Raw genomic sequence first — 53,650 nt, forward strand, 5'->3', positions numbered from 1 at the left:
GCCGACCCCCGTGCGGCCGCCCTCCGCCCTACCCGCCCTCCCCGCGCTCATGCGGTGCGCGGGAGCCGGTGCCGCCGTGGGCGGTCGGTATGGGACTCGCCACCGGCGGTGCTGTGCAGCGCGGCCCGGCGGGCGTCGCCCCGGGAGCGGCGGACCTCGCGGGCGAGGCGCTCCTGTGCGGCCTGCCGACGCAGCTCGGCGGAACGCAGCCGGTGGAGTTCGAACTCGTACATGCCGTGTCCTTCGGGAGAAGTGGTGTCGTGCATCGCTCTCTGCGATGTCTCCACCTTCGTCTCCCAGGGGGGTGCGCCACATCGGGAGAGTTCCGCATCTTCGCGCGCGGGACCGGCCGTGGATGCGCGTAAGGGGCCTTAGAGGATCCGTAAGGTGCTCACGGATCCTCTAAGGCCCCTGGGACCTGTGGTTCTTCAGCCGGTCGAGGGCAGGGAGAGCAGCGCGTCGGAGTACTTCAGGACGGCCAGGAGCAGGCCGATGACGCCGAGCGAGACGCCCGCCCAGGCGACCGACCTGATCCAGGGGGCCTGCGGGCGGCCGGGGGTGCCGAACGCGGGCCGGGCGAGCACGACCACGCCGGTGATCAGCGCGGCCAGCGCGAACAGGCCGGCCCACAGGGCGGTGGTGTGCCAGGCGTCGCCGTAGACCTCCTTGACCTGCGTGGCGACGCTCGCGGTGGACGAGGTCCGGAGCTGGCCTATGAGGGTCTCCCGGGCGGCGGCGACCGTGCCGATCCAGCCGCCGCTGAGCGAGACCACGCCCAGCGCGGCGGAGACGACGGCACCGGCGCCCTGCCCGACCCCGGTGGCAGCCATCTCCCGGAGCGTCTCCGGCTCCTCCGGCTCCTCCGGCTCCTCGGGCTCTCCTGGCTCCTCGCTCTCGTCGGTCGGCTGCTCGGCGGCGTCGGTGCCCGCTGTGTCGGCTTCCGCCTCGGCCTCGGCTGCCGCCTTGGCTGCCGCCGCCTCCTCCGGTGCCCGCTCGTCGTCGGTCTTGGTGACGTCCTCAGTCTTCGTTGCCATGCCCGGCACCGTACGGACGCTGTCTGAGAGGTCTCTTAATGATCGTTTTCTGCGGTACGCGCGCGTGCGGAACGCCACTCCGGCGCCAGCACCGACCAGATCTCGGTGTCCGTGCGCACACCCCGGTGCGGGTAGTTCTCCCGGAGCACGCCCTCACGGGTCATCCCGAGGCGCCGGGCCACGTTGATGCTCGGCTCGTTGGCCGACGACACCTGCCACTCCACCCGGTGCATGCCACGCTCGTCGAACGCCCATTCCAGCAGCGCCCGCAGGCCTCGCGTGACCAGGCCGCGCCCGGCCGCCGCCGGTTCCAGCCAGCAGCCGGCCTCGCAGACCCCGCTCGGGGTGTCCCACACCCGGAAGAGCAGGCCCCCCACCAGCTTCCCGTCCAGCCACACCCCGTGCAGGCTGCCGGTGTCGGCGGCGCGCTTGTCGGCGTACGACCGCAGGTAGGCGCGGGCGGCGTCCAGGTCGGTCACCACGTCCGGCAGGCCGACGTGCCGGCCGATGAACTCCCGTCCCCGGTCGATGTTGGCGAGGAGTTCCGCCGCGTGCCAGACCTCCAGGGGCCGCAGTTCGGCGCCGTCGTCACCCAGGGACATCGCGTACATCGTGCTGCTGCTCCTCCCGCAGTTCCTCCACCGAGACCCTGCCGAGCCTCTCATGGGCGGCACGGTACTCGGGCGGCTGGATGCCGATGGGGCCATTCAGTCGAACTGGTCTCCGAATGCCATGATCATCGTGCCGGCGATGAGGAGCCACAGAGCCCGTCGGGTACGTCCCCGGGAGCCGAGAAACGCGGCGACGGCGCAGACCGCGGCGCCGAAGCCGTAGGCGGCGGGCACGAGGGCCGGTGCGGAGCCGGTGAGCCGGAGCAGCGCGGCGGCCAGCCCGGCCAGACACAGCAACGCCCCGGTGCCGGACGCGATCCAGCGGGCCCGGCGGGCGTCCGGGACGTGGTCCGCCAGGTCCTCCGCCTCGGATATGACGGGTTCGGTGTCGGAATCGGTACGTCCACTCATGGCGGGCGAGCGTAGCGCGTCCCGCCGGGAAACCCGGTGCGGGGCGGTGCCCTCAGCTGGTACCCATGGTCGCTTGTGACCGAGACAGCGAACACACCGGACGAACTCACCAGCCGCCTCGCCCACCCCCGCTACCCCCGCAGCAGCCGCTACGACGCCCGCTGGACCCTCGAGAACCAGATGGGCCCGCACGCGCTGTGGCTGCTGGAGTGGCTCGCGCCCGCGCTCGGCCTCGAACAGCTGCCGCCCGGCGCACGTGTGCTCGACCTCGGCTGCGGGCGTGCCATGACCTCCGTCTTCCTGGCCAGGGAGTACGGCGTCCAGGTCACCGCCGCCGACCTGTGGGTGAAGCCCGACAAGAACGCCGTGCGCATCGCCGAGGCGGGAGTCTCCGACCGGGTGCTGCCCGTGTCCGCCGAGGCGCACGACCTGCCGTTCGGCGAGGGCAGCTTCGACGCGATCGTCTCCATCGACGCCTACCAGTACTTCGGCACCGGCGACCTGTATCTGCCCACCCTGACGCGGCTGTTGAAGCCCGGCGGGCGGATCGGCGTCGTCGTACCGGCGCTGCGGGAGGAGCCGGCGGGCACCGAGCCGCCGGAGCACCTCAAGCCGTGGTGGGAGCCCGACTTCTGGTGCTTCCACTCCCCCGACTGGTGGCGGCGCCACTGGACGCGCAGCGGGGCCGTGGAGGTCGAGGCGGCCGACTGGCAGCCGGACGGCTGGCGGGACTGGCTGCTGTGGTGCGAGGTGGTCGCCGAGGAGAGTCCCCAGGAGTTCCACCGGCGGATGGCCCGCGAGGTCGGCGACATGGTGCGCGTCGACGAGGGGCGCACGCTGGGCTTCTCGCGGGTCGTGGGCCGCCGTGTCTGATCACAGCCCTGGGGGCCGCATCGCAACCGATGCGGCCCCCAGGGCTTGACGACAGCGGGTCTCAGCCCTCGCTGACACCCAGCTTCTCCAGGATCAGCTCCTTGACGCGTGCCGCGTCGGCCTGACCCCGGGTCGCCTTCATGACCGCGCCGACCAGGGCGCCGGCCGCGGCCACCTTGCCGGCGCGGATCTTGTCCGCGATGCCCGGGTTGCCGGCGATGGCCTCGTCGACCGCCGTGCCCAGCGCCGAGTCGTCGGAGACGACCTTCAAGCCGCGCTTGTCGACGACCTCGTCCGGGGTGCCCTCGCCCGCGAGAACGCCCTCGATGACCTGGCGGGCCAGCTTGTCGTTCAGGTCACCGGAGTTCACCAGCTCGGTGACCCGGGCGACCTGCTGCGGCGTGATGGCCAGCTCGTCCAGCGCCTTGCCCGACTCGTTGGCGCTGCGTGCCAGCTCGCCCATCCACCACTTGCGGGCGGAGGCCGCGTCGGCACCGGCATCGATCGTGGCGACGATCGGGTCCAGCGCGCCGGCGTTGAGGATCGCCTGCATGTCGGTGGCCGAGATGCCCCACTCCGCGAGCAGGCGGGTGCGGCGGGCCAGCGGCATCTCCGGCAGCGCGGCGCGGATCTCCTCGACCCAGTCGCGCGAGGGCGCCACCGGGACGAGGTCGGGCTCCGGGAAGTACCGGTAGTCCTCGGCCTCCTCCTTCACGCGGCCCGAGGTCGTGGACCCCGTGTCCTCGTGGAAGTGGCGGGTCTCCTGGATGATCGTCCCGCCGCTGTTGAGCACGGCCGCGTGCCGCTGGATCTCGAAACGGGCCGCACGCTCCACGGACCGCAGCGAGTTCACGTTCTTCGTCTCGCTCCGCGTGCCGAACTTCTCGCGGCCGTGCGGGCGCAGCGACAGGTTCACGTCGCAGCGCATCTGGCCCATCTCCATACGGGCCTCGGAGACGCCGAGCGCCCGGATGACCTCGCGCAGCTCACGGACGTACGCCTTCGCCACCTCGGGGGCACGGTCGCCCGCACCGACGATCGGCTTGGTGACGATCTCGATGAGCGGGATGCCCGCGCGGTTGTAGTCGAGGAGGGAGTGCTGCGCGCCGTGGATACGGCCCGTGGCACCGCCGACGTGCGTCGACTTACCGGTGTCCTCCTCCATGTGGGCGCGCTCGATCTCCACGCGGAAGGACTCGCCGTCCTCCAGCTGTACGTCGAGGTAGCCGTTGAAGGCGATCGGCTCGTCGTACTGGGAGGTCTGGAAGTTCTTCGGCATGTCCGGATAGAAGTAGTTCTTCCGGGCGAAGCGGCACCACTCGGCGATCTCGCAGTTCAGCGCGAGACCGATCTTGATCGCGGACTCGACTCCGGTCGCGTTGACGACCGGGAGCGCGCCCGGCAGGCCGAGGCAGGTCGGGCAGGTCTGCGAGTTGGGCTCGGCGCCCAGCTCCGTGGAACACCCGCAGAACATCTTGGTCTTGGTGCCGAGTTCGACATGGACCTCGAGGCCCATGACGGGGTCGTACGACGCCAGTGCGTCCTCGTACGACACCAGGTCGGTCGTGGTGGTCACGGTGAAAACTTCCCTCTCAGCCCAGCAGGACGTCGTCGTCGCCCAGCCGCTTCAGCTCGCGGTAGAGGATGGCGAGGCCGGTGACGATCGCGACGGCGGACACGGTGGCGTCGATCAGCCGCAGCGTGTCGTGCTCGGCGCGCGCCTTCTTGATCTGCTTGGCCACACCGAACGCGCCGAACGCGGTCCCGGCCATCGACAGGTACGTGCCGGACTTCGACTTCTTGAAGCCCTTGGCCTTGTTCAGTGCACTCACAGCGACGGAGCCTCCTCGAGGAGCGGGTGCCCCCACTTTTCCACGAAGGCGGCCTCGACGGCGGCGCCGACCTTGTACAGCCGGTCGTCCTTGAGTGCCGGGGCGATGATCTGCAGGCCGACCGGGAGGTTGTCCTCCGGGGCGAGGCCGCAGGGCAGCGACATGGCCGCGTTGCCCGCCAGGTTGGTCGGGATGGTGCACAGGTCGGCCAGGTACATCGCCATCGGGTCGTCGGCGCGCTCGCCGATCGCGAAGGCGGTGGTCGGGGTCGTCGGGGAGACGATCACGTCGACCTGCTCGAAGGCCTTCTCGAAGTCGCGCGTGATGAGCGTGCGGACCTTCTGCGCGGAGCCGTAGTAGGCGTCGTAGTAGCCGCTCGACAGGGCGTAGGTGCCGAGCATGATGCGGCGCTTGACCTCGGGGCCGAAGCCCGCCTCACGGGTGAAGGAGGTGACCTCCTCGGCGGAGTGCGCGCCGTCGTCGCCGGTCCGCAGGCCGTAGCGCAGGCCGTCGAAGCGGGCGAGGTTGGACGAGCACTCGGACGGGGCGATCAGGTAGTACGCCGACAGCGCGAGGTCGAAGGACGGGCAGTCCAGCTCGACGATCTCGGCGCCCAGCCCCTTCAGCAGCTCGACGGACTCGTCGAAGCGCTGGATGACGCCGGCCTGGTAGCCCTCGCCGCGGAACTGCTTGACCACGCCGACCCGCATGCCCTCGACGCTGCCGTTGCGCGCGGCCTCGACCACCGGCGGGACCGGGGCGTCGATGGAGGTGGAGTCGAGCGGGTCGTGCCCGGCGATGACCTCGTGCAGGAGGGCCGCGTCCAGGACCGTACGGGCGCAGGGGCCGCCCTGGTCGAGGGAGGACGAGAACGCCACCATGCCGAAGCGGGAGACCGCGCCGTACGTCGGCTTCACGCCGACCGTGCCGGTGACGGCGGCCGGCTGGCGGATGGAACCGCCGGTGTCGGTGCCGATGGCCAGCGGGGCCTGGAAGGAGGCGAGAGCGGCGCTGGAACCGCCGCCGGAGCCGCCGGGGATCTTGGTGAGGTCCCAGGGGTTGCCGGTCGGGCCGTAGGCGCTGTTCTCGGTGGATGACCCCATGGCGAACTCGTCCATGTTGGTCTTGCCGAGGATGACGACGTCGGCGGCCTTGAGCCGCTTGGTGAGCGTCGCGTCGTACGGCGGGATCCAGCCCTCGAGGATCTTCGAACCGACGGTCGTGGGCACGCCCTCGGTGGTGAAGATGTCCTTGAGCGCGAGCGGGACGCCGGCCAGCGGGCCGAGCTTCTCGCCGCGGGCCCGCTTCTCGTCCACGGCACGGGCCTGGGCGAGGGCGCCCTCGCGGTCGACGTGCAGGAAGGCGTGCACCTTCTCGTCGACGGCCTCGATCCGGGCGAGATGGGCCTCGGTGACCTCGACGGCCGTCAGCTCGCCGGAGGCGATCTTCTCGGCGGTCTCGGCGGCCGTGAGCTTGATGATGTCCGTCATGGTCAGTCCTCCCCCAGGATCTGCGGCACCTTGAAACGCTGCTGCTCCTGGGCCGGGGCGCCGGAGAGCGCCTGCTCGGGGGTGAGCGAGGGACGGACCTCGTCCGCGCGCATGACGTTCGTCAGCGGCAGCGGGTGGGAGGTCGGCGGTACGTCTTGGTCGGCGACCTCGCTGACGCGGGCGACCGCGCCGATGATGTCGTCCAGCTGTCCCGCGAAGTGGTCGAGTTCTTCGGGCTTCAGCTCCAGACGCGCCAGCCGGGCGAGGTGGGCGACCTCCTCGCGCGTGATGCCAGGCATGCAGCGATCCTCTGGGGTGAGTGCGTGTGGTTTGGGCTCAATCCTATGGGGCGGGCCCCGGTGCACGTGAAACGGTTTGCCGGGGCCCCGTCCCATGAGGTCAGCGGCGCCCGTCCCAGGCCACGCTCTGGAGGTAGTGATTGTCGTACAGCTCCTGCGCTTCGAGGAGGCTCTCCAGGGTCGCCTCGCCGAGGCGCAGGCGCTGGAGGTGGCGGAAGTACTCGAAGCGTTCCACGCCCGGGGTGATGACGATCAGGATGTCCGCAGCGCTCCCGGGGACGGCGGCGAAGGCGTGCGGTTTGCCGGGCGGGACGATGACCAGGTCGCCGCGCTCGGCGGTGACGATGTCGTCGCCGGAGAGCAGCTCGGCGGCGCCGTCGAGCATGTAGAACATCTCGGCGGAGTTGTTGTGCAGGTGCGGCCTGGCGCCGTCGGCGCCCTCCCCGAGGGTGACGCGCACGGTGGACAGCGCGCCGCCGCTGGCGCTGCTGTCGGCCAGCAGCTTGACCCCGACCGGGGCACCGCCGACCACCTCGGCCTCGGCGTCCCGCACGATCACGGAATCATCGAACTTCGGTACGAACAACGACATTTCCGAACCCCCTGTTGATGACGTGGACGTCCTCAGACCGCGAAGAGCAGTCCGGCACTGATGAGGACAACGATCGCGGTGGCGAAGTGGATCCCGAAGGCGACTGCCTTCGCACCGCCGTTGCGCAGGACTATCAGCGTGTCGCCGAGCGGGACAAGGGCCACGCAGACCATGAACCAGGCCTCGGCCTGCGCGCCGACGAAGCCCAGCAGGGCCAGACCCAGGAGGCCGAAGGTGCCGTCCCGGAAGCCCTTGATCGAGAGGTAGGCGCCGGCATCGCCGTCCGGCCGGGCGGGGACGCCGTAGCCGGTCGCGGCGGAGGCGGGCTGGAACAGGAACCGGTACCCGAGGAACACGCAGAACAGGTCGAGTACGACGGCCAGGGTGTACGCGGTGACGGTCACGTCTCTTCTCCTTGCTAGCGGCGCTAGGGACAAGAGTGAAGCTAGCAGAGCTTCGACAGAAATGCTAGCGATGCTAGAATCACGGCCATGACGATCCGGACGCGCCGGGAGCGCGAACGAGCTGAACGCGAGCAGCTGATCGTGACGGCCGCGCGGGAGCTGGCCGAGGCGGAGGGCTGGGACGCGGTGACCACGCGCCGGCTGGCCGCCGAGATCGAGTACAGCCAGCCGGTCCTCTACAGCCACTTCAAGGGCAAGGACGCGATCATGGCGGAGGTCGCTGTGCAGGGCTGCGCGGACCTGGCGGCGGAGCTGCGGGCCGCGCGCGCGAAGGCGCGGGGTGTGCGGGAGTCACTGGCGGTGGCGGAGACGTACACGTCCTTCGCGCGGCGCCGACCTACCGTCTACGACGCGATGTTCACCCACCTGGTGGACCTGCCGTTCGCCACGGCCGAGGCCCCGGCCCCCCTGCGCGAGGCCTTCGGCGAGCTGCTCCACGCGATGGAACCGATCACGGCCGAGGGCGACGGCCCCGGCCTCCTGACGGAGACGTTCTGGGCGAGCCTGCACGGCCTGGCGACGCTGATGCGCAGCGGACGGCTGCCGGCGGAGGCGCACGAGAGGCGGTTGGCGCTGCTGATCGGCCACTTCGCGGGCAGTTGAAGGCAGCTGGACGAGCCGGCGGGGTGGGAAGACTACTCGGCGGCCGGCAGCGCGGCGCGCGGTCGCTGCCACCCACGGGACCCCCGCGCCCGCAGCCACGCCGTCGTCTCCTCGGGCGGCATCGCCGCGGCGACCAGCCACCCCTGCACCGCGTCACAGCCGAGGTCCCGCAGCCGCTCCCAGGTCTCGTCGTCCTCCACGCCCTCGGCGACGACCAGCAGCCCCAGCGAGTGCGCCAGGTCGACCGTGCAGCGCACGATCTCCGCGTCCTCGTTGTCCACGGCCAGCCGGGCCACGAAGGACCGGTCGATCTTCAGCTCGCTCACCGGCAGCCGGCGCAGATGCACCAGCGAGGAGTACCCGGTGCCGAAATCGTCCAGGGACATCTTCACGCCGTGCCCGGTGAGCCCGGCGAGGGTGTCGGCGGCCCGCTGCGGGTCCTCCAGCAGCACGTGCTCGGTTATCTCCAGCTGGAGCGCTCCCGCGGGCACTCCGTGCCGGGCCAGCCGGGCGGCGACGGAGCCCGCGAAGCCGGGCGTGTGGACGTCGCGCGGGGAGACGTTCACGGCCACCGGAACCCTGAGCCCCTGGGCCCGCCACTTGGCGACCTGCGCGAGCGCGGTCTCCAGCACGTACTCCGTGAGATGGGGCATCAGCCCCGAGGACTCGGCTATCGCTATGAACTCGTCGGGCGGAACCTTCCCTCGCTCGGCATGCACCCACCGCACCAGCGCCTCGAGGCCGACGACCTGTCCGTCGAAGCGGACCTTCGGCTGGTAGTGCAGCTGCACCTCCTGCGCGTCCAGCGCCCGGCGCAGATCGCCCAGCAGGCCGAGGCGGTCCGGGGTGTTGGAGTCTCGCTTGGACTCGTAGACCTCGACGCCCGTACGGTCCCGCTTCGCCTGGTACATCGCCACGTCGGCGCGCCGCAGCAGCCCCTCGGCGTCCAGGGCGTGGTCCGGGAAGACGGCGACGCCCGCGCTGGCCTCCAGGACGAGGGTGAGTCCGTCGAGGTCGAGCGGGGAGCTGAGGGCGGCGACCAGGCCGCGGGCGACCCGCGTGGCCGACGTGGTGGAGTCGGCGACGGGCAGTAAGACGGCGAACTCGTCACCGCCGAGCCGGGCGGCCTCCGCGCCGCGCGGCAGGGCGACCCTGAGCCGGTCGGCTATCTGCAGCAGCAGCCGGTCACCGGCGAGATGACCGAGGGTGTCGTTCACCGACCGGAAACGGTCGAGGTCGATCAGCATGAGGGCGGCGCGCGCCCCGATGCGTTCGGCGTCGTCGAGAGCGGTCCAGATGCGCTCCAGCAGCCACTGCCGGTTGGGCAGTCCGGTCAGCGGGTCGCGCAGCTGCTCCTCGGCGCGGGCCCGGGCCATCCACAGGGTGGAGTCGAGGGCGACCAGGGGAATCGCGAACAGCGGCAGCAGGATCGGCTGGGCGTCGGCGACCACGCACACCAGCGGGGCGATGCCGAGCAGCGCGACGGCGACCAGACCCTGTCTGACCAGGGCGGTGCGGGCGACGGTGGGCAGCCCGCCGCCGCGCGGTGCGTGCAGGTACCACAACAGGCCGCGGCTGACCGCGAGGTAGGCGGCGGCGACGAGCACCACCTCGGGTGCGGTGGTGAGGCTCCAGCTGTCGGGGCTCCAGGGCTCCTCGACGGTCGGCACCCGCCCGAAGGAGGCGAGGACCAGAGCGCCGGCGCTGATCCCGAGGATGTCCACCGCGCCGTGCAGCACGCCCTGCCTCCAGCGGTGCCGCCTGGCTATGCCCACCAGGACGACGACAGTCAGGCTCACCAGTCCGGCGGGCACCCAGCCGTACAGCAGCAGGACGGCGAGGGTGAGGGCCGCGCCGGAGCCGGTGCCTCCCCACCAGCGGGCGCGGCCGAGCATCACGAGGTGGCCGACGATGACGCCGGTGAGCACGGCCAGCGACCAGCCGAGCGTGCCGCCCGGGAAGAGGGCGTGGTTGCCGCTGAAAGCGCGGTAGAAGCCCGCTCCCAGTGCGAAACCGGCGGCCGCGACGAGGGCGGCGGGCATCGCGGGCCAGGACACGTGCTGTTCGGGGTCGGTGCCGGGCAGCTCCGGCGGGCACTCGATCGCCAGGGGGATCGGCGTCTGGGCCTCGGCGGGGGTGCCCGGTGCGGCCGGGTGCACCCGCACGCCGGGGCGGTCGGTGCTGCGCCCGGTCCACCGGCTTCCCCGCCACGCGCCCGCGCGGCGGCGCAGGCGCAGCCGTGAGTCCGGGGCGGCGCTCTCGGTCGGTTCCATTCCCGTCCCTCTCACAGCCGGCGGTGCCCACGCCACGCGGTCCGATGCCCGACAACCATCAGCGGCTCCGCGCCGAAGAAACCTTCCCCGCGCCCTGAACAGGCAGGGGGATGCCCCAACCGCAGCTGGGCACGGCAGGTGCACACCTCAACAGTAGGCCGCAGAAGGCTTCCTCGGGCAGCGGTCGTCGACGGTTGCCCGAATGCGCCCGGGCCACCCGTATGCAACTGATATGCGCCGAACGGGTGGCCTTCAACCGCTACTCCCCGGTCGGAAGCGCGACTTCGGCCGCCGCCTCGGGGCCCTGCTCCAAGAGGACGCCGAAACCGTCCTCGTTCAGAACGGGAACCTTGAGCTGCATCGCCTTGTCGTACTTCGATCCGGGGTTGTCACCCACGACCACGAACGAGGTCTTCTTCGAAACCGAACCGGTCACCTTCGCGCCACGGCTCTGCAGCTCCTCCTTGGCGCCGTCGCGGGTGAAGTTCTCCAGCGTGCCGGTCACGACGACGGTGAGACCCTCCAGCGGGCGCGGCCCCTCGTCCTCCCCGGAGGACTCGTCCTCCAGCGGGACGCCGGCTGCCTTCCACTTGCGGACGATCTCGCGGTGCCAGTCCTCGGCGAACCACTCCTTGAGGGCGGCGGCGATGATGGACCCCACGCCGTCGATGTTCGCCAGCTCCTCCTCGGTGGCCTGTTCGATGCGGTCGATCGAGCGGAACTCGCGCGCGAGGGCCTGCGCGGCCACCGGTCCGACGTGCCGGATGGACAGCCCGTTGAGGAACCGCGCGAGCGGGCGCTGCTTGGCTGCCTCGATGTTCTCCAGCAGGGCGAGGGTGTTCTTCTTCGGCTCACCCTTCTGGTTGGCGAAGACCGTGACGACCTTCTCCTCGCCGGTCTTGGGGTCCCGCTTGGGCAGGCCGCTGTCCGGGTCCAGGACATGGGCCTTGATGGGCAGCAGCTTCTCCACCGTCAGGTCGAACAGGTCGCCCTCGTCCACCAGCGGCGGGTCGGTCGGCTCCAGGGGGCGGGTGAGCGCGGCGGCGGCGACCGCGCCGAAGTTCTCGATGTCCAGGCACTCGCGGCCCGCGAGGTAGGAGACCCGCTCGCGCAACTGGGCCGGGCAGGTACGCGCGTTGGGGCAGCGGAGGTCGATGTCGCCCTCCTTCATGGGCCGCAGGGGCGTCCCGCACTCGGGGCACTCGCTCGGCATCACGAACTCCCGCTCGGCGCCGTCCCGCAGGTCCACCACCGGGCCGAGGATCTCCGGGATGACATCGCCGGCCTTGCGGATCACCACGGTGTCGCCGATGAGCACGCCCTTGGCCTTGACGACCTCCTGGTTGTGCAGGGTGGCGAACTCGACCTCGCTGCCTGCGACCGTGACCGGCTCGACCTGCGCGTACGGCGTGACCCGGCCGGTGCGGCCGACGCCCACCTTGATGTCGACGAGCTTGGTGTTGACCTCTTCCGGCGCGTACTTGTACGCGATCGCCCAGCGTGGGGCGCGCGCGGTGGAGCCGAGGCGGCCCTGGAGGCGGATCTCGTCCAGCTTGACGACGGCGCCGTCGATCTCGTGCTCCACGGAGTGGCGGTTCTCGCCGTCGTAGTGGGCGATGAACTCCCGTACGCCGTCGAGGTCGTCGACCACCCGGTTGTGCGTGGAGGTGGGCAGGCCCCAGGTCTTCAGCAGGTCGTAGGCCTGGGAGAGGCGGGTCATGCCCGTGAAGCCCTGCAGGGCGCCGATGCCGTGGACGACCATGTGCAGCGGGCGGGTGGCGGTGACCCGCGGGTCCTTCTGGCGGAGCGAACCGGCGGCGGCGTTACGGGGGTTGGCGAAGGGCTTGTCGCCGGCCGCGACCAGGCGTGCGTTCAGCTCCTCGAACTTCTCCATCGGGAAGTAGACCTCGCCGCGGATCTCCACGAGGTCGGGGACGTCGTCGCCCTTGAGGCGGTCCGGGATCTCCGCGATCGTGCGGACGTTCGGAGTGATGTCCTCTCCGGTGCGGCCGTCGCCGCGGGTGGCCGCACGCGTGAGACGGCCGTGTTCGTAGGTGAGGTTGACGGCGAGGCCGTCGACCTTCAGCTCGCACAGGAAGTGGTACTCCTGGTCGCCCAGTTCGCGCGCGATGCGGTCGGCCCAGGCGGCCAGTTCCTCGTCGTTGAAGGTGTTGTCGAGGGAGAGCATGCGCTGGCGGTGCTCGACCGCCGAGAACTCCGTCTCGTACGACCCCGCGACCTTCTGGGTCGGTGAGTCCGGCGTGCGCAGCTCCGGATACTGCTCCTCCAGCGCTTCCAGAGTCTTCAGAAGCCCGTCGAACTCCGCGTCGCTGACGACGGGAGCATCCTTCACGTAGTACCGGAAGCGGTGCTCCTCGACCTGCTCCGCGAGCTGGGCGTGCTTGTCGCGGGCCTCGGCGGGCACCGCCGTCGTCTCCGCTTGCTTGTCGCCGGCCACCGTGTTGTCCTCCCGTTACTCTGGGTTGTCCGCGAGTGATCTCGCCGCCCGGACGCAGTGGGCGAGCACCTGGCGTGCGTAGGCGGGGGAAGCGCCCGCGAGACCGCACGCCGGGGTGACCGTGACCGCCTCCGCGAGCAGCCCGGGATGCAGCCCCAGCCTGCGCCACAGCGTCCTGACACCCATGACGCTACCGGCAGGGTCTGACAATGGGCCGTCCGTGCCCGGCACGACACCGGCGAACAGCCGGGTGCCGCCTTCCACGGCCTCGCCGATGATGTCGTCGTCACGCTCGGTGAGAAGCGAGAAGTCGAAGGAGACGGCGGTCGCGCCCGCCCGGCGCAGCAGGGCGAACGGGACGTCGGGTGCACAGGAGTGGACGACGACGGGTCCGCCGCCGTGCACCCCGGCGACGTCCCGCAGGACGGCCTCCACGAGCTGCCGGTCCACGGCCCGGTGCGTGCGGTAGCCGCTGGCCGTGCGGACCTGTCCGCGCAGTACGGCGGTGAGGGAGGGCTCGTCGAGCTGGAGGACGAGCCGGGCACCGGGGATCCGCCGCCGCACCTCGGCGAGGTGCAGCCGCAGCCCCTCGGTGAGGGAGCCGACGAGGTCACGGCAGGCGCCGAGGTCGGAGAGGGCGGCCTCGCCGTTCTTCAGCTCCAGGGCGGCGGCCAGCGTCCAGGGCCCGACCGCCTGCACCTTGAGGTCGCCCTCGTAGCCCTGGGTGAACTCCTCCAGGGCGTCCAGGTCCTCCCCCAGCCAGGACCGGGCACGCCTGGTGTCCCGGCCCGGCCGGTCGCCGATCCGCCAGCCGCTGGGCTCCACGCGCGCGTACAGCTCGACCAGCATCCCCGCGGTCCGCCCGATCATGTCGGCCCCGGGGCCGCGGGCGGGCAGCTCGGGCAGGAACGGAAAGTCCTCGAAGCTGCCGGTGACGGTCTTGGCGGCCTCCCTGGCATCCCCGCCGGGCATGGACCCGACCCCAGTGGCCCCACCGAACCTGAACACGCTGTTTTCGCTCACCAGGGCAGCCTACGGAACCCTTCGGGCGAGGTCAGCGCCCCGGCCGCACCGTCAGGTCGTTGACCTCCGCGTCCCTCGGGAGGTCCAGGGACATCAGGACGGTCGTCGCCACCGACTCGGGGTCGATCCACTTGCCCGGGTCGTAGTCCTTGCCCTCCTGCTGGTGGACCTTGGCCTGCATGGGGCTGGCCGTGCGGCCGGGGTAGACCGAGGTGACGCGGACGCCGTTGCCGTGCTCCTCCTGGCGCAGGGAGTCGGCCAGGGCCTTCAGACCGTGCTTGGAGGCGGCGTACGCGGACCAGCCGGCGTGTGCGGTGAGCCCGGCGCCGGAGTTGACGAAGATCACGTGGCCCCGGGTGGTGCGGAGCTGGGGCAGGAAGTGCCGGGTCAGCTCGGCGGGGGCGATCAGGTTGACGTTGAGCTGGTGGCGCCAGGACTTCGGGGTCAGCTCGCCGACCTCGCCGAGGTCCACGACACCGGCGATGTGCAGGAGCGAGTCGACCCGGTCCGGGAGCGTCTGGTGGGAGAAGGCCCAGGAGAGCTTGTCGGGATCGGCCAGGTCGCCCACCAGGGTGCGCGCCCCGGGGAACTCGGCGGCAAGCTCCTTCGCGCGGCCCGCATCGCGCGCGTGCAGGACGAGTTCGTCCCCGCGCGCGTGCAGACGGCGGGCGACGGCCGCGCCGATGCCGGATCCGGCCCCGGTGATCACATGAGTAGCCATGCCCGCCATGCTCGCATCAGCGGGTGCCCACGGACTCCTCCAGGTAGGCCAGTGCGCCTACGGGCTCCTCCGCGAAGAAGACCAGCTCGGACAGCGGGCGGGGCAGGAAGCCCTCGTCCTCCATGCGGCGGAACTGCTCCTTGAGGCCGTCGTAGAAGCCGGCCGTGTTCAGCAGCACCACCGGCTTGTCGGTCCGGCCGTGCTTCTTCAGTTCCAGGATCTCGGTGGCCTCGTCGAGCGTCCCGGTCCCGCCCACCATGATCACCACCGCGTCGGCCTTCTCCAGCAACAGCCGCTTGCGCTCGGCGAGGTCGGCCGCGATGACCATCTCGTCCGCGCCGGGCCGCGCCTTCGCCGACAGGAAGCCGACCGAGACGCCGAGCAGCCTGCCGCCCGCCTCCTGGACCCCGTCGGCGACGACCTTCATCAGTCCGACGTCGGAACCGCCCCACACCAGCGTGTGCCCGCCCTTGCCGAGCAGCTCCGCGAACTCGTGCGCGGGACGCGTGTAGCGCTCGTCGAGATCGGCCGCGGAGAGGAAGACGCAGATATTCATGTCCCCCACCGTACGCGGGAAGAAGTCCGGGCCCGCCTGCGCTGTTCCGACATGGCCCACGGACACACCATCACCATCGAGAAGAGCGAGCGGCACGTGCGCGTGGTGCGCGGCGACCAGGTGCTCGCGGAGACCGACCGCCCCCTCGTCCTGCGCGAGACGGGCTGTCCGGTGCGCTACTACATACCCCCGGAGGACGTCCGCCTGGAACTGCTCACCCCCTCCGACACCCACACCGTCTGCCCGTTCAAGGGCACCGCGTCCTACTGGTCGCTGCCGGACGCGCCCGACCTGGTGTGGGCGTACCCGGACCCGAAGCCGGGCGTGGCGGAGATCAGGGACCACCTCTGCTTCTACGAGGTCGAAGTGTCGTGACCTTCGACGGCGCCGACGTGTCGCCGCCGATGAGTCGCCCGGCGTGCGGCAGTCTGCACCGCCATGGACAAGAAGACGACTTCCCGCGACGGCACCTCCCTCGCGTACGGAGTGATCGGCCAGGGGCCGACGGTGATCCTGGTGAGCGGCGCGATGTCCACCGGCGGCACCGTGTTGCCCCTGGCGCACCGGCTCGCGGACCGCTGCACGGCCGTCGTCTACGACCGCCGGGGCCGCGGCGAGAGCGGTGACACGGCGCCCTACGCGGTGGCGCGCGAGGTCGAGGACCTGGCGGCGCTGATCGACGCGGTGGGCGGAGCGGCGGCGCTGTTCGGCGTCTCCTCGGGCGGTGCGCTGGTGCTGGAGGCGGCGGCGAGCGGCCTGCCGGTGCGTCAGGCCGCCGTGTACGAGGTGCCGTTCGCGGACTTCCGGGCGGGCGGTGCCGAGCAGATGACGGAGTACACCGCGAACCTCGACGAGGCGCTCGCCGACGGCCGGCGCGGGGACGCCGTGCAGCTGTTCCTGCGGCTGACGGGCCTGGCCGAGGAGATGATCCAGGGCGCCCGCCAGTCCCCCATGTGGGCCGGCATGGAAGCCGTCGCGCCGAGCCTGGCGTACGACAATGCGGTCATGGGCGGCGGCCTGCTGCCCCGGGAGCGGCTGGCCGCGATCTCCGTGCCCGTGCTGTCCGTCGCGGGCGGGGCGAGCCCGCAGTGGCTGCGCGAGGCGGGCCGGGCGGTCGCGGAGGCGGCGCCGCAGGGCACGTACAGCGTCCTGGAGGGCCAGACGCACATGGTGGAGCCGGACGTGCTGGGGCCGGTGCTGGCGGAGTTCCTGGCCGGCTGAGCAGGCCTCCGGCAGCGGTAGCGGCCCCGGTCTCCGCCGCGGGTGGTTACAGCGCCGCTGCCGTCGCGCGCGTGGTCGACGCGATCGTGGCCGAGCCGACCACGCGCGTGCCGTCGTACAGCACGATCGCCTGGCCCGGGGCGACGCCGCGGACCGGCTCGGTGAAGCGGACGCGCAGTTCGCCGTCGACCGGTTCCGCGGTGACCTCGGTCTCGCCGCCGTGGGCGCGGAGCTGGGCGGTGTAGGTGCCGGGGCCGGCCGGGGCGGTGCCGCACCAGCGCGGCTTGATCGCGGTCAGCGCGGTGACGTCCAGGGCGGCGGCCGGGCCGACGGTCACCGTGTTGGTGACCGGGGAGATGTCGAGGACGTAGCGCGGCTTGCCGTCGGCGGCGGGGGTGCCGATGCGCAGGCCCTTGCGCTGGCCGATGGTGAAGCCGTACGCACCCTCGTGCGTGCCCACCCTGGCGCCGGACTCGTCGACGATGTCGCCCTCCGCCTTGCCGAGCCGCTGGGCAAGGAAGCCCTGGGTGTCGCCGTCGGCGATGAAGCAGATGTCGTGCGAGTCGGGCTTCTTGGCGACGGCCAGACCCCGGCGCTCGGCCTCCGCGCGGATCTCCTCCTTGGTGGTGACCGTGTCGCCGAGCGGGAACATCGCGTGGGCGAGCTGCCTGTCGTCCAGGACCCCGAGCACGTACGACTGGTCCTTGGCCATGTCGGAGGCGCGGTGCAGCTCGCGGGAGCCGTCCTCGGCCACGATCACCTTCGCGTAGTGACCGGTGCAGACGGCGTCGAAGCCGAGGGCCAGCGCCTTGTCCAGCAGCGCGGCGAACTTGATCTTCTCGTTGCAGCGCAGGCACGGGTTGGGGGTGCGGCCTGCCTCGTACTCGGCGACGAAGTCCTCGACGACGTCCTCGCGGAAACGGTCCGCGAGGTCCCACACGTAGAACGGGATGCCGATGACGTCGGCCGCGCGGCGGGCGTCGCGCGAGTCCTCGATGGTGCAACAGCCCCGCGCGCCGGTGCGGAAGGACTGGGGGTTCGCGGAGAGCGCGAGATGGACGCCGGTGACGTCGTGGCCGGCTTCCGCGGCGCGCGCGGCGGCGACGGCGGAGTCCACTCCGCCGGACATGGCGGCGAGGACGCGGAGGGGGCGGGGGCGCTGCGGGGTGTCAGTCATAGCCCTTCCAGAGTACGGGGGCGCGGGAACCCGGGCTGCGGGATATCCGTTGACGATCACATGGGGGCGACGAAGGGGACGACAGCGGGCGACGGGGACCGGCGGCTGGGGCGGCGGGCCCTGCTCGTCGGCGGGGCCGCGGCCGCGGTGGGCACGGCCGCGCTGGCCCGCGAGGAGCTGTCCCATCTGTGGTGGCGGCTGCCCGGGGTGGAGAAGCCGCGGGTGGCGGGGGCCGTCGACCTCCGCGGCGCGCGCTGGGTGGCGGCCTCCCCGGCGAACTACCGGCGCGCGGACCGGCCGGACGACTATCGCGTCGACCGGGTCGTCATCCACGTCACGCAGGGCGGCTACGACTCGGCGGTGAAGGTCTTCCAGGACCCGGCGCACGGCGCCGCGGCGCACTACATCGTGCGCAAGGACGGCCGGGTCACCCAGCTGATCCGCGAGCTGGACGTGGCCTTCCACGCGGGCAACCGGGAGTACAACGAGCGCAGCGTCGGCATCGAGCACGAGGGCTTCGTGGAGGACGCCTCCTCCTTCACGGACGCGATGTACGCGGCCTCGGCACGGCTGACGGCCGCGATATGCAGGCACTACGGCATACCCGCCGACCGGGAGCACGTCATCGGGCACGTGCAGGTGCCGGGCACGGATCACACGGACCCCGGGCGGCACTGGGACTGGGACCGCTACATGGAACGGGTGCGGCGGGCCGGAGGCTGAGGCGCCGCACCAGTCCTACGTCAGCCCTGCCGCCCGGGCCCGCTCCACCGCCGGTCCGATCGCCTTCGCGAGGGCCTCGACGTCGGCATCCGTGGAGGTGTGGCCCAGGGAGAAGCGGAGGGTGCCACGGGCCAGGTCCGGGTCCGTGCCGGTGGCGAGCAGGACGTGGCTGGGCTGGGCGACGCCCGCGGTGCAGGCGGAGCCGGTGGAGCACTCTATGCCCTGGGCGTCCAGCAGGAGCAGCAGGGAGTCGCCCTCGCAGCCGGGGAAGGTGAAGTGGGCGTTGGCCGGGAGGCGGCCCTCGGGTGCCGGGTCGCCGCCGAGGATCGCGTCCGGGACGGCCGTACGGACCGCGTCGACCAGCTTGTCCCGCAGGGCGCCGATCTCGCGGGCGAACCACTCGCGCTGCTCGGCGGCGAGCCGCGCGGCCACCGCGAAGGAGGCGACGGCGGGGACGTCGAGGGTGCCGGAGCGGACGTGGCGTTCCTGGCCGCCGCCGTGCAGGACGGGTACGGGGGTGTACTCGCGGCCGAGGATCAGCGCGCCGATGCCGTACGGGCCGCCGATCTTGTGACCCGACACTGTCATCGCGGCGAGGCCCGAGGCACCGAAGTCGACCGGGAGCTGACCGACCGCCTGGACCGCATCGGCGTGCAGCGGGATGCCGAACTCCGCGGCCACGTCGGCGAGTTCGCGCACCGGCATGACCGTGCCGATCTCGTTGTTGGCCCACATCACGGTAGCCAGGGCGATGTCGTCGGGGTTGCGGAGGATGGCGTCGCGCAGGAACTCGGGGCGGACGCGGCCGTAGGAGTCGACGGGGAGGTACTCGACGGTGGCGCCCTCGTGTTCGCCGAGCCAGTGCACGGCGTCGAGTACGGCGTGGTGCTCGACGGGGCTGGCCAGGATGCGGGTGCGGGCCGGGTCGGCGTCGCGGCGGGACCAGTACAGGCCCTTCACCGCGAGGTTGTCGGCCTCGGTGCCACCCGAGGTGAGGACGACCTCGCTGGGGCGCGCGCCCAGCGCCTCCGCGAGGGTTTCGCGGGACTCCTCGACCGTGCGGCGGGCTCGGCGGCCCGAGGCGTGCAGGGAGGACGCGTTGCCGGTGATGCTCAGTTGGGCGGTCAGCGCCTCTGCCGCCTCCGGGAGCATCGGTGTCGTGGCGGCGTGGTCGAGGTAAGCCATGGTGTGGCCGATTCTACGGCGCCCTTGCAGTCGGCCTTGGCGGCGAGTCCCCGGTTGCGCTCGGCTGCGGGTGCCCTGCGTGCGCCCTGCGTGGTTTGCGCGTGCGCCTTGCAGGTGCTCGGCGTGCGCCTTGCGTGGGCTCGGCGTGCGCCTTGCGTGGGCTCGGCCGGCGTTGGTGGCGGCGCACCCGGCGCTGCAGGCCGTGCCCACCCGTTCCGCCCTGCGGAACGTCTGCCCACGGCGGGACGGATCGCTGCGGCCGTCACGTGGCGGCGGCACGAGCGCTCCACGACGGGAGCGGGTCGGTGCCCCACGGCGATGGGGGGGCTGGAGCGAACCGGTACCCCACGACGGTGAGGGACGGGAGCAACCGGTACCCCACGGCGACGGGGGGCGGGAGCAGACCGGTACCCACGGCGGTGGTGGACGGCAGCCGATCGCTTGCCCACGACGCCGGCGAGCGGAAGCGGACCGGTACCCACGACGGTGAGAGGCGGAAACGGACCGGTACCCACGACGGTGAGAGGCGGAAGCCGATCGCTGCCCACGACGCTGGAGGACCACAGCCGATCGCTGCCCACGACGGTGGAGGACCACAGCCGATCGCTGCCCACGACGGTGGAGGACAGGAACGCCTCTGCCGGCCCACGGCAGGAGTAGGGCCCAGCGCCCCACGGCAGGCGTGCACTCGGCACCCCACGGCGCGAGCAGGGCTCCGCGGCCGTGCCCCGTCGTCCTCGGGGCTCTGCCGTTGTCAGGTCGCGGGAGGGCGCCTCAGAGGCTCCACGACACCGTGTGGGACATCTGCATGGCGATCACGAGGACCGCCAGGTCGGCGACGCCCAGCGTCAGGCCCAGGTACGCGCGGCCGCGGCGGGCCGTGCCGCGCCAGAGGGCGACGGTGGCCAGGGCGATGGCGATCGGCCCGAGGAAGATGTTGAGGACGAGCAGGCCGAGGAGGCCGAGGATGAAGGACGCCACGGCCATGCCGTCGGCGTCGCGCGGACGCGTTTCGGTGCTGCCGGTGGCCGGTGCGGTGAGTTGCATGGTGCTCAGCTCCTGGAAGTCGGGTCGGACGGTCAGTTGGCCGAGGTGCGGCGACGGCGGCCGTGGCGCTCGCGGAGCGCGAAGACGGCGAGCCAGGTGGCGATGCCGGCGGCGGCGGCCAGGGTGACGGTCAGCGGTGTGTGGGCGACGGTGCCCAGCACGACGCCGAGCAGCATGAGTGCGGCGACGAGGAACAGCATGGGATCGGATCCCCCCTCAGGGATGCCTTGTGTTTGGGCTCTGTGAAGTCTCGGTGAACAGTTGTAGTAACAGTTGTTCACTGACTTCGAGTCTAGCGCGTCGCACGACTTTCCAATTCCAGAGAACAGTTGTTAACTGGATGATATGAGTCACACCCTCGGCATCCGGCAGGCCCAGAAGCAGAAGACCCGGCAGGCTTTCCTGGACGCGGCGCTCGCGCTGCTGGAGGAGCAGAGCCTGAGCAGCCTCGGTCTGCGCGAGGTCACCCGCGCCGTCGGTGTCGCCCCGACCGCCTTCTACCGGCACTTCCGCTCCACCGCCGATCTCGGCGTGGCCCTGGTCGACGAGGCGCTGGGCAGCCTGCACCCGATGGTGCGCACGACGGTGTCCACGGCGGGCGACAGCGGGGAGCGCATCACCCGCGCCATCGAGTTGATCGCCCACCACGTGGACACGCACCCCGCGCACGTCCGCTTCATCGCCCGTGAACGCCATGGCGGGGTGCAGCCGGTGCGCGAGGCCATCCAGGCCCAACTGGCCCGGTTCGCCGAGGAGGTGAAGACCGAGCTGGCCAAGGACCCGCAGGCCGAGGGCTGGAACGAGGACGACGTGCTGATGCTCGCGCACCTCTACGTGGACCAGATGCTCATCACGGCCTCGCTCTTCCTGGAGTCGCTGGACGCTCCCGAGGACGAGCGGGAGCGCGTCACCCAGCGCGCCACCCGGCAGATGCGGCTCATCAGCATCGGCCGGCGGCACTGGCTGGACTGACGCGCTCCCGGCGACCCGGCACTCCCGTCCGGTCAGCCCTGCTGGGCCTGCCCTCCGGCCTGCCCTCCGGTCCGACCCGCGTCCTGGCTGCCGCCCGGTCCGCCGCAACCGCCGCCCTGACCGGCGCCGGGACCGCCCTGCCCGCCGCCGGGCGCACCGCTCGGCATGCCCGAGGGCGCCCCGGACGGCCTGCCGGTCGGCTGCGCGGTGGAGCCTCCCGAGGGCGCGCCCGACGGCGCCCCGCTCGGGCGGCGCCCTGCGGCCGCACCGCCCGTCGGCATGCCGGACGGCGCCTGACAGGCCTGCTGCCCGGAGTTGCCACTGGTCGAGGAGGACGAGTCGCCCGAGCCGCACGCGGTCAGCAGCAGCGGCGACAGGGCCAGCAGGGCGGCGGCGGGGACGAGACGTGCACGCTTCATGAGAGACAGCTCCACGAGAGATGAGGGCTTCCTGAGGCGGGCACTCAACCAACGGCGGTTAGGGCGTTCTTGGGCCCGCCCTGTCCGTCGCCTGTCAATGGGGTAAAGCGTGCCCCAAGAACCCTCGCCCACCTGGGATTTCATCCGTCGTCCCGGTCCGGTGCCTGGTACAGGTCCGTGACAGAACGGACCGCCCGCAGCAGTTCCGCGCGCGCCTCGGGCGGGTCGAGGATCTCCACCTGGTCGGAGAAGGCGAGCAGTTGGCGCACCGCTCGCAGCACCGGGTACGAGAGCCGGGCGGTGACCCAGTCGCTCTCGCCGTCGTCGTCGGGGAGTGCGGTCAGCTGGGCCGCGGCCATCCGCTGGAACATGTCGAGACGCTCGCGCCGGATGCGTACGGTGACGTCGATCCCGTCCTCCGGCCGCTCCTCCACCTGGCGGCGCAACACCTCCCAGGCATCGGCGAGTTCGACACCGGGGCGGCGCCGCACGGGATCGTCGAGCAGGCGTGCCGAGCGCACCCGGTCGGCGCGGAACAGCTGCGGTGCGCCGCGCCGGTCGGCGACCAGGTACCAGACCCCGGCCTTGGCGACCAGGCCGTACGGGTCCACGGTGTACGTCCGCGGCTCCCGCTCCCCGCTGTGCCGGTAGCGCAGCTTCAGCCGCCGGTCGCAGAACACCGCGTCCTGGAGGACCTCCAGGTCGACGGCCTGTTGCGGGCCGCTCTTCCAGCGGGTGGCGTCGACCAGGATGCGGCGGCTGGTGACCTCGGCGGCCGGCCGGTGCGGCGCCGGCAGGGCCGCCATCACCTTGCGCAGGGCCGAGCCGAGCGCGGCGTCCAGGCCGAGCGCGGCGTGCGCGCCCTGGGCGGCCAGGATGAACAGGGCACGGGACTCGTCCGCGGTCAGGCCGGTGACGTCCGTGCGGAATCCGGCGAGGAGTTCGATGCCGCCGTGCCGGCCGCGCTCGGCGTACACGGGCACGCCGGAGGCCGACAGCGCCTCGATGTCCCGGTAGATGGTGCGGACCGACACCTCCAGCCGGTCGGCGAGTTCGTGCGCGGGAACGCGGCCCCGGGTCTGCAGGAGCAGCAGGATCGACAGCAGCCGGTCGGACTTCACGCGCCCAGAATCCCGCCACACGAACGTCCGCGCAAATGTTGACGGAATCTGTCAGGTTATCCCCGCATCCTCTCCGTACCGACCGACCGAGAGGCACACCATGACCATCCCCGCCGACGTCACCGACCCGCGCCCCGTCTACACCCGCGCCACCGAACAGGCGGCCGCGCTCATCAAGACCGTGCGCCCCGAACAGCTCGACGGCCCCACACCCTGTTCCGAGTTCGACGTACGCACCCTGCTGAGCCACATCGTCGGCGGCACCCTCCGGATCGCCGTCGTCGGCGAGGGCGGCGACGGACTCTCGATGCGCTCCTTCGCCGACGGCGTCGCGGACGACGGCTGGGCGGCGGCCTACGACGAGGTACGCGTCCGGGTGCTGAAGGCCTGGGAGAGCGACGAGCGGATGACGACCCCGGTACGGGTGCCCTGGGGCGAAACCCCCGGCCACGCGGCGCTCTCCGGATACGTCATGGAGATCGTGACCCACACCTGGGACCTCGCCGAGGCCCTCGGCCACCCGCGGGAACTCGACCCGGAACTGGCCGCGTTCGCGCTCGCGACCGCCCGCCGGCTGCTCCCCGACTCCCGCCCCCGCGACGCCGAGACGCCCTTCGCCACCCGCCGGGAGGCAGCCGAGGGAGCAGACGTCTACGAGCAGCTGGCAGCCTGGATGGGCCGCACACCCCTCACCCGGGCCTGATCCCGGCCGGCCTGGCGCAAGGCAGCGGGCCGCACACCCCTGGCCCGGGCCCGGCGCACGACCGGACCCGGCGTTCAGCCGAGCCGGGCCCGGGCCAGCTGCCGGGACTGGGCGACCAGGCGGTCCTCGCTGTCCCAGACCTCGGCGTCCTCCTCCAGGAAGCCGCCGGCCAGGTTACGTGTGGTGATCGACACGCGCAGCGGGCCGGGGGCCGGGCGGTGGCGGACGTGAACGGTGAGTTCGACCGTGGGCACCCAGCCCTTGAGGCCGATCTCGAAGGCGGTGGGCGGCAGGGCGTCCACCGCGAGGAGGAGGGAGAGCGGGTCGGCGTCGCGGCCGTCGGCCAGGCCGAACCAGGCCCGCATCTCACCCTTGCCGGAGGGCGCGCCGAGCGCCCAGCCGAGGGTGGCGGGGTCGAGCTTGAGCATCAGCCGGTCGGCGATGGCCGAGCTGCCCGGGACCGGGGCCGGCGAGTCGTCCGGGCCGAAGCACTCCGCCATCGGCGGGATCGCGGGCGGTGTCGCCGTCGTACGGACGTCGTCGGGGAGCGTGGCGAGGTCGCCGTAGGAGGCGAGGACGCGGATGCGTTCGACCTCGTTGCCCTCCTCGTCGTACTGGAAGAGCGAGGCCTGACCGGTGGAGAGGGTGCGGCCGGTGCGGACCGGCTGTGTGCGGATCACGGCCGGGCCCGGCAGGGACGCGGTCAGGTAGTGCGCGGAGATGGTGAAGGGGTCCGGGTGCGGGAGGGCGTCCGCGAGGGCCCGGCCGAGGACGGCCAGCAGATAGCCGCCGTTGACGGCGTTGATGATCGTCCAGCCGGCGGAGAGGTCGATGTCGTAGACCCCGGGCTCGCGCCGGGTGACCGTGGTGTCGCGGTCGAACTCGCTGTCGCCGATCACGGCCCGCGACGGGGAGGGTGCGGAAGCTGCTTCTGGCATGCCTGAACGGTACAACACGAAATTACTAAGCGGTAGCTTTGGATATTGCGGGCGGGTGACAAGATCAAGTCGGGGGGATGAGAGGATGGGTCGGGAATCGCATGCCTGCCCTGTCGCAGACCCCCTGTTCGGCCCCCTGTTCGACCCTCTACAGGGTGAGGATCCGGCAATTTCTAGGTAAGTGTCCCGACACGTCCACAACCTCGGGCCCTGGTTTTCCCTCTATGAGGACATGAGCCTCACCGGGACTCCGTTCCTCTACATGACCATCGTGCTGTCCGTGGTCGCCCTCATACTGCCGCTCGTCCTGTGGTCGCGGATGCGGGGGCCCAAGCCCCTGCGTACCGCGGCCCGGGTGCTGATGCTGCTGTTCGCCCAGGGCACGGCCGTCACGCTGGTCTTCGTACTGGTCAACAACGAGAACAACCTGTACGACAACTGGGCCGACCTGCTCGGCACCGGCAACCACGTCCAGCAGGCCGCCGACCTCGGCCGGGACGGCACCGGCGGCATAGCGTACAAACACCTGCCCAAGGTCAGACAGGAGTTCAAGCAGGCCGACGGGCCCGGTATGCACGCGGCCGGCGGGGTGCGGGTCACCCAGCTCAAGGGCCGGATCTCCGGAGTGAACGCCGAGGTCTACGTCTGGCTGCCGCCCCAGTACAACGAGCCCGCGTACCGCCACAAGAAGTTCCCGGTCGTGGAGCTGCTGCCCGGCTATCCCGGCTCCGCGAAGGCCTCGTTCGGGTCGATGAAGGTGCACGAGCAGCTGCTGCCGCTGATGAAGAGCGGCCAGGTCGCACCCTTCATCCTGGTCGCCCCGCGCACCAACCTGCTGGCCGGCGTGGACACCGGCTGCGCCAACATCCCCGGCACGGTCAACGCCGACAGCTGGCTCAGCATCGACGTGCCGAAGATGGTCATGGACAACTTCCGCGCCCTGCCGGCACCGCAGGGCTGGGCGGTGTCCGGCTACTCGGCGGGCGCGCACTGCGCGGTGAAGCTGGCCGTCGCGCACCCGGACCGGTACCGGGCCGCGGTGAGCATGTCCGGGTACAACGACCCGATCGGCGAGCGCAACTCCCTCGCGGCACAGAACCCCACCCTGCGCGCCGAGAACAACCCCTACCTGCTCCTGAAGAAGGCGCACGTACCGCCCCGGATCGCGCTGTACGTCTCCGGCGAGTCCGGCGACGGCTACCAGGCGGGCGTGGCACTGGAGTCCGCGGCCAAGGCGCCGACGACCGTGCACGTGGTGTTCCTGCCGCGCAGCGCGGGCGGGCACACCATGGCGCTGTGGCGGCCGCAGGTCCCTGACGTGTTCCGCTGGCTGACCCTGCAGATGGGCCAGAACCGCGCCAAGGGCGAGGACAGGTCCCTCGCCGGGACCGCCGGGGCTACTCCTCCGACACCGTCGACCGGCGGTTCCACGCGCGCGGCGCTCGCCAGTGGAACTTCATCGCCAGCAGACGCAGAACGAAAGCGGTGACGACCGCGAGCCCGCTGGTGAACGAGGTCAGGACGTCGTAGTGGATGCACAGCACGACCATGGTGGCCCCGACGATCGCCGGGACGGCGTACAGGTCACGGTCCCAGCGCAGCAGTGAGGGCACCTCGTTGGCGAGCACGTCCCGGAGCACGCCGCCGCCGACCGCGGTGGCGAGGCCGAGGGTCGCGGACGCGGTCAGGTTGAGGCCGTAGGAGTACGCCTTCGTCGTACCGCTGACGCAGAACAGGCCGAGGCCGGCCGCGTCGAAGACGAGGACCGCCGCCTGGATGCGCTCCACGTGCGGATGCAGGAAGAAGACGACGAGCGTGGCGAACAGCGGGGTGACGAAGTAGCCGAGGTCCGTGAAGGCGGCCGGGGGCACGGCCCCGATGACCAGGTCGCGGAACAGCCCTCCGCCCAGCGCGGTGACCTCGGCGAGCACGGCGATGCCGAACACGTCGAAGTTCTTCCGGACGGCCAGCAGCGCGCCGGAGATCGCGAACACGAAGATGCCGATGACATCGAGCGTGTGCTGGACGGAGGGACTGAAGAGTTGCTGCAGCTGCACCCTGACATTCTCACCTGTCAAGGGGTGTGAACCTTACAAAGCCAGGCCTAGACGGTCGGCTTGCCTGTTGTGAACAGCCAGGTGTCGAAGAGGTCGTCCAGCTGCTGTCCGCTGATCCGCTCGGCGAGGCGGACGAAGTCGGCCGTGTCCGCGTTGCCGTACCGGTGGAGCCGGGTCCAAGTGGGCAGCAGCTTGAAGAACGCCTTGTCGCCGATCCGCTCCCGGAGCGCCTGGAGTGTCATCGCGCCGCGCTGGTAGACGGCCGAGGCGAACATGGTGTCGCGCTGCGGGTCGGCCACCTTGATCTGCCAGAAAGCCGCGTCGGCGGGGCGGGCGTTGTAGGCGGCCAGGAAGGAGTCGTGGGCGGTGCGGGTGCCCTGGTGCTCGGCCCACAGCCACTGGGCGTAGGTGGCGAAGCCCTCGTTGAGCCAGATGTCCTTCCACTGGGCCACGCTCACCGAGTCGCCGAACCACTGGTGGGCCAGCTCGTGCACGATGGTCGTCTCGTTGCGCACCGCCGAGTAGGCGGGCTTGCTCTGCACCTCCAGTGAGAACCCGGCCTCGGGCATGTCGTCGACGATCGCGCCGGTCTCCTCGAAGGGGTACGGCCCGAAGACCTGCGACCAGTAGTCGGTGGCCGCGGCGGTGACGGCGTACACGTCGACGTTGTTGCTGTTCTTCAGTACGGGGTCGACGGCGACGTAGATCGGGGTGCCGCCCGGGGTGCGGCCGGTGCGCACGTCGAACTTCCCGATGGTGGCGGTGGCGAGGTAGGTGGCCATGGGCCGCCTCTCGCGCCAGTGCGTGTACGTCGAGCCGCCCCGGTCGTACGTCGACACGAGCCGGCCGTTGGAGACGCCGGTCAGGCCCTTGGGCGCCTTGATCCGGATGTCGTAGGTGGCCTTGTCGGCGGGGTGGTCGCTGGACGGGAACCAGGTGGAGGCGGCGTTGGGTTCGCAGGCGACGAAGACTCCGTCGGCGGTCTTCATCCAGCCGTACTTGGACCCGAACACGATGGGGCCACCGAGGGGCTCGGGGATGCCGCCGTAGGTGACGGACACGGTGAAGGTGCGGCCCTTGGCGAGGGTGTCGCGCGGGGTGACGGTGATCTCGTCGCCGTCGCGGTTGAACCGTGCGCGTCTGCCGTCGACTTCGATCCGGGTGATCTCCAGCTGCTGGAGGTCGAGGTCGAAGGAGGAGAGGTTCTGGGTGGCGCGCGCGGTGAGGGTGGTACGGCCGTCCAGGCGGCCGGTGTCCGGGGCGTAGGAGATGTCCAGGTCGTAATGGCGGGCGTCGAAGCCGCCGTTGCCGAGCTGGGGGAAGTAGGGGTCGCCGATGCCGGCCGCGCCCGGGTCGGGTGCGGAGGAGGCTGCGACGACTAAGAAGGAGGCCGCCGCGGTGGCGAGGGCCCCGATGCGTGCCGAACGGGAGAGTGCCATGGTCGTCCCTTCGAGCGTGTCCCGGTCAGTGGACGGACACGGACGACTCTGCACTCTCCCGTTCAGGCATGTACATGACTTTGCCCAGTTGTCATGTGCTACTTGTCGGTTGACTCCTGGGCCTTGGCCGCGGACGCCTCGGCGTCGGTCTCTTCGGCGGTGGCGCCCTGCTCGGGAGCAGCCTCCTCGGGAGCAGCCTCCTCGTCGGAGGACTCCTCGGCGGCGGACTCCTCGGCGGCGGACTCCTCGGTGGTGGCCGGCTCCTCCTCGGGAGCCTCCGCGGTGGTGGCCTTCGCGGCCGGCGTCTCCGTCTGCTCCGCCGACTCCGCCAGGATCGCGTCCGGGACCAGCTCCGACGCCTCCTTCGCCACCGAGAGCAGGACCGTGTCCTGGGGAGCCTGGTCGGCGAAGTTCTCCGGGTGGTGGCAGGCGACCCGCTGACCCGGCTTCAGCTCCACGAGCTGCGGCTCGGTCGTCCTGCAGATCTCCGTCGCCTTCCAGCAGCGGGTGTGGAAGCGGCAGCCGGAGGGCGGGGCGATCGGCGAGGGCACGTCGCCGCGCAGCAGGATGCGCTCGCTCTTCTGGCCCCGGCGCTTCGGGTCCGGCACCGGCACCGCCGACATCAGCGCCTTGGTGTACGGGTGCATCGGCGCCTCGTACAGCGAGGTACGGTCGGCGAGTTCGACGATCTTGCCGAGGTACATCACCGCGATCCGGTCCGAGACGTGCCGGACGACGGAGAGGTCGTGCGCGATGATCACGTAGGTCAGGCCGAGTTCCTCCTGGAGGTCGTCCATGAGGTTGACGACCTGCGCCTGGATCGACACGTCCAGCGCGGAGACCGGCTCGTCGGCCACCACCAGCTTCGGCTTCAGGGCGAGCGCCCGGGCGATGCCGATGCGCTGACGCTGACCGCCGGAGAACTCGTGCGGGTAGCGGTTGTAGTGCTCGGGGCTCAGACCGACCAGTTCGAGAAGCCGCTGGACCTCCTTCTTCACCCCGCCCTCGGGCTCCACGCCCTGCAGCCGGAACGGCGCCGAGACGATCGAGCCGATGGTGTGACGGGGGTTCAGGGAGCCGTACGGGTCCTGGAAGATCATCTGGATGTCGCGGCGCAGCGGGCGCATCTGCCCGGTCTTCAGCCGCGTGATGTCCTGCCCGTCGAAGGTGATCGTGCCGCCGGTCGGGTCCTGGAGGCGGGTGATGACCCGGCCCATGGTCGACTTGCCGCAGCCCGACTCGCCGACGACGCCCAGGGTCTCGCCCCGGCGCACCTCGAAGTCGATGCCGTCGACGGCCTTCACCGCGCCGACCTGGCGCTGGAGAATGCCCTTCTTGATCGGGAAGTGCTTGGTCAGGCCCTCGACCCTGAGCAGCACGTCGCGGTCCGCCGAGCTGTCCTCGGGGGCCTGCGCCTGCTGCGGGATCGCGGTCTCGCCCGTCTTCTCCGTCTTCTTGGTCTCACTCACAGCTTCGGCGCAATCTCTTCGGTCCAGATCCGCTCACGGTCCTCGGCCGGGAGGTGGCAGGCGGACCAGTGCCCGGTGCTCACCTGCTCCAGCTCGGGGCGCACCGTGCGGGTGACATTCCCCTTGGGGATGTCCGCGTACGGGCAGCGCGGGTGGAAGGCGCAGCCCGAGGGGACGTTGATGAGGCTCGGCGGCTGGCCCTTGACCGGGATGAGCCGTTCGGAGGTGTCACGGTCGATGCGGGGCATCGAGCCGAGCAGGCCCCAGGTGTAGGGGTGCTGCGGCTTCTCGAAGACCTCGTCGGCCCGGCCGCGCTCCACGCACCGGCCGCCGTACATCACCAGGACGTCGTCGGCGATCTCGGCGACCACGCCGAGATCGTGCGTGATCATGATGACCGCGGAGCCGAACTCCTTCTGCAGGTCCCGGATCAGGTCGAGGATCTGCGCCTGGACGGTGACGTCGAGGGCGGTGGTCGGCTCGTCCGCGATGAGCAGCTCGGGATTGTTGACCAGCGCCATGGCGATCATGGCGCGCTGGCGCATACCGCCGGAGAACTCGTGCGGGTAGCCGTCGGCACGCTTGGCCGGCTCGGGGATGCCGACGCGGTCGAGCATCTCGATGGCCCGGGTGCGGGCCACCTTCTTGCTCACCTTGTGGTGGACCCGGTAGGCCTCCACGATCTGGTCGCCGACCTTGTAGTACGGGTGCATCGCCGACAGCGGGTCCTGGAAGATCATCGCCATCTCGCGGCCGCGGAGCTTGCGCACCTCGTCCGGGGCGGCGGAGACCAGCTCCTGGCCGTCCAGCCAGATCTCGCCGGACATCCGGACGTTCTTGCCGCGGGTGCCGAGCCGGTGCAGGCCCATGATGGCCTGCGAGGTGACCGACTTGCCGGATCCGGACTCGCCCACGACGGCGAGGGTCTTGCCCTTCTCCAGCGAGAAGCTGAGCCCGTCGACGGACTTGACCAGGCCGTCGTCGGTCGGGAAGTGCACCTTGAGGTCGCGGACCTCGAGGAAGGCCTCGGGCGCCTTGCCGGGGGAGGTGGGCTCCCCCACTGCGGCGCCGGTCTTGGAGAGTTCGGTCACGAGAGCCTCACCCGCGGGTCGGCGGCGGCGTAGAGCACGTCCACCAGGAGATTTGCGAAGACGACGAAGAAGGCGGCGAGCAGGGTCACGCCGAGGATCTTGGGCAGGTCGTTGTCGGTGATGCCCTGCACCGCGTACTGGCCGATACCGGGCAGCGAGAACACCGACTCCGTGATCACGGCACCGCCGAGCAGCAGGCCGAGGTCCATGCCGAAGACCGTGATGATCGGGGTGAGGGCGGCGCGCAGTCCGTGCCGGGTGACGACGGTGCGCTCCCGCAGGCCCTTCGCGCGGGCCGTGCGGATGAAGTCCTCGTTCATCGTCTCCAGCATGCCCGAGCGGGTGAGCCGCGCGTAGATGGCGGAGTACAGCAGGGCGAGCGAACACCACGCAGGGAAGAGGGTGTTGGCCCACTGCGAGGGGTTCTCGGTGAAGGGGACGTACGTCTTGCCGAAGATCGGCCACTGGTAGGTGAAGAGCAGGATCGCCAGGTTGCCCGTGAAGAACATGGGCAGCGACACGCCGGTGAGCGCGATGCCCATGAAGGTCCGGTCGAGGACCGAGCGCGGCTTCAGCGCGGAGACGACACCGGCCACGACGCCCGAGACCAGCCACAGGACGGCGGCACCCACGGCCAGCGAGAGGGTGATCGGAAGACGGGAGGTGAGCTCCGGCCACACAGCCTGGTGGTTCTTGAAGGAGTAACCGAAGCAGGGTGCGTCGCAGTGCACCGTGGTGGGGCCGAGGTCGTAGGTGGCGCCGGCCACGATCCCCTTGATGAAGTGCCAGTACTGGACGTAGACAGGCTGGTCCAGACCGAGGTTGTGCTTGACAGCGGCGATGTCCGCCTGCGACGGGCTCTTGCCGATGTACTGCTGCGCCAGCTGGTCCGCTGTCTGGCCGGCGAGCCGCGGCAGCAGGAAGAAGATGGCGAAGGTGACCGCGGAGACGACCAGCAGCAGGATCACTGCCGCGAACGTCCGGCGGAGGATGTACGAGATCACGGGGACCGGCGCTGGTGCCCGCGGGCCGCGAAGCCCGCGGGCACCAATGCCTTCACCTGCCTTCCGGGGCTGCTACTTCGACGCGACGCCGATGTTGAGGTAGTCGTACTGACCGCTGAAGGCCGCCGTGGAAACCAGGTTGGTGTAGTTCTGCGGGCGGGCCAGCAGGACCTTGAAGTAGGTCAGCGGCACGAGGGCGGCATCGTCCATGGTCTTCTTGTCGATCTCGGTGTACAGGCTGTTGCGCTCAGCGTTGTCCTGCGTACCGATCGCCTTCTCCAGAAGGGCGTTGACGTCCTTGTTGTCGTACTGCGACAGGTTCGTGTTGCCCGACTGGCTGATGGCCTTGCCGTTCAGGATCTGCTGCAGGAAGCCGTAGCCGGAGGGCCAGTCGGCGCCCCACTGCATCATCTCCAGGCCGATGTTCTGCTTCACGGTGAACTTCGGGACACCCGCGTAGTCCGTGAAGTACTTGCCCGACGGGTACTGCTTCAGGCTGGCGTTGATGCCGACCGTCTTCAGCGAGTTGATGATCGCCGTGGCGGCGTCGATCTCCTGCGGGCGGTCCGAGCGGGCCGAGATGTTGGTCGAGATCGACGTCTTGCCGCAGGCCTTCAGCTGCTCCTTGGCCTTGGCGACGTCACCCTTGTTGCCCTTGGTGGCGTAGACGTCCGCCTTGGCGTAGCCCGGGATGTCCGGGGGCAGGACCGTGGAGGCGATGTCGCCGCGGATCGGGCCGCCCTCGGCGGTCTGCACCGAGACCTTGTCGATCGCGTACTGCACGGCCTTGCGGCACTCGACCTTGTCGAACGGCGCGACCTTGGTGTTGATCGCCATGTAGACGAGACGGCCACCGTAGGTGTTGTCCGTCTGGGCCTTCTTGGCGGTGTCGGTGAGCACCTTGGCCTGCGTGGAGGCCTGGACACCCGTACCGGCCAGGTCGATCGCGTCGCCGGCCAGGACGTCCTGGTCGATGGTCTCCGGGTTGACCTTCAGCTTGACGACGATCTTGTCCGGCAGCTGCTTGCGCAGCGGGTCGGTCTTCGGGTCCCAGTTCTCGTTGCGCACGAGGACGGCCTGCTTGCCGTCCTCGTAGCTCTGGAACTTGTACGAGCCCGAGGACACGATGCTCTTGACGTAGTCGACGCCCTTGTCCTTGGCCTGGGGCACCGGAGCCGTCTGCGGGGCCGCGACCAGGTAGTCGAACTCCTGGAAGGCCTGCTTCAGGTGGAAGACGACCGTGTTGTCGTCCGGCGTCTCGATGGAGGACAGGCCCTTGGCGCTCTTGTCCTTGTAGGGGCCCTTGTACTTGTCGCCGCCGGCCATGAACTGCTGGAAGTAGTTCGGGCCGAGGGAGAGCACGTCACGCGCGAAGTTGGAGCGCTCGACGGCGTACTTGACGTCCTTCGAGGTGATCGCCGTGCCGTCCTCGTACTTCAGGCCCGAACGCAGCTTGTACGTCCAGGTCTTGCCGCCGTCGCTCGGGACGCCCTTGCTCGCGGCGAGGTCCGGGGCGAGGGTGTTGCCCTTCTCGCCGGCACCCGGCACGAAGGTCATCAGCGGGCGGGCGTACAGCCGGCTGAGGTTGTACATGTACGCGTAGTACGTGTTGCCCGGGTCGAAGGAGTCCGGGACGTCGGACAGCTCGTAGGTGAGCGTGCCGCCCTTCTTGTCGGAGGCGTTGACGACGCCCTGGGTCGCGGCGTTGGCGCCGGCCGACTTGTTGCCGTTCTCATTCTTGTTGTCATCGGCCTTGCTGCAACCCGCAACAAGCAGGCTGGCGGAGCCGATGGCCGCGATAGCGGCCAGCGCTGACCTTCGCATGATGGGCGCTTTCCCCTCCATTGTCGGAAACTTTTTGGACTCTCGGCGGCAGGCTTCAGCGGCTGCGCGGGTCGAGAGCATCTCGGAGACCGTCACCGAGCAGGTTGAACGCCAGGACGGTCACGAAGATGGCGAGACCGGGAACGATCATGTACTGGGGATCGACCTGGTAGTAGGTGACCGCTTCGCGGAGCATGCCGCCCCAGGACGCCTGCGGGGGCTGGATGCCGACACCGAGGAAGCTCAGGGACGCCTCGAAGAGGATGTTGGTCGGGATCAGCAGCGTCGAGTAGACGATGATCGGGCCGACCAGGTTGGGCATCAGCTCCCGGAACAGGATGTAGGGAGCCTTGGCACCCATGCCGCGGGAGGCGTCGACGAACTCGCGCTCGCGCAGGGCGAGGGTCTGGCCGCGGACGATCCGGCCCAGATACGGCCAGTTGAAGAAGCCGATGACGAAGATGAGCACGCTCAGGTGGAGCGGCAGTCCGTTGAGGCCGAACGCGCCGCCCTGCAGGGTGGCGGAGATGGCGATCGCGAAGAGCAGGAGGGGGAAGGCGAGGAAGGTGTCCATCAGTCGGCTGATGATCGAGTCCACCCGACCGCCGTAGTAGCCGGCCACGACACCCATGATCGCGCCGATCACGTTGGAGAGGATCGTGGCTCCGAAGGCGACCACGAGGGAGACCCAGGAGCCCTCCAGGACGCGGGTGGCGATGTCCCGGCCGAACTTGGGGTCCACGCCGAGCGGGTGGTCCATGCTCATGCCGCCCCAACTGCCCTTGGGCAGCGAGGTGTCGGGGACGATCAGGTCCTGGTGGAAGGCGTTGGGGTCGAGGCCGAACAGCGCCTGGATGGGGCGCGAGAGGACGGCGAGAAGGATCAGCAGGATCACGATGACACCGCCCGCGACGGCGACCTTGTCCCGCTTGAACCGGGACCAGGCGATCTGACCCAGGGAACGACCCTCGATCTGCCCCTTACCGGCACCCTCCAGCACAGCCTCCGGCTGCGCCTCGGCTGCCGCCCCGGTGGTCTCGATCGGTGCGGTCACGATGTGCGACCCCTCTCGCCGGTGGTGACCGGCCTGCGCCTGCCGCGGATTGCGGCTTTGTCGACTTGCCATCGATCACGAGGCCATCGGTCTCGTGTCTGAGTCGCGAGTCTTCAGCGTGGTCGCGATCACCCGCCAGAGCTGGCGGAGAAAGTATGCGCAACCGTGATGCTGTCCTGGGGATTCCGTTATCCGATCAGTGGGTAACGGCCATCGGACGAGGGACACTTGGGACAGACCGGCGATTCCGTGCGTTTCGGGTGGATCGACGCTCTTCTACGCGCGCAGAAGTGTCTGGAGACAGTAAATTCTGCAACCCGGTCCAAGAACAGGCCCGCGCGGGCCCGTTGATCAGTAGCCGCCGTGCACCGGCGGATAGCCGTACCCGGCGACCGGCGCCTGGGACTGGGGCGGGGCCTGCAGCTGCGGCTGGGGCGCGGCCGGGTGGGCCTCGCGGTCGTAGAAGGGGCGGGCGTTGGCCCTCATCCACATCACGACCGGGTCGTAGTCGTCGGTCATCGCGACGGTCGACACCGGCAGCCCGTCCGGGACCGCGCCGACGGACTGCTGCATCATCGCGCGCACCGAGTCGACCGCGGCCGGCGAGGTGTCGTACACGTCGAGGCCGATGGCGAGGTACGGCGCCCCGAGCGCGGGCTGCACCCAGGCGCGGCGCAGGGAGCGCAGCGCCGGGGTCCGGTGGGCGTTCTGTGCGAGCAGGGCGTAGAACTGCGGGATCTCGATGCCGGGTTCCGCGAGGCGCAGCGGGCCGGCGGGCTGGCGGTCCAGGCCGGTGGCGAGCCGGCGCAGGTCCAGCCAGGGGATGCCGACGCCGCCGCCCGGGGCGTGCGGGTTGAGCCAGAGGCCGTAGTGGTCGGGGTAGAGGGTGCGGGCCACGTCAAGTCCGTCGACCACTTCGTAGGAGCGGTTCCAGCCACTTGCCGAGAGTTCCTGTGCGGAGGTCACACAGGGGGCGTAGCTGAAGCCTTCGACCTCCATGTTCCCGTACTGGGCATCGGGCGAGCCGGCCTGGCCGTGCCACAGGAGCATCCAGATCTGGCCGGAGGAGGGGGTGGCGAGGGCGCGCAGCAGTGCCTCGTAGGCGTCGTAGCGCCCGGGGGTGACCTGGCGCAGCATGTGCTCGACGCTGCCGCTTGGGCTCGCGCTCACCTGTCTTACCGCCCCTTCAATTCTTGCCCCGCGTTCGGACACAGCTTAAGCGCCCGGCAGCTCGGGACCTCGTGTTCGCCGGCGAGTGCGGGTGCGTTCAGTGGCCGTACTGGTAAAAGGGGCGGACGTTTGTCTTCAGCCAGTCGCCCACCGGGTCCTGGGCCACGTCGAGCAGGACCAGGTTGACCGGCCACTTGACCGGAACTTTGCCCAGGGCCTTGCCCAGGGCGTCCAGGGGCAGGGCTCGCAGGTCGCCCTCCCACTGGGAGAGTTCCACGCCCACGAACATCACCGGGTCGGCCGTCTCGACGGCGGCCAGGCAGCGGCGGGCGCTGAGGACCACGCCTGTCGCGGCGAACTCGGCGGAGGCGGCGGAGAGGAAGTCGACCGGGTCGTCCTGCCAGTCGGGCTCGAAGAGGCGGACCCGGCCGCCGGTGCCGGGGCCGTCCAGCGGGGTGCGGCCCGCGCGGCACAGCTCGGCCACCGCCTCGGGCGGGAGCGGGATGCCGACCACGCCGTCGGGGTTGACGGCGAGGCCGACCTGCGGGGGCAGGCCGCGGGCGAACTCCACCGCCGGGGCGATGGTGTACGACATGTGGGAGCCGGCCGCCTGGCGGAGCTGCTCCTCGGAGCTGAAGACCGGGACGTACACCTGGCCCTCGATCTCCAGGGTGGGCAGGTCCAGCGGGCCGCTGTGCGGGCCGCCGCCGCCCGGCAGCGGGATCCAGAGGAAGCTGCGGCCCAGGACCTCGATGATCCGGGCGCCGGCGGTGGGTATGCCGAGGGAGGCCGAGAGCACCTCCTCCAGCTCGTTGCCGGGCCAACCGCCGTGCGGGTGGGGGTGTGCCTGTGCCGGGAAGTCCGCGGGAGTGTCCGCCGGGAAGTCCATCTGCCTACCGCCTGCTGGGAACCATGCTGTGGATCGAAAGGCTAGCGGGTACCGGTGACAGCGGGCGGTCCGATCAGCCGGGGAAGGCAATGCGGTGCAGGACGTCCGCCGCGTCCCGGTCCAGCAGCACGGCCGAGCCGCAGCCGGCGGGCAGCTCGCCCCGCTCCACCGCGCGCAGCAGACGGGCGGTGCTACGGCGGTGGCGGCGGAAGGCGTACCGGGACACGCCGCGGCCGCGCTCGCGCTGGCCCTCCCGGGCGGTGCCCGGGGTGACGTCGAGGACCAGCAGGTGCAGGGTGCCGCCGCGGCGGCGGGCCTCGCGGGCGAGCCAGGCGCGCACCCAGGACTGGGTGCCGCAGTCGTGCACGACGACCCCCTCACCGGTGCCCAGGGCGCGGCGCAGTCCGGCGTAGTGGGCGAGCCGGACCAGCGGGCGGTAGAGCGCGTACGGCAGGCGGCGGGGCATGCGGGCGGCCCAGCGGTCGCGGGCGTCCTGGGAGTCGATGCGGTGGCCGGGGACGGCGCGGTGCATCAGGGTGGACTTGCCGCTGCCGGGCAGCCCGGTGATCACCACCAGGTCGCGGGGGCCGAAGAGCAGGGCGTGCGGACTGCGGCCGGCGCGGTCGCGCAGGTCGCGCACGACCGGGGCCGGGCGGTCGGCGCAGCGCTCGCGGGCCGGGGCGGAGGGCTGCTTCGGCACCGCGAGGCCGGTGGTGGCGTAGGCCGTGGTCCTGTTCACCGTGATCGTCCTCCCCTGTGGGCTTGGGGAACCCATGCCCTTCAAATGTAAAGAGAAGGTAATGCGCTGTGTCCAGTGGTTCGGTGCGCTTACTGCCACAGGTCGGTTACAGATGCGGGCCCTGACGGGCGGGGGCGCGGCATGCAATGATGTGCGCGCCAACTGCATACCGGCCGCTTGAATCCGCGCGGGAGAGTCCCCAGCAGCCTTCGCTGGGGCGCCGAAGGAGCAAGTCCCTCCCTTGAATCTCTCAGGCCCCCGTTACCGCGCGGGCGAGGCACATCTGAAAAGCGGGCCGCTGTGAAGTGGCTCCACCCAAGGTGCAAGCCGTGATCACGTCCGTGGTCATGGCGAACCTCTCAGGTTCCGATGACAGATGGGGAGGAACGTTCCTCGCCCGTCAGCCTGCCCTGGGAGACGACCGACCGATGAGCAGTACCGAACTCCGTCACACCGCCCTGGATGCCCTGCATCGCTCGCTCGGTGCGACGATGACCGACTTCGCCGGCTGGGACATGCCCCTGCGCTACGGCTCCGAGCGCGACGAGCACCTCGCGGTGCGCACGAGGGCCGGCCTCTTCGACCTCTCCCACATGGGCGAGATCACCGTGACCGGCCCGCGCGCCGCCGACCTGCTGAACTTCGCCCTGGTCGGCAACATCGCCTCCGTCGGTGTCGGCCGCGCCCGCTACACCATGATCTGCCAGGCCGACGGCGGCATCCTGGACGACCTGATCGTCTACCGGCTGGCCGAGACCGAATACATGGTGGTCGCCAACGCCTCCAACGCCCAGGTGGTGCTGGACGCGCTGACCGAGCGCGCCGCCGGCTTCGACGCCGAGGTCCGCGACGACCGTGACGCCTACGCGCTGCTCGCGGTCCAGGGCCCCGAGTCCCCCGGCATCCTGAAGTCCCTGACGGACGCCGACCTGGACGGCCTGAAGTACTACGCGGGCCTGCCCGGCACGGTCGCCGGCGTCCCCGCACTGATCGCCCGCACCGGCTACACCGGCGAGGACGGCTTCGAGCTGTTCGTGAAGCCGGAGCACGCGGTGCAGCTGTGGCAGGCCCTGACCGAGGCGGGCGAGGGCGTCGGCCTGGTGCCGTGCGGCCTGTCCTGCCGGGACACCCTGCGCCTGGAGGCGGGCATGCCGCTGTACGGGCACGAGCTGACCACGTCGCTGACGCCGTTCGACGCCGGCCTCGGCCGGGTGGTGAAGTTCGAGAAGGAGGGTGACTTCGTGGGCCGCGAGGCGCTCACCGAGGCCGCCGCCCGGGCCGAGCAGAACCCGCCGCGGGTGCTCGTCGGCCTGGTCGCCGAGGGCCGCCGCGTGCCGCGTGCCGGGTACACGGTGGTCGCGGGCGGCACGGTGATCGGCGAGGTCACCTCCGGCGCCCCCTCCCCCACCCTGGGCAAGCCGATCGCCATGGCGTACGTCGACGCCGCGCACGCGGCGCCGGGCACCGAGGGCGTCGGTGTGGACATCCGTGGGAGCCACGAGCCGTACGAGGTCGTGGCACTGCCGTTCTACAAGCGCCAGAAGTAGACACTGGGCGCGGTCCGTCCATGTGACGTGACGCTGCGCACATGCCGCATGCCCACCAGCAGGCCCAGCAGTCCCCCATTCATCAGCAGTCCCCCGCGTACAGGAGAATTCAGGCCATGAGCAACCCCCAGCAGCTGCGCTACAGCAAGGAGCACGAGTGGCTGTCGGGCGCCGAGGACGGCGTCTCGACGGTCGGCATCACGGAGCACGCGGCCAACGCGCTCGGCGATGTCGTCTTCGTCCAGCTCCCCGAGGTCGGCGACACGGTGACCGCGGGCGAGTCCTGCGGCGAGCTGGAGTCGACCAAGTCGGTCAGCGACCTGTACTCCCCCGTGACCGGTGAGGTCACCGAGACCAACCAGGACGTCGTCGACGACCCGTCGCTGGTGAACTCGGCCCCCTTCGAGGGCGGCTGGCTGTTCAAGGTACGCGTCACGGACGAGCCGGCCGACCTGCTCTCCGCCGACGAGTACACCGAGTTTTCCGGCAGCTGAGGAGTCGTAGCCGAATGACTGTCCTGAACACGCCTCTGCACGAGCTGGACCCGGAGATCGCCGCGGCGGTCGACGCCGAGCTGAACCGCCAGCAGTCCACGCTGGAGATGATCGCGTCCGAGAACTTCGCGCCGCTCGCGGTGATGGAGGCCCAGGGCTCGGTCCTCACCAACAAGTATGCCGAGGGCTACCCGGGCCGCCGTTACTACGGCGGCTGCGAGCACGTCGACGTCGCCGAGCAGATCGCCATCGACCGGATCAAGGAGCTGTTCGGCGCCGAGTACGCCAACGTGCAGCCCCACTCCGGCGCCTCCGCCAACCAGGCTGCGCTGTTCGCGCTGGCCCAGCCCGGGGACACCATCCTCGGCCTGGACCTGGCGCACGGCGGCCACCTGACCCACGGAATGCGGCTGAACTTCTCCGGCAAGCAGTTCAACGTGGTCGCCTACCACGTGGACGTCGAGACCGGCCTGGTCGACATGGCCGAGGTCGAGCGCCTCGCCAAGGAGCACCGCCCCAAGGTGATCATCGCCGGCTGGTCGGCGTACCCGCGTCAGCTGGACTTCGCCGAGTTCCGCCGGATCGCCGACGAGGTCGAGGCGTACCTGTGGGTCGACATGGCGCACTTCGCGGGCCTGGTCGCCGCCGGTCTCCACCCGAACCCGGTCGAGCACGCGGACGTGGTCACCTCCACGACCCACAAGACGCTGGGCGGCCCGCGCGGCGGCATCATCCTCGCGAAGAAGGACTTCGCGAAGAAGCTGAACTCGTCCGTCTTCCCGGGCTTCCAGGGCGGCCCCCTGGAGCACGTGATCGCGGCCAAGGCGGTGTCCTTCAAGGTCGCCGCCTCGGAGGAGTTCGCCGAGCGCCAGCGCCGTACGGTCGAGGGCGCGCGGATCCTCGCCGAGCGGCTGACCGCGCCGGACGCCCGCGAGGCCGGTGTGAACGTCCTGTCGGGCGGCACCGACGTGCACCTGATCCTGGTCGACCTGCGCGACTCCGAGCTGGACGGACAGCAGGCCGAGGACCGTCTCCACGAGGTCGGCATCACGGTCAACCGCAACGCCGTCCCGAACGACCCGCGCCCCCCGATGGTCACCTCGGGCCTGCGGATCGGCACGCCCGCCCTCGCGACCCGCGGCTTCACGGCCGAGGACTTCGCCGAGGTCGCGGACGTGATCGCCGAGGCACTGAAGGCGCCTTCCCCCTTCGGGGAGGCCGACGCGGAGGCCCTGAAGGCCCGGGTCAAGGCCCTGGCCGACAAGCACCCGCTGTACCCCGGTCTGAACAAGTAGTTCCTTTTTGAGGGGTGCCCCGCACACTGGAAGGTGAGTGGGGCACCCTCCCCCCCCCCCGCACCACCCCGCATTGAGGAGTTCCCCGTGGCCATCTCGGTCTTCGACCTGTTCTCGATCGGCATCGGCCCGTCCAGCTCCCACACGGTCGGCCCGATGCGCGCGGCGCGCATGTTCGCGCGGCGACTGCGCAACGAAGAGCTGCTGGAGTCCGTCACGTCGATACGCTCCGAGCTGTACGGCTCGCTCGGCGCGACCGGCCACGGCCACGGCACGCCCAAGGCGGTGCTGCTCGGCCTGGAGGGTGCCTCGCCGCGCACGGTGGACGTGGAGAACGCGGACCAGCGGGTGGAGGACATCAAGGCGACCGGGCGGCTGAGCCTGCTCGGCGAGCGCGAGATCACGTTCGACTTCGACGCGGACCTGAAACTGCACCGCCGCAAGGCGCTCCCGTACCACGCCAACGGCATGACGCTGTGGGCGTACGACGCCGCGGGCACCGAACTGCTCTCCAAGACGTACTACTCGGTCGGCGGCGGCTTCGTCGTGGACGAGGACGCGGTCGGCGCGGACCGCATCGTGCTGGACGACACGGTCCTGAAGTACCCCTTCCGCACCGGCGACGACCTGCTCCGCCTCACGAAGGAGACCGGCCTGTCGATCTCCTCCCTCATGCTGGAGAACGAGCGGGCCTGGCGCACGGAGGAGGAGATCCGGGCCGGCCTGCTGGAGATCTGGCGCGTGATGCGCGAGTGCGTCCAGCGCGGCATGTCCCGCGAGGGCATCCTGCCCGGCGGTCTGAAGGTCCGCCGCCGCGCCTCCGTCTCGGCCCGCCAGCTGCGCGCCGAGGGCGACCCGCTGGCGCACGCCATGGAGTGGATCACGCTCTACGCGATGGCGGTGAACGAGGAGAACGCGGCGGGCGGCCGCGTGGTCACCGCCCCCACGAACGGCGCGGCCGGCATCATCCCGGCGGTCCTGCACTACTACATCAACTTCGTGCCCGGCGCCGACGAGGACGGCGTGGTCCGCTTCCTGCTGGCCGCCGGTGCGATCGGCATGCTCTTCAAGGAGAACGCCTCGATCTCCGGCGCCGAGGTCGGCTGCCAGGGCGAGGTGGGCTCCGCCTGCTCCATGGCCGCGGGCGCACTGGCCGAGGTCCTGGGCGGCAGCCCGGAGCAGGTCGAGAACGCGGCCGAGATCGGCATGGAGCACAACCTCGGCCTGACCTGCGACCCGGTCGGCGGCCTGGTCCAGATCCCGTGCATCGAGCGCAACGGCATGGCCGCCGTGAAGGCGGTCACGGCCGCCAAGATGGCGATGCGCGGCGACGGCTCCCACAAGGTGTCCCTGGACAAGGTCATCAAGACCATGAAGGACACCGGCGCGGACATGTCCGTCAAGTACAAGGAGACGGCCCGGGGCGGGCTCGCGGTGAACATCATCGAGTGCTGAGGAAGTAGGCCCTGACCAGCGCGTTCGTGTCTCGGCGCTGTCGGGGCCTTGCCTGCTTACGCGGCGGGAAGTCCCCCGAAAAGTCCCCGGGACAGGCGTGAAGGTCCCCGAAAAGTCCCCGGGAAAACGCCACTGGATTGGCCGCTGACGTGGGGGTTCGCAGCAGTCAGCGCTTGTCGGACCGCCGGCGTCCGAGTGGCGGCGGAGGGCAGAATCACCCAGGCCCAATAACAAGAGTCTTGTCAAACTTGCCGCATGGCTACCTCTCCGGCTCCCGGCGAAGGGCCCGTCCGCCCCGTCTCCGTCTCGCTCCACGAAGGCACGATCGCAGCCCTCAGAGCACGCACGGGCAAGCGAGGCATGTCCGCCTACGTCGAAGCCCTCATCCAGCGCCAGTTGGAGCGCGACCGGCTACGCGAACTCATCGAAGACGCGGAAGCCGAACACGGCCCCGTGCACCAGGCAGCGGTCGAGGCGAAGCGAGCCGTCCTGCGCGGTGACAACGCAGGCTCGGCGGACGCCGCGTGAGCGGCACCCTCGTCCTGGACTGCGAGGGCCTGTCCAAACTCGTACGACGCACACCCGAACTCACCGAGTGGCTGGCCGCCGCCGAGGCGGAGGACATCCGCGTCGTCACCAGTTCCGTCACCCTCGTCGAAGCCCGCGACCCCAGGATCAGCCAGGCCCGCTTTGACTACGCCGTCCCCCGCGTGAACGTCGTCCCGCCCACCGAAGCCATCGCCCGCCACGCCGGCAAGCTCCTCGCCGCAGCCGGCCTGCACGGTCACAAATACGCCCTCGACGCGATCGTGGCCGCCACCGCACTGGCCTCCCCTTCCCCCGCGACCGTCCTCACGTCGGACCCCGAGGACCTCCTGATGCTGTGCGACATCGGCGTACGTGTGATCAAGATCTGACGCAGTGCGATGCCGGGTCGGCCACGGCTTTTGCACTTGGCGATCGAGGATGCGCCCAGCTACCTGGACGACATCGACACGACCGATACCACGCACAGTCACTTGCCCGAGCACCACGACGACTACGACTGGAACGCCTGCTCCGAGGGCGGCGACGTGTGGTCGTTCGCCGTCGCCGAAGGCGAGGCCGAGGTCTCCGAGATCACGACGGTTCCTGGTGACGCGGTGGGCCGGGAACTGCTCGGGATGATCCCGAAGGCCGCGAAGCCCGAGGATGAAGAAGCGTTCCTGGAGCAGTTGGTCGCAGAGCGTCGGGTGGTCATCCGGTTGAAGGTGGACCGGCTGTACGGAACCGCGCTCGACATCAACGGCTAGGACATATCGGGTCCGTGCCGGTCGCAGCCACTCGTAGCGGACGGCGATGAACCCACAGGCCGGTTCGTCGCCGGGCTGTTCTCGGCCGCGAGGCGTGGTCACAATGATCACGTGGACGGACAGGACTCGGCCCGGCGGGCGGAAATCGACCGGATCGTCGATCCGCTGAAGACGAACATGCCCCAGGCCGGGGACCTCGGCTTCGAGGCAATCCAGCAGTTGGGGAACCCGGTGCCGCTACTGGTGCAGAACGACGGCAAGGAGCATGTGCAGCTGTGGCTCGAGCCGTTCGGGCAGGACTACTGGCTGAAGCCCGGGAGGCTGTGTACGTCACCTCGTACGGGACGTGGAATGACCACCCTTTCGAGGTGATCCACGAGACCGACTGCCTCACCGTCTGGGCCACGTCCTGGTTCGCGACGGTCTCCGACTGCGACGGCAATGAATTCCCCCCGGGCCGCAGGGAGCGCACCTGAGTCGTCAGACCGCGCCACCCCTTGAGGCGTCCGCTGCGCGGAACCATGAGGGCGCTGTTCCTCCAGGGGCTACCGCTCGGTAACCGATGCCCCCTACGCTGCCGCCAACTCGGCGACAGCGAAGGGAAGTTCAGGCATGCGTACGGTTCGTGCGGTGAGACGGGCGGCGACGATCCTGGGTACCGCCGCCCTGCTGGTGGCGGTACCGGCACACGCCCACGCGGCGGAGCCGAAGTTCTCCGGGACGACGGCGATCGGAACGCACAACGCCTACGACAAGGCCAAGTACACGTACTTCGCCCAGGCGTTGGACTCCGGTGCCTCGTTGCTGGAGCTGGACGTGTACGTGGACAGCCTGACCCACAGGTGGCGGGTGAGCCACAGCAACCCGTTCGGCAACGACAACAACTGCGAGGCCGCGAAGACACCGGGCGAGCTGTACAGCAAGAACCGCAACCAGGACCTCGGCAGCTGCCTCGACAACATCGCGGCCTGGAACCAGCTCCACCCCGACCACCCGCCGATCGTGTTCAAGGTCGAGCTGAAGGTCGGGTTCAACGACAAGGGCGGCATGGGCCCGGACGAGTTCGACACCCTGGTGTCGCAGAAGCTCGGCAGCAGCGTGTACAAGCCGGCCGACCTGCTGGGCGGCACCCACTCCTCCCTGGACGCGGCGGCCAGGGCCGACGCCTGGCCCACCCGCGACTCCCTCAGGGGCAAGTTCCTCTTCGAGCTGATCCCGGGCACGGTCGAGCAGGCCAACCCGTTCGACCACTACTGGACTGACGAGGAGTACGGCGACCATCTGCGCGACCTGTACGCGGCGGGGAAGATCGGCGAGGCGCAGGCTTTCCCGGCCGTGCTCGGCGCCCAGAACGGCGACCCGCGCACCAGCCGCTACGACGCCTCGATCCGCCCCTGGTTCGTGTTCTTCGACGGGGACGCGGCGACGTACGTGAACAACGGGTACGACACCTCGTTCTACTCCGCGAACCACTACATCCTGATCACGACGGGCGCCGACGGCGTGGCCCCGGCGATCTCCTCGACCGCTCCCACGGACGCCGAAGTCGCCGCCCGGCTCTCTCTGCTGGCCGGGGACCACGCGAGCCTGATCACCTCTGACTGGTCGACCAAGCCGGCATCAGTGCTGAGTTCGGTGACGGCCCGAGGCTGATATTCCGGGTACACGGGCGGATCACCCGTGCCAAGGTGGGGCATACACCAGTCAACTCCTGTCACCCCACTGACACTCAGGGAGTGCCCCATGCTCCACGGCATTGACGTCAGCGCGTACCAGTCGTCGTCGTACGACACGGACGGCCTCTCCTTCGTCTTCATCAAGGCGACGGAGGGGCGTTCGTACGTCAACCCGAGACTCTCGGCCCAGACCAAGCACGGCCGCGACGCGGGACTCGTCGTCGGCTTCTACCACTTCCTGTGGCCGGGCCACATCACCGCCCAGGCCGAGTACTTCGTCCGGCACGCCCCCGAGAAGGCGGGCGACCTGCTAGCCGTCGACTGGGAGACGACCAGCGAGGGCACCCACGCCAGCAACGCGGAGAAGGACCTCTTCATCCGGAAGGTGAAAGAACTCCGCCCCCACAACAAGGTCCTGCTCTACGCGAACCGCGAGTACTGGCTGAACGTGGACGTCACCTCGTACGCCGGCGACGGCCTCTGGATCGCCGACTACGTGAGCGCGGGACACCCCCGCATCAAGGCCAAGTGGCGCTTGCACCAGTACAGCAGCGAGCCCCACGACAAGAACGTGGCCGCCTTCGCCGACCGGGCCGCCCTGCGCAAGTGGGCCACGTCCTAGCGGCGGGAGAGGAACCTAGCCCCGGAAGTCCGCCAGGCGTTCCGGGGACGCCTCCGTCAGGGCCTTTCGAACGGCCTCCAAGCCCGCCTGGAGGCCGTACACCGGGGTGCCCGGCTGCTGGCGCCAGGAGTCGTCGATCCCGCCCGCGTCGACCGTGTCGAAGCCCAGTTCGTCGATGAGGTCACGGACGACCCGCTTCGCGGCCTCGTCGTCGCCGGCCACCGGGAGGGCCATGCGCTCGGGGTCGCCGGCCGGGCGGGGGCGGTCCAGGATGTCCTGGGCGTAGGTGCCGTTGAAGGCCTTGATCACGGGGTGTCCCAGGTGCCGTTCCGTCCAGCGGCTCTCGCTCAGGCCCTCGTCCTCGATGCCGGCGATCCGGCCGTCCCGCTGCTGCGGGTAGTAGTTCCCGGTGTCGATCACGGCGACGCCCTCGGCCGCGCCGTCCAGCAGGCCGGCGGGGAGGTCGGGGATCCGCTTCAGCGGGACGGTGACCACGACGACCTGGGCGCCCTTGGCCGCCTCCGCCGCCGGGACCGGGGTCGCACCGGTCTCCTCGGCCAGTTCCCCGAGGGTTTCGGGGCCGCGCGAGTTGGCCACGGACACGTCGTGGCCGAGGGCCGTGAGCCGCCGGGTGAGGTTGCCGCCGATGTTGCCCGCGCCGATGATGCCGATCTTCATGGCAGACCCTTCCAGGATCGATGCATGTGCATGCTTCCGTCATCGGCGACAACCTCCCCGGAAACGGGGCTATTCCTGCGTTACGGCAAAAGAACGAACCCTCTCAGACCCGTACGACGATCTTGCCTGTGTGCCGGTTGGACTCCATCAGCCGGTGGGCGTCCCGGATCCGGTCGAGGCCGTCGAAGACCTCGGCGACGACCGGCCGGAGGGTGCCGTCGGTGAGGCCGGCGGCCAGGTAGTGGGCGGCCCGGTGGCGGCCTTCGGCGGTGCCGGTGAGGAGGGTGTTGGCGTAGCCGTGCACGGTGAGCGGCCACTGCCGGGGCAGCAGGACGGGCCCCTCGTCCAGCCAGCCGTAGACGACCAGGGTTCCGCCCCTGACGACCGCGCCGCCCAGCTCGGCGAACCCGGCGCCGCCGATCGCGTCGAGGACGATGTCCACGCCCCGCCCGCCGGTCAGCCGCCTGGCCTCCTCGACCACGTCCTCGTCGTCGCTGACGATCACGTGTTCCGCGCCGAGGTCGAGCAGCCGCTGCCGCTTGGCCTCGGTGCGGGTGGTGACGACCGGGACCGCGCCCGCCCGGCGGACGACCTGCACGGCCGCGGTGCCGACCCCGCTGGACGCGCCCGTGATCAGCACGTGGTGCCCGGGAACCAGACCGGCCCGCTCCACGAGTGCGCCGTACGCCGTCGTGTACGTCAGCCAGACCGCCGCCCCCGTGACCGGGTCGACCCCGGCGGGCCGGGGAACGAGCGCGCTCTCCGGGAGGACGACCCGGTCGCCGTGGACGCCGTGGGCGCTGAGTTCGAAGTTGGCCGCCGACAGGACCGGGTCACCCGGTGCGAAGGCGGTGACCCCCTCGCCGACCGCCTCCACCTCGCCCGCCGCCTCGTAGCCGTTGCGGGAGGCGGGGAAGGTCGGCTGGTAGTGGTACGCACCCCGGCGGAAGAGCGCCTCGGCGCGGTTGAGGCCGAGCGCCTCGACCTTCACCAGCACCTCCCCCGGGCCGGGATCCGGCAGCTCGACCTCCTCGACCGTGAGTACGTCGGGGCCGCCGGTTTCGTGAAAGAGCACTGTGCGTGCGGAAGTTGTCATGCCGCCGACGCTAGGCCCCGCCGGGAAGACGCTCCATGTCCTTCTGTCTTGGTGTCATGTCCGTACGGCTGCCGCCCGACGGCACCTGGAGCGGCCCCGCGGACCCCGGCGAGCCGCGGGAGGACGCGCGGACACGGTCACGCTGTGCGGCACTGACGCGCGACACATGACAAAGGGGGTGCCCTCCGCGCGGGACGGGCACCCCCTTCGGTCGTGTCACTTGCTCAGGTAGGCCCAGAACTCGTCGAACGACAGGACCTGGTCGCCGTTGAGGTCGCGGGTCCTGATGATGGCCGCGGCCACCGTCTCGGTGACGTTCCAGTCACCCTCCTGGGCCAGGGCGGACTTGAACTCGGCGGCGGTGATGAATCCGTCACCGTCCGCGTCGATCCGCTGGAACTGCTTTCGTGCTTCCTCGATGTCCGCCACCGATCCGCCCCTTTTATTCGTGTTTCTCATGCCGTGCTGGCGTACTGACGCAGGTCAGATTAACGGCCCGCGCGCGCACGGAGTGCGGCGACCACCCACGCGAAGTCCTCGGCGTGCGGCGGCGCGGGCTGCCGGTTCACCACGGCGAGCAGTTCGCGGTAGCGGGCGACCCGCTCGTTGAAGCCGGCCGTCATGCGTTCCAGTACAGCGGTCCGGTCGGCGTCGCCGAACAGTTCCCGCAGCACCTCCTCGGCCTCGGGCGCGCCGGGTTCGGTACCGCGCTCGCGCGCCGGGCCCACCAGCTCCACCAGGCGCTTCGCGAACCACAGGGACTGCCCGCGCGGCGCCCCGGGCTCCCGGTCCGCGGCGTTGAACTCGACCGCGCGGCGCATCTGTGCCCGGAACTCCGGGTCCTGGAGCATCTCGGCCAGCTCCACCCAGGCGTCCACCTGCTCGGGCGTCGGATTCTCCGCCACGTCGACGGCGGTGCGCCACATCCGCTCCTGGATGTCCGGGTCGACCGTGTCGAGCCCGTGCAGCGTCTCGGCCACGAACTCCTCCATGATCCGCTGCCGCTCAGCGGCCGACAGCCGTGCCAGTTTGTTCATCAGGGTCATCTCCTCCGCGCTCGAACCCCGTCGTGCCACGCTCGACAGCACCGCCCGTGTCACCTTCAGCGAGCGGATCTGCGCGTCAAGCGCCGCCACATGGGTGGCGGCGACCTCGGCCACGGTCCGCTCACCGGCCAGCACCCGTTGCACGTCCTCCAGCCCGAGCCCCAGCTCCCGCAGGGTGCGGATCAGCTCGAGGCGGGCCACGGACGCGGCGTCGTAGAGCCGGTAGCCGCCCGTGGACCGGCCCACCGGGGGCAGGACGCCCTCGTCGGACCAGTAGCGGATGGTGCGCACCGTCAGGCCGGTGGCCCGGGCCAGCTCACCGATGGTGAGAAGTCCGGTGCCGTCGTACGGGGGGTTGGGGGGGTCTTCCCCCATGGAATGCAGCACGTCTGCGAGTCTGGGCCTTCCAGTCGGTGGAGACTCAAGGAGCGCGGGTTGGAGACCTTGCGGGACATTCTCGACGCGGCGGCGCACGGCGTCTTCCCGCCGGCGGACGGCCGTACGACGGTCGTGCCGCAGCACGGCTGCCGGGACGCGGGGGTGATGTCCTTCACCGCGCACTCCGTCGTCTTCACGGACGAGGACCCGCACTGGGTGTACGACGCCCTGGGCGCCGTGGACTGCGATCCCCTCGCGGCGACGATGAACCCCGCCTTCCTGGCGGCTTTCCTGGCCCGGACGGGCCGCAGGTGCGAGACCGTCGACGCGGTCCTGGTCGGCTCCCCGCTGCCCGGCGCGCCACCGCTCACGCTGACGGAGATCGAGGACGCCGGCCATCCGCGCGGCGCCTATGCCCGCCGGCGGCGCGAGGACATACGGGCGTGGACGGCGGACGGCGGCGTGCTGGTCATGGGGCGCGGGGTCGCCGGCCGGCTGGAGGTGTCCGTCGAGGTCGACGAGGGGGTACGGCACCGGGGGCTGGGGCGGGCGCTGGTGACGGCGGCCCGGCAGCTCGCGACGGAGCCGCTGTGGGCGCAGGTCGCGCCGGGGAACGCCCGCAGCATGCGGGCGTTCCAGGCGGCCGGGTACCGTCCGGTGGGCGCGGAGCTGCTGCTTCAGCGGAAGATGCCGGTGTGCCCGAGTGAGTAGCGGCCCGGCTGCGGGTAGACGGCGAGGCCGTGCGGGCCGCTGCCGACCCTGATACGGGCGAGTTCGGTGCCGGTGCGGGTGTCGATGGCGTACACCTCGGAGTTGTAGCGGCCGGACAGCCACAGCACCTTGCCGTCGGCCGAGACCCCGCCCATGTCGGGGCTGCCGCCGCCGGGCAGGTGCCACCTCTTGGTGAGCCGGTTCTGGGGGAAGTCGAAGACGGAGATGGTTCCCTCGCCGCGGTTGGAGATGTACATCTCGCGGGAGTCCCGGCTGATGTACAGCCCGTGGGCGCCCTTGCCCGTGGCGAGGAACGCCGGCTCGGCGAAGGTGTCCCCGTTCAGGATCCACACGCCGTTGGCCGCCATGTCGGCGATGTAGAACAGTTTGCCGTCCGGGGAGATCTTGACGTCCTGCGGCATCGCGCCGTGCAGGGGCAGTTTCCGCTGGGCCAGGACCTCCATCCGCGCGGTGTCGACCTTCAGCAGCTCTCCGCTGAACTCGCAGGAGACGATGAAGTACCGCCCGTCCATGGAGAAGTCGGCGTGGTTGACGCCGTAGCAGCTGACCGGGACGGACTTCACGACCTTCATGGTGTGCGCGTCGCGGAAGACGAGCTGACGGTCCATGGAGGCCATGACGACCGCGTATTTGCCGTCGGGCGTGAAGTACAGGTTGTACGGGTCGTGCACGGCGACCGGCTTGCCGGCCTTCCCGGTCCTCGGGTCGATGGGGGTGAGGCTGTTGCCGAGGTCGTTGTTGACCCAGAGGGTCTTCAGGTCCCAGGACGGCACCACGTGCTGGGGCTGCCGGCCGACCGGGATGGTCTCGATGATGCGGTAGGTCTCGGGGTCGATGACGGTGACGGTGTCGGAGTTGGTGTTGGGGACGTACACCCGGGACGGGAAGTCCTTGACAGCCGGGGAGAGCAGGCCCGGGCGGTCGGCGGCGTAGAGGTCGTGCGGGTCCTGCACCGGGGGCATCCCGGGCAACACGTCCTCCTGCTGCTTCTTCGCCTGCGGCTGGACCGGCGCCTTGCTGGCGAGGGCCTCGTTCTCGTGCTGCGGGGTGCCGCCGCCGCAGGCGGACAGCAGGGCCAGGGCGGTGAGGGCGGCTCCGGCGGCCAGGAGCCGGGCGGCTTTCGTGGGTTGCATCAGCTCAGCAGCTCCGTGGTGGTGACCGCGCGCAGCCCGCGGCGGTCGAGTTCGTGGAGTACGGCGGGGAGGGCGGCGACCGTGTCCGGGTAGCCGAAGTGCAGACTCACCACCGATCCGCCGCGTACCTCTGCTAGGACCTTGCGGGTGACGGCGTCGGCGCCGGGGCGGGTGTAGTCGAGTGAGTCGAGGTCGTACGACAGCACGTGCGGGTAGCCGGCGGCACGGGCGAGGCGGGTGACCAGCGCGGAGGCAGTAGGAGAGCGGGAGGGGCGGAACCAGGTGCCGATGGAGCCGGTGAGCCGGGTCAGGCGCTCGGCGCAGTCGGTGATCTCCTTGCGGGCCTCGGGCTCGGCCAGGTCGTTGACGGAGACGTGCCGCTGGGTGTGGTTGCCGAGGTCGTGGCCGCCGTCGAGGATGCGGCGGGCGAGACCCGGGTGTTCGTCCAGCCAGGTGCCGACGGCGAGCACGGTGAGCCGGGCACCGCGCTGTTCGGCCGCGTTGAGCAGGGACTCGGCGGAGTCCGGGTCGCCCTGGCCGTGGAAGGTGAGGGCGACCTGGGGGCGGGTGCGCGGGCCGTGGGTGATCTGGGCGGGCTGCCCGGGGTAGGCGCGGGGTGCGGGGGCGGCGTGGGAGGTGGCAGTGGGGTGGCCGGACGCGCGGGCGGGCGGAGCGGACCCGGGGGTCGCGGCGGACAGGGCGTCCCGGCCCGCACCGCAACCGGTGGCGAGCGCGCCCCCGGCGACGAGCCCGGCACCCGCGCGCAGCGCTCCGCGTCGGTTGGTCGTGGTCACTCGCACCATTTAAGGGGCGACAGGTAAGAAAATCGCCGATTGGCCTGATCGAGGGACATTTCCGGGTCGCGGGGGCAGGATCCGCCCTCGGGCCTTTCCGACGGATCAGGCCGACTCCGGACAGGCCCTAGCGGTCGGCGACCCTCATCTCGAACCAGGTGGTCTTGCCGCGGGGCAGGAGGTCGACGCCCCAGCGGTCGGACAGCTTGTCCACCAGGAACAGGCCGCGGCCGCTGACGTCCATTTCCTGAACCGGCATCAGGCAGGGCAGCCCGCGGGAGGGATCGCGGACCTCGACGCGGATCCAGCCGCGGCGGCGGCGCATCCGGAGGCCGAAGATCCGGGCCCCGGTGTGCCGTACGGCGTTGCCGACGAGTTCGGAGACGAGCAGGACCGCGTCCTCGGTCATCTTGGGGGTCAGCCCCCACTGCCGCAGCACGACGATCTGGGCCAGCCGACGCGCGGTGGCGGCGGACTCCGGGCGGGACGGCAGCGGGACCTCCGCCTCCGTCGGGTTGCCGAACAGTTCGAGCGCCTGGAGCGCTCGTTCGTCCTCCACCGCGGGCGACCAACGCGCCGCGGCCGCACGGCTGTGACCCCGCGGCTGTTCGATGCCCTCCAGCCCCGCCATGCCCCCATGATGGCCGTCCGGAGCCGTCTCCGTGGCCGTTCCGGAGGAATACGCCCCCTGTACGCCCCGGTTCCGCTCCGGCCCGCCAGCATATGCCGAAGGCATGTCAGGGTCTGTAGCAGCCCGGCTGACCTGCGGCGACGGCTCACTTCCGGGCAATCGTCGGACTCCCTCGACGAGGCAGGCTTAAGGGTGCCTTAAGGCTCCCATAAACCGCCCCATCGAGGGACCCCGATCAGACAACGCGTCAACTACAAGCCCTGCGGAGGGAGTTCACGGGTGAAGTTCACAGGAACTTCGCCTTGCCCGGCCCCTCCTCCACGAAGCTGCGCATGCCCCGCTCGCGGTCCTCGGTGGCGAACAGACCCGCGAACCAGTTCCGCTCGACGGCGAGCCCGGTGTCGAGGTCGGTCTCCACACCGGTGTCGATCGACTCCTTCGCCGCACGCAGCGCGATCGCCGGGCCCTGGGCCAGCCTCGCCGCCCAGGCGTGCGCCTGCTCGTACACCTCGGCGGCCGGGACGACCCGGTCCACCAGGCCGATCGCGAGGGCCTCGTCGGCCCTCACCTGACGGCCCGTGAAGATCAGGTCCTTGGCCTTGGAGGGGCCGACCAGCCGGGGCAGACGCTGGGTGCCGCCGGCGCCGGGGATGAGACCGAGCAGGATCTCGGGCTGGCCCAGCTTGGCGTTGTCGGCGGCGATCCGGTAGTCCGCGCAGAGGGCCAGCTCGCAGCCGCCGCCGAGCGCGTACCCGGTGATGGCCGCGACGACGGGCTTGGGGATGCGGGCCACGGCAGTGAAGGAGTCCTGCAGGGCGCGGGCGCGCAGGACCATCGCGGCGTGGTCCATGTCCTGCATCTCCTTGATGTCCGCGCCCGCCGCGAACACCCGCTCGCCGCCGTAGATCACCACGGCGCGCACGTCCGCGCGGCGCGTGGCCTCCTCGGCGAGCTCCTTCAGCCGGTCCTGCATGGCGACGTCCAGCGCGTTCATGGGCGGACGGTCCAGTCGCAGGGTTCCGACACCTTCGGCGACTTCGAGATTCACGGTCATGCGCAGCAGGTTAACGGGGATTAACGGCAACCGGGCCGGTGCGCTGGGTCACACCCGGCCGGGGGTCTGGGGGTTGCCCCCGGACAGGCACAGCACGGGGATTAACGGCAACCGGGCCGGTGCGCTGAGTCACACCCGGCCGGGGGTCTGCCCCCTTACTACGCCGTCGTGTTCACCTCCACCCGCACCGACCGCGACCCCGACGGATACGCCGACGCCGCCCGTCACCTCTCCGGCCTCGTGCG

Annotated in this window: 58 protein-coding genes, 1 pseudogene and 1 riboswitch; of the genes and pseudogenes, 19 read left to right on the forward strand and 40 right to left on the reverse strand. The window is 70.8% G+C overall.

Annotated features, from left to right (window positions below):
- Positions 1-47: 47 nt before the first annotated feature.
- The 4 genes from ABZ471_RS33230 to ABZ471_RS33245 all read right to left on the reverse strand — a co-directional run bounded on the left by ABZ471_RS33230 (position 48) and on the right by ABZ471_RS33245 (position 2,056).
- A complete protein-coding gene (locus ABZ471_RS33230) occupies positions 48-233 on the reverse strand; it encodes a hypothetical protein (protein ID WP_359071696.1) in 186 nt (61 codons plus the stop codon).
- Between the two features lie 195 nt (positions 234-428).
- Positions 429-1,034: a hypothetical protein gene (locus ABZ471_RS33235; RefSeq protein ID WP_359071697.1), complete on the reverse strand. Its 606-nt coding sequence runs from the start codon at positions 1,032-1,034 to the stop codon at positions 429-431.
- A gap of 35 nt (positions 1,035-1,069) precedes the next feature.
- Positions 1,070-1,645, reverse strand: a complete 576-nt coding sequence (locus tag ABZ471_RS33240) for a GNAT family protein (RefSeq protein ID WP_359071699.1) — start codon at positions 1,643-1,645, stop codon at positions 1,070-1,072.
- A gap of 96 nt (positions 1,646-1,741) precedes the next feature.
- On the reverse strand, positions 1,742-2,056 hold the full coding sequence (locus ABZ471_RS33245) for a hypothetical protein (RefSeq protein WP_359071700.1): 315 nt from the start codon (positions 2,054-2,056) through the stop codon (positions 1,742-1,744).
- Positions 2,057-2,131: 75 nt separating this feature from the next.
- Here ABZ471_RS33245 and ABZ471_RS33250 point away from each other — a divergent pair, with 75 nt between their 5' ends.
- Positions 2,132-2,929, forward strand: coding sequence for a methyltransferase domain-containing protein (locus ABZ471_RS33250; protein WP_359071702.1), 798 nt, complete (start codon positions 2,132-2,134; stop codon positions 2,927-2,929).
- Positions 2,930-2,990: 61 nt separating this feature from the next.
- Here the strand turns inward: ABZ471_RS33250 and gatB are convergent, their stop codons facing one another.
- From gatB to ABZ471_RS33280, 6 genes are all read right to left on the reverse strand, one after another.
- Entirely contained in the window at positions 2,991-4,505 is a 1,515-nt protein-coding gene (gene gatB / locus ABZ471_RS33255; RefSeq protein ID WP_359071704.1) for an Asp-tRNA(Asn)/Glu-tRNA(Gln) amidotransferase subunit GatB, read from the reverse strand.
- Positions 4,506-4,521: 16 nt separating this feature from the next.
- Positions 4,522-4,761, reverse strand: coding sequence for a hypothetical protein (locus ABZ471_RS33260; RefSeq protein WP_020942391.1), 240 nt, complete (start codon positions 4,759-4,761; stop codon positions 4,522-4,524).
- Complete coding sequence (gatA, locus tag ABZ471_RS33265; RefSeq protein ID WP_359071706.1) at positions 4,758-6,251, reverse strand: Asp-tRNA(Asn)/Glu-tRNA(Gln) amidotransferase subunit GatA; 1,494 nt, start codon at positions 6,249-6,251, stop codon at positions 4,758-4,760. Before gatA ends, ABZ471_RS33260 begins: the two co-directional genes overlap by 4 nt.
- Positions 6,252-6,253: 2 nt before the next feature.
- The gene (gene gatC, locus ABZ471_RS33270; RefSeq protein WP_018531282.1) at positions 6,254-6,550 is read right to left on the reverse strand and encodes an Asp-tRNA(Asn)/Glu-tRNA(Gln) amidotransferase subunit GatC; all 297 of its coding nucleotides are present in this window, start codon (positions 6,548-6,550) and stop codon (positions 6,254-6,256) included.
- Between the two features lie 100 nt (positions 6,551-6,650).
- Positions 6,651-7,142, reverse strand: a complete 492-nt coding sequence (locus ABZ471_RS33275) for a cupin domain-containing protein (protein WP_359071708.1) — start codon at positions 7,140-7,142, stop codon at positions 6,651-6,653.
- A 32-nt stretch (positions 7,143-7,174) separates the two neighbouring features.
- Entirely contained in the window at positions 7,175-7,546 is a 372-nt protein-coding gene (locus ABZ471_RS33280) for a DUF4267 domain-containing protein (protein ID WP_359071710.1), read from the reverse strand.
- Positions 7,547-7,633: 87 nt separating this feature from the next.
- On the opposite strand from ABZ471_RS33280, the gene ABZ471_RS33285 reads away from it, so the two are divergent.
- Positions 7,634-8,209 (forward strand): TetR/AcrR family transcriptional regulator, encoded by a 576-nt coding sequence (locus ABZ471_RS33285; RefSeq protein ID WP_359071712.1) that lies wholly within the window; start codon positions 7,634-7,636, stop codon positions 8,207-8,209.
- A gap of 32 nt (positions 8,210-8,241) precedes the next feature.
- On the opposite strand, the gene ABZ471_RS33290 is transcribed toward ABZ471_RS33285, so the two are convergent.
- From ABZ471_RS33290 to ABZ471_RS33310, 5 genes are all read right to left on the reverse strand, one after another.
- Positions 8,242-10,482 carry a bifunctional diguanylate cyclase/phosphodiesterase gene (locus tag ABZ471_RS33290; RefSeq protein WP_359071714.1) on the reverse strand — a complete coding sequence of 747 codons (2,241 nt, stop codon included), beginning with the start codon at positions 10,480-10,482 and terminating at the stop codon, positions 8,242-8,244.
- Positions 10,483-10,741: 259 nt separating this feature from the next.
- Entirely contained in the window at positions 10,742-12,940 is a 2,199-nt protein-coding gene (gene ligA, locus ABZ471_RS33295; protein WP_359071715.1) for an NAD-dependent DNA ligase LigA, read from the reverse strand.
- A gap of 15 nt (positions 12,941-12,955) precedes the next feature.
- Entirely contained in the window at positions 12,956-13,963 is a 1,008-nt protein-coding gene (locus ABZ471_RS33300; RefSeq protein ID WP_359071716.1) for a methionine synthase, read from the reverse strand.
- A 31-nt stretch (positions 13,964-13,994) separates the two neighbouring features.
- The gene (locus ABZ471_RS33305; protein ID WP_359071717.1) at positions 13,995-14,684 is read right to left on the reverse strand and encodes an SDR family oxidoreductase; all 690 of its coding nucleotides are present in this window, start codon (positions 14,682-14,684) and stop codon (positions 13,995-13,997) included.
- A gap of 16 nt (positions 14,685-14,700) precedes the next feature.
- Entirely contained in the window at positions 14,701-15,240 is a 540-nt protein-coding gene (locus ABZ471_RS33310) for a TIGR00730 family Rossman fold protein (protein ID WP_359071718.1), read from the reverse strand.
- Positions 15,241-15,291: 51 nt separating this feature from the next.
- Between ABZ471_RS33310 and ABZ471_RS33315 the strand changes: the two genes are divergently transcribed.
- Both ABZ471_RS33315 and ABZ471_RS33320 read left to right on the forward strand, forming a co-directional pair.
- Complete coding sequence (locus ABZ471_RS33315) at positions 15,292-15,615, forward strand: DUF427 domain-containing protein (protein WP_359071720.1); 324 nt, start codon at positions 15,292-15,294, stop codon at positions 15,613-15,615.
- 63 nt (positions 15,616-15,678) lie between these two features.
- A complete protein-coding gene (locus ABZ471_RS33320; RefSeq protein WP_359071722.1) occupies positions 15,679-16,461 on the forward strand; it encodes an alpha/beta hydrolase in 783 nt (260 codons plus the stop codon).
- Positions 16,462-16,507: 46 nt separating this feature from the next.
- On the opposite strand, the gene mnmA is transcribed toward ABZ471_RS33320, so the two are convergent.
- Complete coding sequence (gene mnmA, locus ABZ471_RS33325) at positions 16,508-17,638, reverse strand: tRNA 2-thiouridine(34) synthase MnmA (RefSeq protein WP_359071724.1); 1,131 nt, start codon at positions 17,636-17,638, stop codon at positions 16,508-16,510.
- Positions 17,639-17,698: 60 nt separating this feature from the next.
- Here mnmA and ABZ471_RS33330 point away from each other — a divergent pair, with 60 nt between their 5' ends.
- On the forward strand, positions 17,699-18,361 hold the full coding sequence (locus ABZ471_RS33330) for an N-acetylmuramoyl-L-alanine amidase (RefSeq protein ID WP_359071725.1): 663 nt from the start codon (positions 17,699-17,701) through the stop codon (positions 18,359-18,361).
- Between the two features lie 15 nt (positions 18,362-18,376).
- Here ABZ471_RS33330 and ABZ471_RS33335 read toward each other — a convergent pair whose 3' ends face one another.
- The 3 genes from ABZ471_RS33335 to ABZ471_RS33345 all read right to left on the reverse strand — a co-directional run bounded on the left by ABZ471_RS33335 (position 18,377) and on the right by ABZ471_RS33345 (position 20,793).
- Positions 18,377-19,546, reverse strand: coding sequence for a cysteine desulfurase family protein (locus tag ABZ471_RS33335; RefSeq protein ID WP_359071727.1), 1,170 nt, complete (start codon positions 19,544-19,546; stop codon positions 18,377-18,379).
- 774 nt (positions 19,547-20,320) lie between these two features.
- Complete coding sequence (locus ABZ471_RS33340; RefSeq protein ID WP_359071729.1) at positions 20,321-20,593, reverse strand: DUF4190 domain-containing protein; 273 nt, start codon at positions 20,591-20,593, stop codon at positions 20,321-20,323.
- A 32-nt stretch (positions 20,594-20,625) separates the two neighbouring features.
- Positions 20,626-20,793, reverse strand: a complete 168-nt coding sequence (locus tag ABZ471_RS33345) for a hypothetical protein (protein WP_359071731.1) — start codon at positions 20,791-20,793, stop codon at positions 20,626-20,628.
- Positions 20,794-20,938: 145 nt separating this feature from the next.
- Here ABZ471_RS33345 and ABZ471_RS33350 point away from each other — a divergent pair, with 145 nt between their 5' ends.
- On the forward strand, positions 20,939-21,565 hold the full coding sequence (locus ABZ471_RS33350) for a TetR family transcriptional regulator (RefSeq protein ID WP_359071733.1): 627 nt from the start codon (positions 20,939-20,941) through the stop codon (positions 21,563-21,565).
- Positions 21,566-21,597: 32 nt separating this feature from the next.
- On the opposite strand, the gene ABZ471_RS33355 is transcribed toward ABZ471_RS33350, so the two are convergent.
- Both ABZ471_RS33355 and ABZ471_RS33360 read right to left on the reverse strand, forming a co-directional pair.
- Positions 21,598-21,984 (reverse strand): hypothetical protein, encoded by a 387-nt coding sequence (locus ABZ471_RS33355; RefSeq protein ID WP_359071735.1) that lies wholly within the window; start codon positions 21,982-21,984, stop codon positions 21,598-21,600.
- A gap of 140 nt (positions 21,985-22,124) precedes the next feature.
- Complete coding sequence (locus tag ABZ471_RS33360) at positions 22,125-23,105, reverse strand: YafY family protein (protein ID WP_359071736.1); 981 nt, start codon at positions 23,103-23,105, stop codon at positions 22,125-22,127.
- 100 nt (positions 23,106-23,205) lie between these two features.
- Here ABZ471_RS33360 and ABZ471_RS33365 point away from each other — a divergent pair, with 100 nt between their 5' ends.
- Positions 23,206-23,808 carry a TIGR03086 family metal-binding protein gene (locus ABZ471_RS33365; protein ID WP_359071738.1) on the forward strand — a complete coding sequence of 201 codons (603 nt, stop codon included), beginning with the start codon at positions 23,206-23,208 and terminating at the stop codon, positions 23,806-23,808.
- Between the two features lie 74 nt (positions 23,809-23,882).
- Here ABZ471_RS33365 and ABZ471_RS33370 read toward each other — a convergent pair whose 3' ends face one another.
- On the reverse strand, positions 23,883-24,746 hold the full coding sequence (locus ABZ471_RS33370) for a thioesterase family protein (RefSeq protein WP_359071739.1): 864 nt from the start codon (positions 24,744-24,746) through the stop codon (positions 23,883-23,885).
- 232 nt (positions 24,747-24,978) lie between these two features.
- Here ABZ471_RS33370 and ABZ471_RS33375 point away from each other — a divergent pair, with 232 nt between their 5' ends.
- Positions 24,979-26,235, forward strand: coding sequence for an alpha/beta hydrolase-fold protein (locus ABZ471_RS33375; protein ID WP_359071741.1), 1,257 nt, complete (start codon positions 24,979-24,981; stop codon positions 26,233-26,235).
- Here ABZ471_RS33375 and ABZ471_RS33380 read toward each other — a convergent pair.
- The 10 genes from ABZ471_RS33380 to ABZ471_RS33425 form a co-directional block, all read right to left on the reverse strand.
- Complete coding sequence (locus ABZ471_RS33380; protein WP_359071742.1) at positions 26,144-26,803, reverse strand: trimeric intracellular cation channel family protein; 660 nt, start codon at positions 26,801-26,803, stop codon at positions 26,144-26,146. The two genes, ABZ471_RS33375 and ABZ471_RS33380, sit on opposite strands and share 92 nt — an antisense overlap.
- A 47-nt stretch (positions 26,804-26,850) precedes the next feature.
- A complete protein-coding gene (locus ABZ471_RS33385) occupies positions 26,851-28,242 on the reverse strand; it encodes a M1 family metallopeptidase (RefSeq protein ID WP_359071744.1) in 1,392 nt (463 codons plus the stop codon).
- 98 nt (positions 28,243-28,340) lie between these two features.
- Positions 28,341-29,669 carry a dipeptide ABC transporter ATP-binding protein gene (locus ABZ471_RS33390; RefSeq protein WP_359071786.1) on the reverse strand — a complete coding sequence of 443 codons (1,329 nt, stop codon included), beginning with the start codon at positions 29,667-29,669 and terminating at the stop codon, positions 28,341-28,343.
- Positions 29,670-29,707: 38 nt separating this feature from the next.
- The gene (locus ABZ471_RS33395; protein ID WP_359071746.1) at positions 29,708-30,802 is read right to left on the reverse strand and encodes an ABC transporter ATP-binding protein; all 1,095 of its coding nucleotides are present in this window, start codon (positions 30,800-30,802) and stop codon (positions 29,708-29,710) included.
- Positions 30,799-31,806, reverse strand: a complete 1,008-nt coding sequence (locus tag ABZ471_RS33400) for an ABC transporter permease (protein ID WP_359071747.1) — start codon at positions 31,804-31,806, stop codon at positions 30,799-30,801. Before ABZ471_RS33400 ends, ABZ471_RS33395 begins: the two co-directional genes overlap by 4 nt.
- A gap of 72 nt (positions 31,807-31,878) precedes the next feature.
- The gene (locus ABZ471_RS33405; protein WP_359071749.1) at positions 31,879-33,651 is read right to left on the reverse strand and encodes an ABC transporter substrate-binding protein; all 1,773 of its coding nucleotides are present in this window, start codon (positions 33,649-33,651) and stop codon (positions 31,879-31,881) included.
- A 34-nt stretch (positions 33,652-33,685) separates the two neighbouring features.
- A complete protein-coding gene (locus tag ABZ471_RS33410) occupies positions 33,686-34,684 on the reverse strand; it encodes an ABC transporter permease (protein WP_359071750.1) in 999 nt (332 codons plus the stop codon).
- Between the two features lie 351 nt (positions 34,685-35,035).
- A complete protein-coding gene (locus ABZ471_RS33415; RefSeq protein WP_359071752.1) occupies positions 35,036-35,854 on the reverse strand; it encodes an enhanced serine sensitivity protein SseB C-terminal domain-containing protein in 819 nt (272 codons plus the stop codon).
- 97 nt (positions 35,855-35,951) lie between these two features.
- Positions 35,952-36,743: an enhanced serine sensitivity protein SseB gene (locus ABZ471_RS33420; protein WP_359071754.1), complete on the reverse strand. Its 792-nt coding sequence runs from the start codon at positions 36,741-36,743 to the stop codon at positions 35,952-35,954.
- Between the two features lie 73 nt (positions 36,744-36,816).
- On the reverse strand, positions 36,817-37,482 hold the full coding sequence (locus ABZ471_RS33425; protein WP_359071755.1) for an AAA family ATPase: 666 nt from the start codon (positions 37,480-37,482) through the stop codon (positions 36,817-36,819).
- Positions 37,483-37,660: 178 nt separating this feature from the next.
- Positions 37,661-37,759: riboswitch (glycine riboswitch) on the forward strand.
- Positions 37,760-37,910: 151 nt separating this feature from the next.
- On the opposite strand from ABZ471_RS33425, the gene gcvT reads away from it, so the two are divergent.
- From gcvT to ABZ471_RS33475, 10 genes and pseudogenes are all read left to right on the forward strand, one after another.
- A complete protein-coding gene (gene gcvT / locus ABZ471_RS33430; RefSeq protein ID WP_359071757.1) occupies positions 37,911-39,029 on the forward strand; it encodes a glycine cleavage system aminomethyltransferase GcvT in 1,119 nt (372 codons plus the stop codon).
- A gap of 116 nt (positions 39,030-39,145) precedes the next feature.
- A complete protein-coding gene (gcvH, locus tag ABZ471_RS33435; protein ID WP_359071759.1) occupies positions 39,146-39,523 on the forward strand; it encodes a glycine cleavage system protein GcvH in 378 nt (125 codons plus the stop codon).
- 14 nt (positions 39,524-39,537) lie between these two features.
- Positions 39,538-40,818, forward strand: coding sequence for a serine hydroxymethyltransferase (gene glyA / locus ABZ471_RS33440; RefSeq protein WP_359071761.1), 1,281 nt, complete (start codon positions 39,538-39,540; stop codon positions 40,816-40,818).
- 87 nt (positions 40,819-40,905) lie between these two features.
- Positions 40,906-42,273: an L-serine ammonia-lyase gene (locus ABZ471_RS33445; RefSeq protein WP_359071763.1), complete on the forward strand. Its 1,368-nt coding sequence runs from the start codon at positions 40,906-40,908 to the stop codon at positions 42,271-42,273.
- A 255-nt stretch (positions 42,274-42,528) separates the two neighbouring features.
- On the forward strand, positions 42,529-42,801 hold the full coding sequence (locus ABZ471_RS33450) for a hypothetical protein (RefSeq protein WP_359071765.1): 273 nt from the start codon (positions 42,529-42,531) through the stop codon (positions 42,799-42,801).
- Positions 42,798-43,190, forward strand: a complete 393-nt coding sequence (locus tag ABZ471_RS33455) for a PIN domain-containing protein (RefSeq protein ID WP_359071767.1) — start codon at positions 42,798-42,800, stop codon at positions 43,188-43,190. The genes ABZ471_RS33450 and ABZ471_RS33455 overlap by 4 nt, the downstream gene beginning before the upstream one ends.
- Positions 43,191-43,334: 144 nt before the next feature.
- Positions 43,335-43,565, forward strand: a pseudogene (locus tag ABZ471_RS33460) (PPOX class F420-dependent oxidoreductase); the annotation flags it as partial.
- Positions 43,566-43,676: 111 nt separating this feature from the next.
- Positions 43,677-43,937: a hypothetical protein gene (locus ABZ471_RS33465; RefSeq protein ID WP_359071768.1), complete on the forward strand. Its 261-nt coding sequence runs from the start codon at positions 43,677-43,679 to the stop codon at positions 43,935-43,937.
- Positions 43,938-44,177: 240 nt separating this feature from the next.
- Positions 44,178-45,218, forward strand: a complete 1,041-nt coding sequence (locus ABZ471_RS33470; protein WP_359071770.1) for a phosphatidylinositol-specific phospholipase C domain-containing protein — start codon at positions 44,178-44,180, stop codon at positions 45,216-45,218.
- 90 nt (positions 45,219-45,308) lie between these two features.
- The gene (locus tag ABZ471_RS33475; protein ID WP_359071772.1) at positions 45,309-45,863 is read left to right on the forward strand and encodes a GH25 family lysozyme; all 555 of its coding nucleotides are present in this window, start codon (positions 45,309-45,311) and stop codon (positions 45,861-45,863) included.
- A 15-nt stretch (positions 45,864-45,878) separates the two neighbouring features.
- Here ABZ471_RS33475 and ABZ471_RS33480 read toward each other — a convergent pair whose 3' ends face one another.
- From ABZ471_RS33480 to ABZ471_RS33495, 4 genes are all read right to left on the reverse strand, one after another.
- Positions 45,879-46,556, reverse strand: a complete 678-nt coding sequence (locus ABZ471_RS33480; RefSeq protein WP_359071788.1) for an NAD(P)-binding domain-containing protein — start codon at positions 46,554-46,556, stop codon at positions 45,879-45,881.
- Between the two features lie 88 nt (positions 46,557-46,644).
- Positions 46,645-47,637, reverse strand: a complete 993-nt coding sequence (locus tag ABZ471_RS33485; protein WP_359071773.1) for a zinc-dependent alcohol dehydrogenase family protein — start codon at positions 47,635-47,637, stop codon at positions 46,645-46,647.
- A 216-nt stretch (positions 47,638-47,853) separates the two neighbouring features.
- Entirely contained in the window at positions 47,854-48,066 is a 213-nt protein-coding gene (locus tag ABZ471_RS33490) for an EF-hand domain-containing protein (protein ID WP_359071775.1), read from the reverse strand.
- Between the two features lie 59 nt (positions 48,067-48,125).
- A complete protein-coding gene (locus ABZ471_RS33495) occupies positions 48,126-49,058 on the reverse strand; it encodes a MerR family transcriptional regulator (RefSeq protein WP_359071776.1) in 933 nt (310 codons plus the stop codon).
- A gap of 60 nt (positions 49,059-49,118) precedes the next feature.
- Here ABZ471_RS33495 and ABZ471_RS33500 point away from each other — a divergent pair, with 60 nt between their 5' ends.
- Positions 49,119-49,772 (forward strand): GNAT family N-acetyltransferase, encoded by a 654-nt coding sequence (locus ABZ471_RS33500; protein ID WP_359071778.1) that lies wholly within the window; start codon positions 49,119-49,121, stop codon positions 49,770-49,772.
- Here ABZ471_RS33500 and ABZ471_RS33505 read toward each other — a convergent pair.
- The 4 genes from ABZ471_RS33505 to ABZ471_RS33520 all read right to left on the reverse strand — a co-directional run bounded on the left by ABZ471_RS33505 (position 49,739) and on the right by ABZ471_RS33520 (position 53,405).
- The gene (locus ABZ471_RS33505; protein WP_359071780.1) at positions 49,739-50,926 is read right to left on the reverse strand and encodes a beta-propeller fold lactonase family protein; all 1,188 of its coding nucleotides are present in this window, start codon (positions 50,924-50,926) and stop codon (positions 49,739-49,741) included. The two genes, ABZ471_RS33500 and ABZ471_RS33505, sit on opposite strands and share 34 nt — an antisense overlap.
- Complete coding sequence (locus ABZ471_RS33510) at positions 50,926-51,729, reverse strand: polysaccharide deacetylase family protein (RefSeq protein WP_359071782.1); 804 nt, start codon at positions 51,727-51,729, stop codon at positions 50,926-50,928. The genes ABZ471_RS33505 and ABZ471_RS33510 overlap by 1 nt, the downstream gene beginning before the upstream one ends.
- Before the next feature lie 118 nt (positions 51,730-51,847).
- Positions 51,848-52,351 (reverse strand): ATP-binding protein, encoded by a 504-nt coding sequence (locus ABZ471_RS33515; protein ID WP_359071783.1) that lies wholly within the window; start codon positions 52,349-52,351, stop codon positions 51,848-51,850.
- Between the two features lie 286 nt (positions 52,352-52,637).
- A complete protein-coding gene (locus ABZ471_RS33520) occupies positions 52,638-53,405 on the reverse strand; it encodes an enoyl-CoA hydratase-related protein (protein WP_359071784.1) in 768 nt (255 codons plus the stop codon).
- Positions 53,406-53,650: the final 245 nt, after the last annotated feature.

This window comes from Streptomyces sp. NPDC005728 (assembly GCF_040630895.1).
GTDB lineage: Bacteria > Actinomycetota > Actinomycetes > Streptomycetales > Streptomycetaceae > Streptomyces.

What these genes read in the sequence shown, in the direction of transcription:
- ABZ471_RS33230 (WP_359071696.1), bottom strand. Translation starts at nt 233, where the DNA reads ATGTACGAGTTCGAACTCCACCGGCTGCGTTCCGCCGAGCTGCGTCGG.
- ABZ471_RS33235 (WP_359071697.1), bottom strand. Translation starts at nt 1,034, where the DNA reads ATGGCAACGAAGACTGAGGACGTCACCAAGACCGACGACGAGCGGGCA.
- ABZ471_RS33240 (WP_359071699.1), bottom strand. Translation starts at nt 1,645, where the DNA reads ATGTACGCGATGTCCCTGGGTGACGACGGCGCCGAACTGCGGCCCCTG.
- ABZ471_RS33245 (WP_359071700.1), bottom strand. Translation starts at nt 2,056, where the DNA reads ATGAGTGGACGTACCGATTCCGACACCGAACCCGTCATATCCGAGGCG.
- gatA (WP_359071706.1), bottom strand. Translation starts at nt 6,251, where the DNA reads ATGACGGACATCATCAAGCTCACGGCCGCCGAGACCGCCGAGAAGATC.
- gatC (WP_018531282.1), bottom strand. Translation starts at nt 6,550, where the DNA reads ATGCCTGGCATCACGCGCGAGGAGGTCGCCCACCTCGCCCGGCTGGCG.
- ABZ471_RS33275 (WP_359071708.1), bottom strand. Translation starts at nt 7,142, where the DNA reads ATGTCGTTGTTCGTACCGAAGTTCGATGATTCCGTGATCGTGCGGGAC.
- ABZ471_RS33285 (WP_359071712.1), top strand. Translation starts at nt 7,634, where the DNA reads ATGACGATCCGGACGCGCCGGGAGCGCGAACGAGCTGAACGCGAGCAG.
- ABZ471_RS33290 (WP_359071714.1), bottom strand. Translation starts at nt 10,482, where the DNA reads ATGGAACCGACCGAGAGCGCCGCCCCGGACTCACGGCTGCGCCTGCGC.
- ABZ471_RS33305 (WP_359071717.1), bottom strand. Translation starts at nt 14,684, where the DNA reads ATGGCTACTCATGTGATCACCGGGGCCGGATCCGGCATCGGCGCGGCC.
- ABZ471_RS33310 (WP_359071718.1), bottom strand. Translation starts at nt 15,240, where the DNA reads ATGAATATCTGCGTCTTCCTCTCCGCGGCCGATCTCGACGAGCGCTAC.
- ABZ471_RS33315 (WP_359071720.1), top strand. Translation starts at nt 15,292, where the DNA reads ATGGCCCACGGACACACCATCACCATCGAGAAGAGCGAGCGGCACGTG.
- ABZ471_RS33320 (WP_359071722.1), top strand. Translation starts at nt 15,679, where the DNA reads ATGGACAAGAAGACGACTTCCCGCGACGGCACCTCCCTCGCGTACGGA.
- mnmA (WP_359071724.1), bottom strand. Translation starts at nt 17,638, where the DNA reads ATGACTGACACCCCGCAGCGCCCCCGCCCCCTCCGCGTCCTCGCCGCC.
- ABZ471_RS33330 (WP_359071725.1), top strand. Translation starts at nt 17,699, where the DNA reads ATGGGGGCGACGAAGGGGACGACAGCGGGCGACGGGGACCGGCGGCTG.
- ABZ471_RS33335 (WP_359071727.1), bottom strand. Translation starts at nt 19,546, where the DNA reads ATGGCTTACCTCGACCACGCCGCCACGACACCGATGCTCCCGGAGGCG.
- ABZ471_RS33340 (WP_359071729.1), bottom strand. Translation starts at nt 20,593, where the DNA reads ATGCAACTCACCGCACCGGCCACCGGCAGCACCGAAACGCGTCCGCGC.
- ABZ471_RS33345 (WP_359071731.1), bottom strand. Translation starts at nt 20,793, where the DNA reads ATGCTGTTCCTCGTCGCCGCACTCATGCTGCTCGGCGTCGTGCTGGGC.
- ABZ471_RS33350 (WP_359071733.1), top strand. Translation starts at nt 20,939, where the DNA reads ATGAGTCACACCCTCGGCATCCGGCAGGCCCAGAAGCAGAAGACCCGG.
- ABZ471_RS33355 (WP_359071735.1), bottom strand. Translation starts at nt 21,984, where the DNA reads ATGAAGCGTGCACGTCTCGTCCCCGCCGCCGCCCTGCTGGCCCTGTCG.
- ABZ471_RS33365 (WP_359071738.1), top strand. Translation starts at nt 23,206, where the DNA reads ATGACCATCCCCGCCGACGTCACCGACCCGCGCCCCGTCTACACCCGC.
- ABZ471_RS33370 (WP_359071739.1), bottom strand. Translation starts at nt 24,746, where the DNA reads ATGCCAGAAGCAGCTTCCGCACCCTCCCCGTCGCGGGCCGTGATCGGC.
- ABZ471_RS33375 (WP_359071741.1), top strand. Translation starts at nt 24,979, where the DNA reads ATGAGCCTCACCGGGACTCCGTTCCTCTACATGACCATCGTGCTGTCC.
- ABZ471_RS33385 (WP_359071744.1), bottom strand. Translation starts at nt 28,242, where the DNA reads ATGGCACTCTCCCGTTCGGCACGCATCGGGGCCCTCGCCACCGCGGCG.
- ABZ471_RS33405 (WP_359071749.1), bottom strand. Translation starts at nt 33,651, where the DNA reads ATGGAGGGGAAAGCGCCCATCATGCGAAGGTCAGCGCTGGCCGCTATC.
- ABZ471_RS33420 (WP_359071754.1), bottom strand. Translation starts at nt 36,743, where the DNA reads ATGGACTTCCCGGCGGACACTCCCGCGGACTTCCCGGCACAGGCACAC.
- gcvT (WP_359071757.1), top strand. Translation starts at nt 37,911, where the DNA reads ATGAGCAGTACCGAACTCCGTCACACCGCCCTGGATGCCCTGCATCGC.
- gcvH (WP_359071759.1), top strand. Translation starts at nt 39,146, where the DNA reads ATGAGCAACCCCCAGCAGCTGCGCTACAGCAAGGAGCACGAGTGGCTG.
- glyA (WP_359071761.1), top strand. Translation starts at nt 39,538, where the DNA reads ATGACTGTCCTGAACACGCCTCTGCACGAGCTGGACCCGGAGATCGCC.
- ABZ471_RS33450 (WP_359071765.1), top strand. Translation starts at nt 42,529, where the DNA reads ATGGCTACCTCTCCGGCTCCCGGCGAAGGGCCCGTCCGCCCCGTCTCC.
- ABZ471_RS33470 (WP_359071770.1), top strand. Translation starts at nt 44,178, where the DNA reads ATGCGTACGGTTCGTGCGGTGAGACGGGCGGCGACGATCCTGGGTACC.
- ABZ471_RS33475 (WP_359071772.1), top strand. Translation starts at nt 45,309, where the DNA reads ATGCTCCACGGCATTGACGTCAGCGCGTACCAGTCGTCGTCGTACGAC.
- ABZ471_RS33485 (WP_359071773.1), bottom strand. Translation starts at nt 47,637, where the DNA reads ATGACAACTTCCGCACGCACAGTGCTCTTTCACGAAACCGGCGGCCCC.
- ABZ471_RS33495 (WP_359071776.1), bottom strand. Translation starts at nt 49,058, where the DNA reads ATGGGGGAAGACCCCCCCAACCCCCCGTACGACGGCACCGGACTTCTC.
- ABZ471_RS33505 (WP_359071780.1), bottom strand. Translation starts at nt 50,926, where the DNA reads ATGCAACCCACGAAAGCCGCCCGGCTCCTGGCCGCCGGAGCCGCCCTC.
- ABZ471_RS33510 (WP_359071782.1), bottom strand. Translation starts at nt 51,729, where the DNA reads ATGGTGCGAGTGACCACGACCAACCGACGCGGAGCGCTGCGCGCGGGT.
- ABZ471_RS33515 (WP_359071783.1), bottom strand. Translation starts at nt 52,351, where the DNA reads ATGGCGGGGCTGGAGGGCATCGAACAGCCGCGGGGTCACAGCCGTGCG.
- ABZ471_RS33520 (WP_359071784.1), bottom strand. Translation starts at nt 53,405, where the DNA reads ATGACCGTGAATCTCGAAGTCGCCGAAGGTGTCGGAACCCTGCGACTG.